Source organism: Shewanella algidipiscicola (genome assembly GCF_003605125.1).
Classification (GTDB): domain Bacteria; phylum Pseudomonadota; class Gammaproteobacteria; order Enterobacterales; family Shewanellaceae; genus Shewanella; species Shewanella algidipiscicola.
In genome coordinates, this window is sequence record NZ_QPQT01000006.1 from 57,672 (window position 1) to 115,342 (window position 57,671).

At 45.3% G+C, this 57,671-nt stretch carries 43 protein-coding genes, 1 tRNA gene and 1 pseudogene (2 of these 45 cut by a window edge); 14 read left to right on the plus strand and 31 right to left on the minus strand.

All coding sequences use genetic code 11. From position 1 onward, the window contains the following. Positions 1–789: the 5' portion of a CDP-diacylglycerol--serine O-phosphatidyltransferase gene (pssA, locus tag DVO77_RS07760; protein WP_119977937.1), read on the minus strand. 525 nt of this gene lie to the left of the window's left edge; only the first 789 of its 1,314 coding nucleotides appear in the window; its start codon is at positions 787–789; its stop codon lies off the left edge, out of view. A gap of 571 nt (positions 790–1,360) precedes the next feature. On the opposite strand from pssA, the gene DVO77_RS07765 reads away from it, so the two are divergent. Both DVO77_RS07765 and dacB read left to right on the plus strand, forming a co-directional pair. Next, on the plus strand, positions 1,361–1,540 hold the full coding sequence (locus DVO77_RS07765; protein WP_110457645.1) for a hypothetical protein: 180 nt from the start codon (positions 1,361–1,363) through the stop codon (positions 1,538–1,540). Between the two features lie 116 nt (positions 1,541–1,656). Continuing rightward, entirely contained in the window at positions 1,657–3,246 is a 1,590-nt protein-coding gene (gene dacB, locus DVO77_RS07770; RefSeq protein WP_119977938.1) for a D-alanyl-D-alanine carboxypeptidase/D-alanyl-D-alanine endopeptidase, read from the plus strand. A 78-nt stretch (positions 3,247–3,324) separates the two neighbouring features. Here the strand turns inward: dacB and DVO77_RS07775 are convergent, their stop codons facing one another. The 10 genes from DVO77_RS07775 to aroA all read right to left on the minus strand — a co-directional run bounded on the left by DVO77_RS07775 (position 3,325) and on the right by aroA (position 13,387). Further along, entirely contained in the window at positions 3,325–5,082 is a 1,758-nt protein-coding gene (locus tag DVO77_RS07775; RefSeq protein ID WP_119977939.1) for an acyl-CoA dehydrogenase C-terminal domain-containing protein, read from the minus strand. A gap of 149 nt (positions 5,083–5,231) precedes the next feature. Continuing rightward, the gene (locus DVO77_RS07780) at positions 5,232–5,774 is read right to left on the minus strand and encodes a DUF2058 domain-containing protein (protein ID WP_119978037.1); all 543 of its coding nucleotides are present in this window, start codon (positions 5,772–5,774) and stop codon (positions 5,232–5,234) included. Between the two features lie 83 nt (positions 5,775–5,857). Further along, on the minus strand, positions 5,858–6,673 hold the full coding sequence (locus DVO77_RS07785) for an SDR family oxidoreductase (RefSeq protein ID WP_110457854.1): 816 nt from the start codon (positions 6,671–6,673) through the stop codon (positions 5,858–5,860). Between the two features lie 96 nt (positions 6,674–6,769). Continuing rightward, positions 6,770–7,465, minus strand: a complete 696-nt coding sequence (gene pyrF, locus DVO77_RS07790) for an orotidine-5'-phosphate decarboxylase (protein ID WP_110457648.1) — start codon at positions 7,463–7,465, stop codon at positions 6,770–6,772. 33 nt (positions 7,466–7,498) lie between these two features. Further along, the gene (lapB, locus tag DVO77_RS07795) at positions 7,499–8,659 is read right to left on the minus strand and encodes a lipopolysaccharide assembly protein LapB (RefSeq protein ID WP_119977940.1); all 1,161 of its coding nucleotides are present in this window, start codon (positions 8,657–8,659) and stop codon (positions 7,499–7,501) included. Between the two features lies 1 nt (position 8,660). Next, the gene (locus DVO77_RS07800) at positions 8,661–8,981 is read right to left on the minus strand and encodes a lipopolysaccharide assembly protein LapA domain-containing protein (protein ID WP_119977941.1); all 321 of its coding nucleotides are present in this window, start codon (positions 8,979–8,981) and stop codon (positions 8,661–8,663) included. A 122-nt stretch (positions 8,982–9,103) separates the two neighbouring features. After that, the gene (ihfB, locus tag DVO77_RS07805; protein ID WP_110457651.1) at positions 9,104–9,391 is read right to left on the minus strand and encodes an integration host factor subunit beta; all 288 of its coding nucleotides are present in this window, start codon (positions 9,389–9,391) and stop codon (positions 9,104–9,106) included. 71 nt (positions 9,392–9,462) lie between these two features. Next, on the minus strand, positions 9,463–11,130 hold the full coding sequence (gene rpsA / locus DVO77_RS07810) for a 30S ribosomal protein S1 (protein WP_110457652.1): 1,668 nt from the start codon (positions 11,128–11,130) through the stop codon (positions 9,463–9,465). Positions 11,131–11,229: 99 nt separating this feature from the next. Then, complete coding sequence (gene cmk / locus DVO77_RS07815) at positions 11,230–11,922, minus strand: (d)CMP kinase (RefSeq protein WP_110457653.1); 693 nt, start codon at positions 11,920–11,922, stop codon at positions 11,230–11,232. A gap of 184 nt (positions 11,923–12,106) precedes the next feature. Continuing rightward, entirely contained in the window at positions 12,107–13,387 is a 1,281-nt protein-coding gene (gene aroA / locus DVO77_RS07820) for a 3-phosphoshikimate 1-carboxyvinyltransferase (protein ID WP_119977942.1), read from the minus strand. A gap of 392 nt (positions 13,388–13,779) precedes the next feature. On the opposite strand from aroA, the gene DVO77_RS07825 reads away from it, so the two are divergent. Continuing rightward, positions 13,780–14,970, plus strand: coding sequence for an amino acid aminotransferase (locus DVO77_RS07825; RefSeq protein ID WP_119977943.1), 1,191 nt, complete (start codon positions 13,780–13,782; stop codon positions 14,968–14,970). A 58-nt stretch (positions 14,971–15,028) separates the two neighbouring features. On the opposite strand, the gene serC is transcribed toward DVO77_RS07825, so the two are convergent. Together serC and gyrA are read right to left on the minus strand one after the other, a co-directional pair. Then, positions 15,029–16,126 carry a 3-phosphoserine/phosphohydroxythreonine transaminase gene (serC, locus tag DVO77_RS07830; protein WP_119977944.1) on the minus strand — a complete coding sequence of 366 codons (1,098 nt, stop codon included), beginning with the start codon at positions 16,124–16,126 and terminating at the stop codon, positions 15,029–15,031. 188 nt (positions 16,127–16,314) lie between these two features. Beyond that, positions 16,315–19,008 (minus strand): DNA gyrase subunit A, encoded by a 2,694-nt coding sequence (gene gyrA / locus DVO77_RS07835; RefSeq protein WP_119977945.1) that lies wholly within the window; start codon positions 19,006–19,008, stop codon positions 16,315–16,317. Between the two features lie 284 nt (positions 19,009–19,292). Here gyrA and ubiG point away from each other — a divergent pair, with 284 nt between their 5' ends. The 5 genes from ubiG to yfaE all read left to right on the plus strand — a co-directional run bounded on the left by ubiG (position 19,293) and on the right by yfaE (position 25,307). Further along, positions 19,293–20,024: a bifunctional 2-polyprenyl-6-hydroxyphenol methylase/3-demethylubiquinol 3-O-methyltransferase UbiG gene (gene ubiG / locus DVO77_RS07840; protein ID WP_373317403.1), complete on the plus strand. Its 732-nt coding sequence runs from the start codon at positions 19,293–19,295 to the stop codon at positions 20,022–20,024. Continuing rightward, a complete protein-coding gene (locus DVO77_RS07845) occupies positions 20,017–20,715 on the plus strand; it encodes an HAD family hydrolase (RefSeq protein ID WP_119978039.1) in 699 nt (232 codons plus the stop codon). The genes ubiG and DVO77_RS07845 overlap by 8 nt, the downstream gene beginning before the upstream one ends. A 597-nt stretch (positions 20,716–21,312) precedes the next feature. Next, positions 21,313–23,601: a class 1a ribonucleoside-diphosphate reductase subunit alpha gene (nrdA, locus tag DVO77_RS07850; RefSeq protein WP_119977946.1), complete on the plus strand. Its 2,289-nt coding sequence runs from the start codon at positions 21,313–21,315 to the stop codon at positions 23,599–23,601. Between the two features lie 73 nt (positions 23,602–23,674). After that, positions 23,675–24,805 carry a class Ia ribonucleoside-diphosphate reductase subunit beta gene (gene nrdB, locus DVO77_RS07855; protein WP_119977947.1) on the plus strand — a complete coding sequence of 377 codons (1,131 nt, stop codon included), beginning with the start codon at positions 23,675–23,677 and terminating at the stop codon, positions 24,803–24,805. 121 nt (positions 24,806–24,926) lie between these two features. After that, the gene (gene yfaE / locus DVO77_RS07860; RefSeq protein ID WP_119977948.1) at positions 24,927–25,307 is read left to right on the plus strand and encodes a class I ribonucleotide reductase maintenance protein YfaE; all 381 of its coding nucleotides are present in this window, start codon (positions 24,927–24,929) and stop codon (positions 25,305–25,307) included. Between the two features lie 212 nt (positions 25,308–25,519). Here yfaE and DVO77_RS07865 read toward each other — a convergent pair whose 3' ends face one another. Further along, a complete protein-coding gene (locus DVO77_RS07865; RefSeq protein WP_119977949.1) occupies positions 25,520–25,882 on the minus strand; it encodes a hypothetical protein in 363 nt (120 codons plus the stop codon). A gap of 852 nt (positions 25,883–26,734) precedes the next feature. Next, entirely contained in the window at positions 26,735–28,750 is a 2,016-nt protein-coding gene (locus DVO77_RS07875) for an NADPH-dependent 2,4-dienoyl-CoA reductase (protein ID WP_119977951.1), read from the minus strand. A gap of 165 nt (positions 28,751–28,915) precedes the next feature. Here DVO77_RS07875 and sppA point away from each other — a divergent pair, with 165 nt between their 5' ends. Beyond that, complete coding sequence (sppA, locus tag DVO77_RS07880; protein WP_119977952.1) at positions 28,916–30,757, plus strand: signal peptide peptidase SppA; 1,842 nt, start codon at positions 28,916–28,918, stop codon at positions 30,755–30,757. Between the two features lie 317 nt (positions 30,758–31,074). Continuing rightward, positions 31,075–32,088 (plus strand): asparaginase, encoded by a 1,014-nt coding sequence (ansA, locus tag DVO77_RS07885; RefSeq protein WP_110457664.1) that lies wholly within the window; start codon positions 31,075–31,077, stop codon positions 32,086–32,088. Positions 32,089–32,151: 63 nt separating this feature from the next. Here ansA and DVO77_RS07890 read toward each other — a convergent pair whose 3' ends face one another. From DVO77_RS07890 to DVO77_RS07920, 7 genes are all read right to left on the minus strand, one after another. Next, entirely contained in the window at positions 32,152–32,433 is a 282-nt protein-coding gene (locus DVO77_RS07890) for a YeaC family protein (RefSeq protein ID WP_110457665.1), read from the minus strand. After that, positions 32,430–32,747 carry a zinc ribbon domain-containing protein gene (locus tag DVO77_RS07895; RefSeq protein ID WP_119977953.1) on the minus strand — a complete coding sequence of 106 codons (318 nt, stop codon included), beginning with the start codon at positions 32,745–32,747 and terminating at the stop codon, positions 32,430–32,432. The genes DVO77_RS07890 and DVO77_RS07895 overlap by 4 nt, the downstream gene beginning before the upstream one ends. Before the next feature lie 12 nt (positions 32,748–32,759). Next, a complete protein-coding gene (locus tag DVO77_RS07900; RefSeq protein WP_110457667.1) occupies positions 32,760–33,887 on the minus strand; it encodes a M14 family metallopeptidase in 1,128 nt (375 codons plus the stop codon). A 315-nt stretch (positions 33,888–34,202) separates the two neighbouring features. Beyond that, entirely contained in the window at positions 34,203–34,883 is a 681-nt protein-coding gene (locus tag DVO77_RS07905; protein ID WP_110457668.1) for a response regulator transcription factor, read from the minus strand. A 456-nt stretch (positions 34,884–35,339) separates the two neighbouring features. Beyond that, positions 35,340–37,115, minus strand: a complete 1,776-nt coding sequence (locus tag DVO77_RS07910; protein WP_119977954.1) for a DUF885 domain-containing protein — start codon at positions 37,113–37,115, stop codon at positions 35,340–35,342. A gap of 683 nt (positions 37,116–37,798) precedes the next feature. Next, positions 37,799–39,721 carry a RecQ family ATP-dependent DNA helicase gene (locus DVO77_RS07915; RefSeq protein ID WP_119977955.1) on the minus strand — a complete coding sequence of 641 codons (1,923 nt, stop codon included), beginning with the start codon at positions 39,719–39,721 and terminating at the stop codon, positions 37,799–37,801. Positions 39,722–39,804: 83 nt separating this feature from the next. Then, complete coding sequence (locus tag DVO77_RS07920; protein WP_249038133.1) at positions 39,805–40,644, minus strand: endonuclease/exonuclease/phosphatase family protein; 840 nt, start codon at positions 40,642–40,644, stop codon at positions 39,805–39,807. Positions 40,645–40,771: 127 nt separating this feature from the next. Between DVO77_RS07920 and cls the strand changes: the two genes are divergently transcribed. Continuing rightward, positions 40,772–42,226 (plus strand): cardiolipin synthase, encoded by a 1,455-nt coding sequence (gene cls, locus DVO77_RS07925; RefSeq protein ID WP_110457672.1) that lies wholly within the window; start codon positions 40,772–40,774, stop codon positions 42,224–42,226. A 154-nt stretch (positions 42,227–42,380) separates the two neighbouring features. Here cls and DVO77_RS07930 read toward each other — a convergent pair whose 3' ends face one another. The 3 genes from DVO77_RS07930 to DVO77_RS07940 form a co-directional block, all read right to left on the minus strand. After that, on the minus strand, positions 42,381–42,725 hold the full coding sequence (locus DVO77_RS07930; RefSeq protein ID WP_110457673.1) for a zinc ribbon domain-containing protein YjdM: 345 nt from the start codon (positions 42,723–42,725) through the stop codon (positions 42,381–42,383). 174 nt (positions 42,726–42,899) lie between these two features. Then, positions 42,900–43,091: a CopG family transcriptional regulator gene (locus DVO77_RS07935; protein ID WP_110457674.1), complete on the minus strand. Its 192-nt coding sequence runs from the start codon at positions 43,089–43,091 to the stop codon at positions 42,900–42,902. A 276-nt stretch (positions 43,092–43,367) separates the two neighbouring features. Continuing rightward, positions 43,368–46,178: a M16 family metallopeptidase gene (locus DVO77_RS07940; RefSeq protein ID WP_119977957.1), complete on the minus strand. Its 2,811-nt coding sequence runs from the start codon at positions 46,176–46,178 to the stop codon at positions 43,368–43,370. A 636-nt stretch (positions 46,179–46,814) separates the two neighbouring features. On the opposite strand from DVO77_RS07940, the gene DVO77_RS07945 reads away from it, so the two are divergent. The 3 genes and pseudogenes from DVO77_RS07945 to DVO77_RS19375 all read left to right on the plus strand — a co-directional run. Further along, a complete protein-coding gene (locus DVO77_RS07945) occupies positions 46,815–47,687 on the plus strand; it encodes an IucA/IucC family C-terminal-domain containing protein (RefSeq protein ID WP_162924169.1) in 873 nt (290 codons plus the stop codon). Between the two features lie 78 nt (positions 47,688–47,765). Next, positions 47,766–49,991 carry a TonB-dependent siderophore receptor gene (locus DVO77_RS07950; RefSeq protein ID WP_162924164.1) on the plus strand — a complete coding sequence of 742 codons (2,226 nt, stop codon included), beginning with the start codon at positions 47,766–47,768 and terminating at the stop codon, positions 49,989–49,991. A 141-nt stretch (positions 49,992–50,132) separates the two neighbouring features. Then, a pseudogene (locus DVO77_RS19375) lies at positions 50,133–50,499 on the plus strand (iron reductase); the annotation flags it as partial. 322 nt (positions 50,500–50,821) lie between these two features. On the opposite strand, the gene DVO77_RS07960 reads toward DVO77_RS19375, so the two are convergent. The 6 genes from DVO77_RS07960 to DVO77_RS07985 all read right to left on the minus strand — a co-directional run. After that, a tRNA-Ser gene (locus DVO77_RS07960) sits at positions 50,822–50,909 on the minus strand. Positions 50,910–51,166: 257 nt separating this feature from the next. Further along, on the minus strand, positions 51,167–53,155 hold the full coding sequence (locus DVO77_RS07965; RefSeq protein WP_110457677.1) for a methyl-accepting chemotaxis protein: 1,989 nt from the start codon (positions 53,153–53,155) through the stop codon (positions 51,167–51,169). Between the two features lie 362 nt (positions 53,156–53,517). After that, positions 53,518–54,585: a quinolinate synthase NadA gene (gene nadA / locus DVO77_RS07970; RefSeq protein ID WP_119977959.1), complete on the minus strand. Its 1,068-nt coding sequence runs from the start codon at positions 54,583–54,585 to the stop codon at positions 53,518–53,520. Positions 54,586–54,697: 112 nt separating this feature from the next. After that, complete coding sequence (locus DVO77_RS07975; protein ID WP_119977960.1) at positions 54,698–56,290, minus strand: dihydrolipoyllysine-residue acetyltransferase; 1,593 nt, start codon at positions 56,288–56,290, stop codon at positions 54,698–54,700. 10 nt (positions 56,291–56,300) lie between these two features. Next, the gene (locus tag DVO77_RS07980) at positions 56,301–57,278 is read right to left on the minus strand and encodes an alpha-ketoacid dehydrogenase subunit beta (protein WP_110457680.1); all 978 of its coding nucleotides are present in this window, start codon (positions 57,276–57,278) and stop codon (positions 56,301–56,303) included. 3 nt (positions 57,279–57,281) lie between these two features. Beyond that, positions 57,282–57,671, minus strand: partial view of a thiamine pyrophosphate-dependent dehydrogenase E1 component subunit alpha gene (locus tag DVO77_RS07985; protein WP_110457681.1) — the 3' end only. The gene runs 789 nt beyond the window's last position; only the last 390 of its 1,179 coding nucleotides appear in the window; its start codon lies off the right edge, out of view; its stop codon occupies positions 57,282–57,284.

Below are 57,671 nucleotides of genomic sequence, written 5' to 3' on the forward strand. Positions count from 1 at the left end.
TGGTGGATTAAAATAGGGAGTACAAATAAACAGTGAGCGTTTAGATTCAGCAACCAGATCGATAATCAGTCGATTAAGTTTATTACGCTTACGCCCAAGTCCCACTAATGGCGTCACTCGATTACCGCGTTTGGTGGCGGCAAACTCATATTTTGCCGCGCTTAAACGTGATTTAAGTGTGCGTACATCGGCCTTATCGGGTAACTGTTCGCTCTCTTGTGGCTGAGTCAGTGACGTCACCGCTTTATCGCTGACAATATAATCCTGCACCATTTGGCGCATTGAGCGAGCGAGCTCCGGCGAATCAATCACGTGATAACGATCGAAACGGTATTTGTCGCCTTGATGTAGATAGATATTATTTAAACTGGCGCCACTATAGATAACGGTATCATCGATAATGAAGCCCTTGAGGTGTAATACCCCCATAAATTCACGAGACTTAACCGGCACCCCTAAAATCGTGATCGGATGTTGTGCCTGCTCCATCACCTTGCGGTACATTAAATAATTGCCACTATCGCCTTTGTGACCAATGAGTCCGCGGCGCGCACGATGAAAATCCACCAAGACGGTGACATCTAATTGGGGGTTGTTGGCTTTAGCATCCATAAGCGCCGTGAGAATTTCACGACCCGCTTCGTCATCTTCGAGATACAATGCGGCGATCGTAATGGCAATTTTAGCCTGAGAAATCTGTGTTAATAGTTCGGCTTTAAGCGCCGAGGGGGTTAACAACCAACGAATTGAATCGGGTTGTAACGCAATACCACCTAGCTGATCCAGCAAGGTATCCTCCTTCGAAAAATAGTGACCATCACGGCAATAACAACGGGGTATTCCCAAATACATGCCTTAAGGCATGACAACTAACCAAGGTAAACCTACGTGATAATGTGTCTTTATGCCCCGTGATGTATGTCAGGATCTTGGTCTCACATGAGCACTTTAATGACATAATCGCTTGCGCACCTTTGGGTGACTCGATTAATTAGCGCCATTTATTCGCATGTTTAAACCACATCTTCGGCCCAATACTATCGGGTATTTTGGCCTAAATGCATAAGCGATGTCTCATCAGCAAACCATTCTAGTGGTATTGCGTAAAGCCTCATCGACGCAATATGGCCCATGTTGAGCCTATCCTTCTCTCAAGGGGATAGAAATTACCGACTTACGCTACGTGGGGCAAGGTTTTTCTACAGGATTGGGAGTTGACGAGTGAAATAGTGGCGTTAATTTAACCAAACATACCAGCAGCGTCCAATTATTAACCATTACTCTCAAATTTATGCAACCGTCACGGCTTTTTCAGCATGTAAACGTTATCATAAAATGTTTGCGTTGAAATGAGATCATTATGAACACTAAATTACTCATCACCCTAGCCTTGACGTTACTGGCGGCCTGGGGGATTTTTCATTTTAAAACCCAGTTAGGTTTACTGATATTACCGCTATTTATTGCACTGGTGCTCTTTGTCACCTTACGCCTATATCGCTTAATGGAAAAAGATGCGCCAGAAGATAAAGATGAATAAAGCGTGCGAGTTAAACGCTAGGCTTACAATAACATGCTCACCAAAGAGAGAAGGTTGCTTGCTTCCGTGGAGCTGTCCATAATGGGCCTTTAGCCTCAACGTTATCATTCATTGCCATGCCTTTTAAACTGTTCTCCACCCCATATTTCCCCTCTCGCCGCCCATTATGGTTCATCCTAACTCTAGTAGGTGCGCTTACCAGCGCCTCACAAACGGGCTACAGCACTGAGTACGCTAGCGCAGCGACAACAGCCACACGGGTATCATCCCCCCAATTACTGACACCATTACAAGTACAGGCTAAATCACAATCTAAGTCGCAAGCAAACGCCGTGACATTGCAGCAATTGCAGCCAGCAACGTTTGAAAGCATGACTCGTCAGTTAGCCCCACGTCACTCCCAATTAGCCATCGGCGTGGTCGACTTACATTCAGGCCAAGCGTTATATCAGCACAATATTGATACCTTAATGCAGCCGGCCAGCACCCAAAAGTTGCTGACCGCCGTTGCGGCGACGGCTGAACTGGGCAATGCCTTTCGCTTTACCACCGCTCTTTATGGCCAATCAGTGAACCAACAAGGAGAGCTTAATGGCGATCTCTATATACGCTTTAGTGGCGATCCCCGCCTCACCCGCCGTGATCTCCGCCATTTAATACAACAGCTCTTCGAGCATGGCGTGCATACCATTAAGGGCAACGTCTATTTGGTGGGTCAGGCTGAAGAGCGGCTTCGCGCTCCTGGTTGGGTGTGGGACGATTTAGGCATCTGTTACGCCGCGCCTGTGTCGCAATTTGTCATTGATAGAAATTGCATTTTCGGTGAACTCACGCCGCAACTTGGCAGCAATCAGAGTCAGTTGAACTTTCCAAAGGATCTTCCGGTCACCTTAACGACCAGTGCCGAGTTTGATAAAAATAATCAACGGGCATTGTGCGATTTAGCATTACAACGCTTACCCAACAATCACTTTCACTTAAGCGGTTGCTTTGCGGGTAATCAAGCATTGAAGCTGGCCATCGCCATTAATGAACCTGCTCTTTACGCCCAGCAAGTAGTGACTCAACTTTTTGCTGAAAGTAATGTGCGACTGAGCGGTAACGTGCTGCTTAGCAACCAAATCAACAAACAGGCCAAGTTGCTAGCGCAGCATCACTCTGCGGCCTTGCCCGAATTGCTGAGTACCATGTTACTGACCTCTGATAACTTAATCGCCGATAGCCTATTCAAAGCGCTAGGCGCGAATGTGTATCAACAACCAGGCACATTTCTCTCTGGCGCTAAAGCAATGAAACAGGTATTAACCGATGAAGGTATTGACCTTGACCACGGGCAAATTATCGATGGCTCAGGGCTATCACGGTATAACTTGTTAAGCGCAAGGCAACTGACGCAGGTATTAATGCTTATTTATCAAGATGAGCGCTTTCGGGCCTTAATGATGCACTTACCGCTGGCTGGGCGTAGCGGCTCTTTACGATACAAATCGGGTTACCACCAAGCACCCTTGCAAGATAAGGTGCGGGCCAAAACAGGTTCAATGCAAGGGGTCGACAACTTAGCGGGCTATTTAGGCTTAAATGCAGAAGATAATCTGCTATTTGTGATCCTTGAAAATGGCATCGGCCCGCAGCAAAAGCAGCCGCAACCTATCCCGTTCAGTGCACAATGGTTAACGGCGATATTGAAAGAATCCTCTCAGTAAGCGTTAGTAACAAAAACGCGCCTAAGTTGGCCTTAGACGCGTTATTTATGTCGCTTATTTAGGGCTATTCGCCAGCATTTAGAATAACGATTCATCCATTGCCATGACAGTCGCATCGCCACTACTGACTTGAGCTAAATGGTAATCGACCTTAGGCAACAGTTTAGCCATGTAAAAATCAGCTAATTGCTGTTTGGTTTGGCTAAATTGTTTATTTTGATGGTCTGCGGCTTTATCGGCCATCAATAACCAATAATAGCCATACATTAGATGACCGAAGGCATCGAGAAAATCGACCGCCGAGGCATTGATCAATGCTGGTTGAGTCAATTTGTTATCGTTGATCTGGTGCGCCACCGTTAATAGGGCTTCAAATCGTGAAGCCACCGCATTTTTATGCTCGTCACCAATGTGCTTCATCGCGGTCAAGGTTGCTTGATGTTCGGTGACAAATTCAGTCAATGCAGTGACATTATCGCCTGTGGTTTTACGGCCTAAGAAATCGATAGCTTGGATACCATTAGTACCCTCATAGATTTGGGCGATACGAGTGTCACGCACTAGCTGCTCGATGCCGGTTTCACGAATATAACCGTGACCACCAAACACTTGCTGAGCCATCACCGCGGCATCTAAACCTCTATCGGACAAAAACGCCTTAGCAACAGGAGTCATCAAGCCAACATAACGAGCGGCTTTGGCTTTAACTTCACCTTCACCATATTTGGCTAAATCCAATTGTTGACCGGTATAGACTGACATTGCACGGCCCGCTTCGGTATAACAACGGATATTCAGCAGCATGCGCCTAACATCACCGTGGACCAAAATAGGATCGCTTATCGCCCCAGTTGGTGAGCCGCCAGCGGCAACGCCTTGAGTGCGCTCTTTAGCATACTCTGCAGCCATCTGATAAGCCGCTTGAGATGTACCCAGCCCTTGAATACCTATGGCTAATCGCTCGTAATTCATCATGGTAAACATGCAGACTAACCCGCGATTAGGCTTACCGATGAGATACCCTTGAGCATTATCAAAGTTCATCACACAGGTCGCAGAGCCCTTGAGCCCCATTTTGTGTTCAATCGATCCGACGCTAACACCGTTGGTCTCACCCAGCTCACCGTCATCATTCACCTTAATCTTAGGCACTAAAAATAGCGAAATACCGTTTGAGTCAGGCAACTTGGCCAAAACCAGATGGATAACGTTGTCGGTGAGATCGTGATCGCCACCAGTAATGAATATTTTACTGCCGCTAATAAGATAGCTGCCATCATCTTGTGGCACTGCTTTGGTGCGAATGTTACGCAGATCCGAGCCCGCTTGCGGCTCTGTCATGTCCATCGCTCCCGCCCATTCACCGCTATAAAGCTGAGGTAAATAGGCAGCTTTAAGTGCATCACTACCATGAGCGTTAATGCATAAAGCCGCACCCGCCGTTAATGAGCCGTACAGCGTAAAAGCGTTACAGGCACTGTAAGCCATTTCATCGACAAGAACCCCGAGCATTTTAGGCATTCCCATACCACCGAAATCAGGCTCACCGCAGAGTCCGACCCAACCGCCCTGTGCATACTGGTCATACACCGCTTTGTAACCGTCGGGTGTGATCACCTTATCACCTTGATGACGCACGCCTTGCTCATCGCCACTGCGGTTTATAGGATGGATCAAATCACGCGCGATTTTATCGGCTTCATCCATAATAGCCACCGCGGTATCCATGTCTACCGACTCGGCAAGTTGAGGAAGCTTAGCCCAGGTTTGCGGTGCATCAAATACACCTTCTAGCAGGAATTTCATGTCGGCCAACGGCGCGTAATATGGATTCATCTTTTACTCTCAAACATCAAATTAAAACAGTTGTTTTAATCTATACTAACTCGTTAACAGAATAAAGCCTTTTGTTAAGGAACCGTGGGCTGCTTCCATAAAAAAGCCCCGCAAAAATTGCGAGGCTATTTGATAAAAATTTACAGCGATCACCACATTAAATCGTCAGGGATCACATAATCGGCGTAAGGATCGTCTTCAGCGACTGTCTCTGCTTGCGCATCTTGTTGCCACAAGTAACCGCACCATTCGGGTACCAATAAGTGGACTCGTTCAGCTAATTTATGCGGCACCAAATAACTGGTCTCTTCATAACGAACGATCCCAAGTTGGCCATTAAGTAGCTGGCTTTGTAGCTTGTCGGTAATGTAAACAGAATAAATTTTAGTGCCTAGAGTGTAGTTAAATTTAACTTCAGCTCCTTTAGGGACATCAACGGCGAGACGCTTAAACTCGGTGATAAGCCCTCTTACTTGGCCTTTTTCTGTCGCCTGGGCAAAGCGTTGCTCATTGAGCGCTTTGTCTTTGGCTATTTGAGCCAGCTTCTTGGCGGCGATTTCTTGCTTTAGCGCCTCTGAGCCATCGTCTACCTTGGCTTTACGATCGCGACGTTTTTGGGTTTTAGTATCACGCACTTTTTGTTTGCTTACTAAACCCGCTTTTAACAGTTGTTCTTGAAATGGGTTCGCCATGGGTTTCTCACTATCCTTGATAGCAAGCATTGTTGCTATCTCATTATGGGTTATAAAATGAGTCTATTTATTCAATAAAGCCATTAAGCACTAGGGCTCATCTGGGCTAACTTGCTCAGCTCGGTCATCGCCAAACTTGCGCCGCCTAAGGACCAGCCACCATCGACAGGTAAGATAGTGCCTGTAATATAGCTCGCCATGGGTGATGCCAAAAATAACGCGGCATTGGCAATGTCTTGGCATTGACCATTGCGTTGTAGTGGCACGCTTTGAGCCACCCGTTGCTGTAATGCCTCACTCGGCGCTAAACGATTAAAGCCTTCTGTGTCGGCAATGGGGCCTGGTACTATCGAATTAACGCGGATCCCTTCATTCCCCCACTCTAATGCCAAGCTTTTAGTTAGCATATCGACGCCGGCTTTAGCGGCGCTAACGTGTGCCTGCATTGGCATGGCAATATAAGCCTGTGGCGCTGAGATCTGAATGATGCAGCTACCCGGTCTTTTCAGCAACGGATAAGCCTGTTTTAACACCTGAAAACTGCCCAGTAAATCAATGTCCATCACAGATTTAAAGCCGTTTTCGCTCAATTGAGCAGCCAAGGCGGGGAAATTTCCCGCAGCGCCACTGACTAAAATATCGATATGCTGATATTGAGTGGCAATAACGGCAAAGCCTGCCTTAACCCGCTCAAGATCGCGCACATCGAAACTGACCCCGAGCATGTTTGCATTTGGGTTAATGCTTTGCAGTTGGTTAACTGCCGCATCGACTTTATCTTGGCTACGGCTCGCCACTGCCACGTTAGCACCGGCATGAGCAAATGCCTTGGCAATGCCTAAATTAATGCCACTGGTACCACCGACAACGACAACATGTTTACCTGAGTAATCGAACATTACTTGATTATTTTGCATGGTATGCCAATCCCTTCAATCATCTGTTGCCGTTTAAGTTAGGCGCGCTGCCCATAGCCTGTCAAGTATCTGCTAGCGCTAAGCTAATGAAGCGTGTATAGCACTGAGCGCTGCTAATGGATCGGCCGCTTTGGTAATTGGACGCCCTATGACTAGGTAGTCTGAGCCTGCAGCAATGGCTTGTGGCGGTGTCATGACGCGGTGTTGATCACCTTTATCAACACCGGCTGGACGGATACCTGGCGTCACTAATTTAAACTCAGGGCCAAATTCAGCCTTTAACATGCTGGCCTCTTGCGCCGAACAAACAATGCCGTGCAAACCCGCTTGTTGGGTTAATGCGGCAAGCCGTTTAACATGCTCTGCAGCGGATACATCGACCCCTAATAATTTAAGTTCTTCATCACTCATCGAAGTCAATACGGTCACTGCAATTAACAATGGGGCTTTGTCACCATAAGGCAACAACGCTTGCTGAGCCGCTTGCATCATGGCTAAGCCACCGCTGGCGTGTACATTGGTCATCCATACGCCAAGCTCGGCCGCTGCGGCAACCGCTTTGGCCACCGTATTGGGAATATCATGAAATTTTAAATCGAGAAAAAGCTCGAAATCACGACGGTGGATCTCTTTAACTAAATCGGGCCCAAACAGGGTAAACATCTCTTTACCCACTTTTAGGCGGCACATTTTGGGATCTAATTTATCAATTAGCTGCAAAGCTTCGGTTTTATTATCATAATCTAGCGCCACTATAATGGGTTTACTGCTCATCTTTTTCTCCTGTTGCTTTGCATGTAGTACGTATTATTCACCGTCGAGTCCACGGATCCGCTTGATAGTGCCCCAATGTTTACACGAAGGACAATGCCAGTAGAGCGTGTGGGACGGGAAACCACACTCAACACAGCGGTAACTAGGACGGAATTTTATCTGTTGCTCGACCAATTCGGCTAGCATATTGAGGCTTTTCTTTGCTTGGCCATCTTCAGCATGTTGCAGCTGCATCTTCATCAGATGCTGGAAGCTTTTCATGGTTGGGTGCCGATATAGACCATCGAGTACCAGCTTTTCGGCGTCTTGGATTTCGCCTTGAGCTATCATCTGCTGTGCCAGCGTAATAGCCACACTCGCCCCTGCTCCCAGCTCCAATGCTTCGCGCAGCAGTTCTCGATAAGCGGGTTGATCTTGCTTGGCCTGATAGGCCTCTTTCGCAATGGGCAGCGCTTCAGGAAACAGCTCAATATCCACTTCTTTTAGCCGATTGAGCATCTCTTTACAGCGATTAAACTCTTGCTGATCGAGATAGATTTTTGCCATGTTTAACAAGGCGCGCCCACAGGCACCGTCTTGCTTTAATGCCTGACTCAACATTTTTAATTTGAGCTCGCTATCTGGATGTTCATCGGCCAATTCACAGTACAAATGTGCCGTTAGATGTTTTAGTGTTTGCTGGCGTTTGCGCTTGAGTGTTTTAATAATATCGATGGCTTTTTGCCAATCTTTGGTCACCTGATAAATGGCCACCAACTGATCTTCAGCTTCTTCGCTGTGATCATCTTGTCGCACTAAGGCTAAAAATATCTCTTCCGCGCGGTCGTAAAAACCCGCGGCGAGGTAATCTTTACCCAGTTCCATCATGGCAATGTCACGCTGTTCAGTGGTAAGACTTGGCCTAGCGATAAGATTTTGATGAATGCGAATAGAGCGATCAACTTCGCCACGTTTACGAAATAATGACCCCAAAGATAGATGGGTGTCTATGGTGTCGTCGTCAACATCGAGCATGGAGATGAAGAGATCAACCGCTTTATCTGATTCATTCGAAAGAAGAAAATTAAGACCAGTAAAATAATCTCGGCTGAGCTGTTTACGCTTACTATTCTGTTTGTGTCGTATACTACGACGTCCCATATACCATCCGTAACCGGCGGCAATAGGCAATAACAGAAACAGGATCTCTAACATACTAAGCGTTCAGTTCTTTGGATTTGACTTGGTCTTCAACCGTGACCACATCAAGGTTTGATGTGGGGAGTTTGGCTTCCAGTTGGGCTATTTTTTTATTCGCTTGGCGTAATACCAACTTCATTTTAGCGATATGGTACACGGCAAAAATCCAACTGACGAGAAAGCCAACTAAAAAAACCACACCTAGCACCACAGGGAGACGATATTCGCCTTGGGCAACAAAGTAACTGATGGTTACCAACTGTTCATTTCGAGCACCAAATAATAAAGCAAGCACGAAAAGCAAGGCTACAAAGATGGTGGCAATAAATGACTTCACGTTACACTCCATAAACGCGTGATGATGAGATGATTATCTAAGAATTTAAGCTAACTAGCCAGCTATACCTATGATTTAGGCATAAAAAAGCCTCCTAGAGGAGGCTTTTAAAACGATGTCATTTACGAGTTGATCGAATCAACGCGCTCACGCAGTTCTTTACCTGGCTTAAAGTGCGGCACATATTTGCCTTCCAATTCGACTGAAGTTCCAGTTTTTGGATTACGGCCTGTACGTGGAGCACGATAATGAAGCGAGAAGCTACCAAAGCCACGGATCTCGATACGATCACCGCTTTCTAATGTTGTTGCCATTTGCTCCAACATCTCTTTGATTGCACTTTCTACTTCTTTTGCCGACAGCTGCGACTGCCTAGTGGCAAGTTTTTCGATTAGTTCGGATTTAGTCATCCTGTACCCTCTTTAATCAAGCCAAACACAGTCACCTAACGGGGATGAAACATCCCCGAACTTCAGGCGATTTACTTACGAGCTGCTTTGAACGCTTCAGCCATAGCACTGCTCATAGCAACGTCATCTTGCTTGTTCAGGTTAGCCATCGCTTCTTTCTCATCAGCTTCATCTTTCGCTTTGATAGATAGGCTGATAGTACGGTTCTTGCGATCAACACCCATGAACTTAGCTTCAACAGCATCACCTACTGAGTATACAGTAGACGCGTCTTCGATACGCTCACGAGAGATATCAGCAACACGTAGATAACCTTCTACAGTGTCAGCTAGCTCAATGGTAACGCCTTTCGCGTCAACAGCAACTACAGTACCGTTTACGATAGCACCTTTCTTCTTATCTGCAAGATAAGCATTGAACGGATCGTCTTCAGTTTGCTTAACGCCTAGGCTGATACGCTCGCGTTCTGGATCAACTGACAGTACAACTGCGTTGATTTCGTCGCCTTTCTTGTAATCAGATACGGCTTCTTCGCCAGTACCGTTCCAAGAAATATCAGATAGGTGAACCAGACCGTCGATGCCGCCGTCAAGACCGATGAAGATACCGAAGTCAGTGATTGACTTGATCTTACCAGTAACTTTGTCACCTTTTTGGAAGCGCTCTGCAAAATCATCCCATGGGTTAACTTTACATTGCTTAAGACCTAGAGAAATACGACGACGCTCTTCATCGATGTCTAGTACTAGAACTTCAACTTCATCACCTAGGTTAACAACCTTAGATGGGTGGATGTTCTTGTTAGTCCAATCCATTTCAGAAACGTGTACTAGACCTTCAACACCTTCTTCGATTTCAACGAAACAACCGTAGTCAGTTAAGTTAGTTACGCGACCAGTTAACTTAGTGTTTTCTGGGTAGCGCTTGCTGATTTCTAACCATGGATCTTCGCCAAGTTGCTTAAGACCTAGTGAAACACGAGTGCGCTCACGATCGTACTTAAGTACTTTAACGTTGATTTCGTCACCAACGTTGACGATTTCAGATGGGTGCTTAACACGTTTCCACGCCATATCAGTGATATGTAGTAGACCGTCAACACCACCTAAGTCTACGAATGCACCGTAGTCAGTAAGGTTCTTAACGATACCTTTAACCGCTTGACCTTCTTGTAGGTTCTCAAGAAGAGCATCACGCTCTGCACTGCTTTCAGACTCGATAACAGCACGACGTGAAACAACAACGTTGTTGCGCTTCTGGTCTAGCTTGATAACTTTGAATTCTAGTTCTTTGTTTTCTAGGTGAGCAGTGTCGCGAACTGGGCGAACGTCAACTAGAGAACCTGGTAGGAATGCACGGATACCGTTTAATTCAACAGTGAAACCGCCTTTAACCTTACCATTGATGATACCGATTACAGTTTCAGCATCTTCGTACGCTTTTTCTAGAACGATCCAAGCTTCGTGACGCTTAGCTTTCTCACGAGAAAGTTGAGTTTCACCGAAACCATCTTCAACAGAGTCTAGGGCTACGTCAACTTCGTCGCCAACTGCGATTTCAAGAACGCCTTGTGCGTTTTTGAACTGTTCAGCTGGGATTGGGCTTTCAGACTTCAGACCAGCGTCAACAAGTACCATACCGTTCTGGATTGATACTACAGTACCACGAACGATAGAACCTGGACGGAACTCAAGTGTTTCAAGGGATTGTTCAAATAGATCAGCAAAAGATTCAGTCATGTTTAATTTACTTTAAGTAATAAACCACAGCCCATCCTAGACGTGGAGTCAGATTAATCATTTGTCGCATCCATGTGACAAATAGTATAACGCGCGTCTTTACAGACCCACGTCGGGTAATTTTTGTTTGATGTGCGCCAGAGCAAGCTCTACCACTTCATCAATGCCCATTGTTGTCGTGTCGATAACAAGAGCATCTTCAGCCGGTATCAAAGGCGCAACAGGGCGATTCATATCGCGCTCATCGCGTTCAACGACCTCAGCTAAAAGCCGGTCGATATTAACATCGAAGCCTTTGTCCTGCAACTGATTATAGCGCCGCTGCGCCCTTTCCTGCGCCGAGGCAGTTAAAAAAAGTTTAGCCGGTGTTGAGGGGAATACCACTGTGCCCATATCGCGACCATCGGCAATTAAACCAGGGGCTTCAACAAAGGCGCGTTGACGGCGCAATAAGGCTTCTCTAACACTTGGAAATGCCGCCACTTTTGAGGCCGCGCTGGAACATTCTTGACTACGGATGTCGTGGGAAACATCCTCTCCTTCGAGCACCACTTTAATACCGTTGTGATTAGATGTTATAAATTGAACATCGAGATGGGCGGCCAGTAGCGCTAAAGATGCTTCATTGTCTAGTTCGACATTATGATGAATAGCCGCCAAGGCTAACACACGATAAATAGCACCGCTATCAAGCAGCTTCCAACCTAGTCGAGAAGCAAGTAATTGACTAATAGTGCCTTTACCCGCACCGCTTGGGCCGTCAATAGTGACGATAGGAGCCCGTTGTGACATATGTTTCTCCAAATTAAATCCATCTTCCCTAACGATCTTGAATGCCGTTCACGAAAAAGAGCGCGCGCATTATAAACCAAAACCCACAACAAACCGGTAAAAAGTTAACATTAATCAAAGGAGGATCAGCTTAGGTTCAGAAAAAGGAAGCCATAAACTATCGGCTTCCTAAGGCGTGCACAGTTTAAACTGCTAATGCAGCAAACTTTTCAAAGTAATTAGGGAAGGTTTTCGAGGTGCAGTCAGGATCATTAATGGTGATACCACAATCGGCAAAGGCCAACATAGAAAAACACATCGCCATACGATGGTCATTGTACGTATCTATCTGCGCAGTGTGAGGCTGAGCTGGAGGCGTCACGGTAATATAGTCATGGCCCTCGTCGACCTCGGCGCCCACTTTGCGCAATTCGGTTGCCATAGCGGCTAAACGGTCGGTTTCTTTTATGCGCCAATTATAGATATTACGAATTGTGGTTGGCCCTTTGGCAAATAAGGCCGTCGTCGCTATCGTCATCGCCGCATCGGGAATGTGGTTCATGTCCAAGTCGACGCCAGTTAATGGCGCGGCGCGGGCTATAATAAAATCATCGCCCCACTCTATCTTTGCCCCCATTTTCGCCAGTACATCTGCAAACTGAATATCACCTTGAATGCTGTTACGCCCAACACCTGTGACCTTAACTTCGCCGCCTTTAATCGCTCCTGCGGCCAAAAAATAGGACGCAGATGAAGCATCACCTTCGACTAAGACTGTTCCTGGCGATACGTATTGCTGCCCTGCAACAATCTCAAAGCACTGGTAATTATGGTTTATCACCTTAACTCCAAACTGAGCCATCAAAGCGATGGTGATATCGATATAGGGCTTAGAGACGAGTTCACCCTTAATTTGAATATTAACAGCCTCTTTTGCCAATGGCACCACCATTAATAAAGCCGTTAAAAACTGGCTAGAAAGGTCGCCAGCAATGGTAACATCACCGCCATTTAAGCCGGTTGCATTAATTGTCAGAGGAGGGAAACCATCGTTCTTAAGGTACTCAATATCTGCGCCAAGTACCCGAAGTGCGTCGACTAAGTCACCGATAGGACGCTCTTCCATGCGCGGCTCACCCGTTAAGGTAAATTGACCAGTCCCTAAGGTAAGCGCCGCACATAATGGTCGCATTGCGGTACCCGCATTACCTAAGAATAAGCACTGAGGTTGCGATGCATGGAGCGCACCACCAAGCCCTTCGAGTTCACAGACGGTTTTGTTATCTGAGAGTCGATAGTTAACACCTAGTTGTTCAAGTGAAGCCAACATATGACCAATATCATCAGAATCGAGTAGATTGGTCAGTGTGGTCGTTCCTTTGGCTAAGGTGGCTAATAATAATGCACGATTAGAAATGCTCTTAGAGCCAGGGATGTTTATCGTACCTTGTATTTTACTTATGGGCTCGAGTCGTAGTTGCTTCATTAATCACTCTTTTATCATTGCAAGGCCTATTTATCGGCCTGCGGGTTATCATTAACGTTATTACCATCACGACAAAATGGCGATCTGTTCAAAAGACTTTGAACCTCGTGGTTATAAAATTACTGATCGGCGCGCAGTATTCAACCCTTTTTTACTATTTTTACCCATTATTGCGTCGTTTTATTACTAAGCGGTTAAAAAGAGGCGTTATAAGCTGGGACAATTGCTAAATTGTTGCAAGGTAAATGACCTTGGCACGAAATATTGCCAATTACACTAGTAAATCAATTCATCATGTTGACTGTCACTTAGATTAGGGTTTAGTTTATTCTTAATCACTTTACCGCATTGGCCATTTACGGCCCAAAACAACAATAAAAAGGTTGTCGAATATGTTTGAAAATCTGAGCCCGATGCCAGCAGATCCTATTCTAGGGTTGATGACTCAATACCGACAAGATCCTCATTCGCACAAAGTCGATTTAGGCGTTGGCGTTTATAAAGATGAGGCGGGTAATACCCCTATTCTTGCTTGCGTCAAGCGCGCCGAACAACTGCGTATCGACACAGAGCAAACTAAGGTGTATATCGGCCCAACTGGCTCACCTGAGTTTAATCAACTCATCGGTGAATTAGCTTTCGGCAAAGATCATAAGGCCTTGCAAGAGAGCCGCATTCGTACCGTGTCGACTCCTGGAGGCACTGGCTCGCTGCGTGTCGCCGCTGATTTTATTAAACGCCTTAATCCCAATGCCACCGTGTGGGTTAGCGACCCGACATGGGCTAACCATATTGGGTTATTTGAAGCCGCGGGGTTAAGGGTCAAAACCTACCCCTATTATGATCACGCCAACAAAACCCTTAAGTTCGATGAGATGCTCCAGGCGTTGGCACAAATTGGCAAAGACGATGTAGTGTTACTGCATGCCTGCTGTCACAACCCAAGCGGTATGGATTTGACCAATGCGCAGTGGAACAAGGTCGTTGACCTCACAGTGCAACAAGGATTCACCCCGCTCATCGATATGGCTTACCAAGGCTTTGGCGATGGTGTCGACGAAGATGCCTACGGAGTTCGGCAGATGGCAACTCACGTCGACGACATGATTTTATGTAGCTCTTGTTCAAAAAACTTTGGTCTCTATCGTGAGCGTATTGGTGCCTGCTCAATTGTGGCAGCATCGAGTCAGGCTGCCGAGGTGACATTATCGGTATTGTTATATGTGGTGCGTTGTCTTTACTCCATGCCCCCGGCCCATGGCGCCGCGATAGTAGAGACTATCTTAGGCAACACAGAACTAAAACAACAGTGGCTCGATGAACTGAAAGTGATGCGGGATCGGATCAATGGTAACCGCGCCATGCTGGTTAATACACTGCTAGAAAAAGGCGTTAGCCGTGATTTTAGTTTTATTGCCCAGCAAAAAGGGATGTTTTCTTTCTTAGGCATCACACCTGAGCAAGTCGCGCAATTGCAACGCGATCATAGTATTTATATGGTGGATTCTAGCCGTATCAGTATTGCGGGAATTGCTGAAGGCAATGTCGACTACTTAGCCGAATCAATTGCCAAAGTGCTATAAAACAAAAAAGTTCCTAGGATCTTTATCCTAGGAACTCATTTAATATAAATCACTTATACTAGCTGCGACTAATCTTCTCAGCAAAGTCCCGCATAAATCTGACTAACGCTTCGACCCCTTCAATGGGCATGGCGTTATAGATACTGGCTCGCATGCCACCGACACTGCGATGGCCTTTTAACGCGACTAAACCCGCTTCCTTTGCCTGAGTGATAAATTGCTCGTTGAGCGATTCATCTTTTAAATAAAAGGTCACATTCATTTGCGAGCGATTGGCTTTAGCCACGCGGGTTTCATAAAAGTCATTGCTATCGATAAACTGATATAGGGCTTGCGCTTTTTGCGTATTGAGTTTCGCCATCTCGGCAATCCCCCCTTTACCCTTAAGCCATTTAAACACTTCGGCAGCCAAGTACCAGGCAAAAGTCGGCGGCGTGTTGTACATAGAGTCATGCTTAACGGCTAAGCGGTAATCCATGATTGAAGCTTGCGGCAGTTGCGGCAGTGCTAATAGCTCATCTTTTACGATAACAATACTCAGCCCTGAAGGACCTATGTTTTTCTGTGCCCCTGCGTAAATTAACCCAAAACGGCTTACATCGATATCGCGCGACATAATGTTCGATGACATGTCAGCGACAATTGGCCATGGTGAATCTAATTCATCAAAAATTTCGATACCATCAACTGTCTCGTTAGGGCAGTAGTGTAGGTAACGATAATCTTGCTCAATACCGCTAAGATTTGGAACGACAACTCTACTGATATTATTATCTTTTTCGACAATATTAAGCACGTCAACATTTTGCTCGCCTACCAGTTTAATGGCTTCTTCTGCCGCGGCTATAGACCAACTACCATCGACTAAATAGAGTGCCCTACCATCATTGCCTAAAAAATTATTCACAACAGCAGCAAACTGGCCACGACCACCGCCATGCATAAACAAAACATGGTAGTTGTCGGGTATTGACATTAGCTCACGCAGATCCGCCTCGGCTTGCTCTGTCAGCGCAATAAACTCTTTACTGCGATGACTGACTTCCATTACCGACACACCCTGGCCGTTCCAATCTAATAACTCCGCTTGTGCCTGTTGCATTACGGCGGCGGGCAACATTGCAGGGCCTGCACAGAAATTATATGTCGCGCTCACTTCTCTTCTCCTTTGACCTTTGATGTGTCATTGCTTGGGTACAAATGGTTATGTTTAATTATGGGTAATACGTTCCGGGGACTACGTTTCAAGTACTATATTGTAGTTTCAAGGTTCCACGTACTCAGGGTTTGACTTGCACAAACAAAACGAGCGTCCCAAAGGACGCCCGTTAATTTACCTAGCTGTTACTCAGCGGGCTCTGTATCGGGTGTATCACCCGATGCAGCCTCAATAGGCGCTTCATGAGCGTCGACTAAGATAGGATTACCCTCTTCATCGAGTTCGACCTCATCTTGGATCTCATCGATACGCTGCAGACCGACCACTTTCTCATCTTCTGCGGTGCGAATGATAGTCACACCTTGAGTGTTACGACCAATGCTCGATACGCCAGTTGCTGGAGTACGCACCAAGGTACCCTTGTTGCTGATCAGCATGATTTCATCATTTTCGCCAACTTGAACTGCACCGACAACGGCACCGTTTCGTTCGCTGACCTTGATAGAAACCACCCCTTTAGTGCCACGGCTCTTAGCCGGGTACTCAGACAAGGCTGTACGTTTACCATAACCATTTTCGGTCACGGTGAGGATATCGCCATCACCTTTTGGCACGATAAGTGAAACCACACTGTGGCCTTCTTCTAGCTTAATACCGCGTACACCGGTTGCCGTACGGCCCATGGCTCGCAGGGCTATAATCTCTTCGCCAGTTTCAGGATCGATTTTCACTTCACCCGTCTCAGAGTTACGGGCTTTTTCATTGAATCGAACCACTTTACCTTCGTTAGAGAACAACATGATATCGTCATTACCATCGGTAATATCGACACCAATAAGCTGATCGCCATCTTTCAGGTTAACGGCAATGATACCGTTAGCACGTGGGTTACTGTAGGCGGTTAATGCGGTTTTCTTCACTGTGCCGTGCGAGGTCGCCATGATAATAAACTTATCTTCAGCGTATTCACGTACAGGTAAGATTGCCGTGATATGTTCACCATCAGACAGTGGCAACAAGTTCACAATGGGTCGACCACGGGCGGTGCGGCTGGCTAACGGTAGTTGATACACTTTCAGCCAGTACATCTTACCAAAGTCAGAGAAGCACAAGATGGTATCGTGGGTGTTGGCGACCAATAGTTTTTCGACGAAATCTTCATCTTTAACCTTAGTCGCTGCTTTACCTTTACCACCACGACGCTGAGCTTGGTAGTCAGACAGAGGTTGGTATTTAGCATAACCAAGATGAGACAGGGTCACGACCACATCTTCTTCGTTGATCAGATCTTCAAGGCTCATGTCAATTTCGTTGGCATTAATAACGGTGCGTCGTGCATCACCGTACTGCTCTAAAATCTCTTCAAGCTCTTCTTTGATCACTTCCATCAAACGTTCAGGACTACGAAGGATTAATAGTAATCCGGCAATAAGAACCAATAGCTCTTCATATTCAGATAGGATCTTCTCGTGCTCAAGCCCAGTTAATCTATGTAGGCGAAGTTCGAGAATCGCTTGAGCTTGCTGCTCGGTTAAGAAATACTTGCCATCACGAATACCAAACTCTGGTTCAAGCCATTCTGGTCTCGCGGCATCATCACCCGCTTTCTCAAGCATGCCTTGCACATTGCCAAGCTCCCAACCTTGCGCAACAAGTTTTACTTTCGCTTCGGCTGGCGTTGGAGAGGCTTTGATAACGGCAATGATCGGATCGATGTTAGCTAGAGCAATGGCAAGTGCTTCCAAGATATGAGCACGTTCACGAGCTTTACGCAGTTCAAACACGGTACGGCGAGTCACCACTTCACGACGATGAAGGATGAAACACTCGAGCATCTCTTTTAGGTTGAATAACTTAGGCTGACCATTGGTCAATGCCACCATGTTAATACCGAAAGAGCACTGCATTTGTGTTTGGGCATAAAGGTTATTAAGGACAACCTCACCCACTTCGCCGCGCTTAATCTCGATAACGATACGCATACCGTCTTTATCTGACTCATCGCGCAGGCCGCTAATGCCTTCAATCTTCTTATCTTTAACCAGCTCGGCGATCTTTTCGATTAGGCGAGCCTTGTTCACTTGATAAGGGATCTCATGAACGATAATGCGTTCACGGCCATTGTCTTCAGTCTCGACTTCCGCCTTGGCGCGCATAACGGCACGGCCACGACCAGTCTTATAGGCATCGATAATGCCTTTACGACCATTAATGGATGCAGCAGTTGGGAAGTCAGGACCCGGGATATATTCCATCAGCTGCTCGATTGAGAGACCAGGCTCCTCAATCAAGGCTAAACAGCCTTGTACAACTTCATTTAGGTTGTGTGGTGGAATATTGGTCGCCATACCAACAGCAATACCCGATGAACCATTAATTAACAGATTTGGTACACGCGTAGGTAATACTGCAGGAATAAATTCGGTGCCATCGTAGTTGGGCACGAAATCGACCGTTTCTTTCTCTAAATCAGCCAACAGTGAATGGGCTAATTTTTCCATGCGGATTTCGGTATAACGCATCGCCGCCGCGGAGTCACCATCGACAGAACCAAAGTTACCTTGGCCGTCGACGAGTGGATATCTCATGGAGAAAGGCTGTGCTAGACGAACGATAGTATCGTAAACCGCGGTATCACCATGTGGGTGATACTTACCGATAACATCACCGACAACACGTGCCGATTTTTTATAGGGTTTGTTCCAATCGTTCTTGAGTTCGTTCATCGCAAACAGCACGCGACGGTGAACGGGTTTGAGTCCGTCTCTTACGTCAGGTAGAGCTCGGCCAACGATAACGCTCATGGCGTAATCTAAATATGAATTCTTTAATTCGTCTTCAATATTAATTGGTGTTATAGATGAAGCCAGATCAGTCATAAACTGCTCGATCCCTTGAAATTTAGCCGACAACCCACTGTATGAAAATAAAACAGTGTTGTATCAAGCCTGAAAACGTGATTTGGCATTCTAACACAGATAAATATTGTCGCTAGACCCTATTGATATTTCCCAGCAAATATATGATTAAACCGATAAACATTGACTCAAATCAAACCCTGTATGCTTTGACAGCAAAGTCACCACCAGGCTTGCGTAACCTGATTGATTATCCTTTGTTTATTGATTGCTATCGGTATAATAGCAACCACAATAAAATCTCGATGAGAGGTCCAAGAGTGTCTAACCATAGCAATGTTGATCCACAGGAAATCGCTAAATTTGAAAAGATGGCAGAAACCTGGTGGGATCCAGAAGGCGAGTTTAAGCCTATTCACAAACTCAACCCGCTACGACTGAACTTTATCGACCAAACGGTCGGTGGCCTGTTTGGTAAACGGGTATTAGATGTCGGCTGCGGCGGTGGGATCCTGTCTGAGAGTATGGCCCGCATTGGTGCTAAAGTGGATGGGTTAGACATGGGAACAGAGCCATTAGACGTCGCTCGTCTACATGCGCTTGAGACCGGTGTTGAGCTCAATTATATTCAAGATACCGCTGAAGCCCACCGCGATAACCACCTTGGTACTTATGATGTGGTCACCTGCATGGAGATGCTTGAACATGTCCCCGACCCTGCCTCTGTCATTCAAGCTTGCAGCGACATGGTTAAACCTGGTGGCTATGTGTTTTTCTCAACTATTAACCGTAATATTCGTGCCTATATAGAAACGGTACTGGGCGCTGAATATCTGCTGAAGATGTTACCCGTAGGCACCCATGATCATAATAAGTACATCAAACCCGCCGAGCTTATCGCGATGGCTGATCATGCCGAGCTTATCTGCAGCGACGCCACAGGGATCACTTACAACCCGATGAGCGGCATGTTTCGTTATACCAAGAGTCTCGATGTCAATTACATGATAGCGACTATCAAAAATGACGATGCCTAATAGCACGATCCTCGGGGTGCTGTTTGATTTAGACGGCACCCTGGTTGATACCGCGCCCGATCTTGTGGCGGCGCTGAATCTGGCTCTGCACGATTTCGATTACCCCAGTGTTGCGCTTGAAGATGTACGTGACGCCGCATCCAATGGCAGTTTAGCCCTAATCACTGCGGCGCAGCCTACCTTAAATGCTAAGCGCAAAGCCGAACTACAACAAGCGCTGCTCACGCACTATCAGCGCATTAATGGCGACCATGCTAGATTGTTTGATGGCATAACAGAGGTACTGCACTATTTAATGGATAATGGCATTGCCTTCGGTGTTGTCACGAATAAGGCAGCACGATTTGCCCGCCCTTTATTAGCCACACTGCGCTTAGGGCAACAGCCCCTTATCGATTATATGAGCAGCATTATCAGCGGCGACACTACCACCCAAGGTAAACCTGCCGCAGCGCCTATGCTGTTAGCAGCACAACAGCTGGGCTGCCATGCACATAACATCATCTATATAGGTGATGCACGGCGCGATCTTGAAGCGGCGCAAAATAGCCACATGGTTGGCGCTATTGCCATGTGGGGTTATATTGCAGCAGATGATAATCCTACTCATTGGCCGCACCAAGTGCGCTTTGATAAACCGCAAGCCATTATCGATTTTATGACTCAGGCTTCTGTAAGCCACTACGCGTAAACTAACCGTTATAGCTAGCAAATCGCATTAATCGCAATATAAACAGTTTATTGGAAAGCGGTTTGTTGGCGCTGATTTAACAAAATCAGCCATGAGTTTAACGGCGTTTCAATGAAATGTTGTTCTGCAGTGTCACTTTATCATTGCTAGTAAGCTGTTACTTTGAAACGGATTGAGCAATATTAACAGTGCTAGGATCGCAACCTTAAGTCCAGTGATGAATAAACGATCGCCACGATCGATGATATAACTAGCGTTCTATTCGTTTAAATTTGATCGCTCAAAAGTGACTTCAAACGAGCAAGCATAATTGAAAACAAGGCTTAAAGGTTAGCCATTACTAACCCTAATTTTTACCCCCAAGATATCCACAACTTGTCCCCTAAAATCTCACTTGCAAAATGTCGCCAACCTCACTATCTTGTATCCTATATTTTATATAACACCATATATTGTGTGTGGGTGACGATCGAAGCCACTAGAACCTAAGTTGTATTTGGGTATTTTTCGTTAACTTTTCGATTGTTTTGACAGGGAAACGTTGCGTGTTTTTTTTCAACTCATTTGACCGCAATATTTAATCAAGGCTTATCTTCAATGAACAGCACTATGCAAGTCACTAAACGCAGTGGCGAACGTGAAACTATCGATCTCGATAAGATCCACCGAGTGATCACTTGGGCGGCAAAAGGACTAAAAAATGTCTCTGTCTCTGAAGTGGAATTACGTTCTCACCTTCAGTTTTATGATGGGATTCCAACTGAAGCAATCCATGAAACCATTATTAAGGCTGCCGCAGATTTAATCTCGCCAGAATCACCTGATTATCAGTTTCTCTCTGCTCGTTTAGCTATCTTCCATTTACGCAAGAAAGCCTATGGTCAATTTGAACCACCCAAGCTGTATGATCATGTCGTTAAGCTAGTGGAGATGGGCAAATACGATAATCACATTCTTAGTGACTACACTCGCGAAGAGCTTGATTTGCTTGATGAGCATATCGATCACTGGCGCGACATGAACTTCTCTTACGCTGCCGTCAAACAGCTCGAAGGCAAATACTTGGTACAAAACCGAGTTAGTCATGAGATTTATGAGAGCGCCCAGTTCTTATATATCCTGGTTGCGGCATGTTTGTTTGCCAAATACCCAAGAGAGACGCGTCTAGATTATGTAAAAAACTTCTATGATGCGACTTCGACCTTTAAAATCTCACTACCTACGCCCATTATGGCGGGTGTGCGTACTCCTACGCGTCAGTTCAGCTCGTGTGTACTGATTGAATGTGGTGATAGCTTAGACTCAATCAATGCCACCGCATCAGCGATTGTAAAGTACGTATCACAACGTGCCGGCATTGGTATTAATGCTGGTCGCATTCGTGCACTAGGTAGCCCAATTCGTGGCGGCGAAGCTTTCCACACGGGTTGCTTACCTTTTTATAAGTATTTCCAAACCGCGGTTAAGTCGTGTTCACAAGGCGGCGTTCGTGGCGGCGCAGCGACCCTCTTCTACCCTATGTGGCATTTAGAAGTTGAATCACTGCTGGTATTGAAAAACAACCGTGGTGTTGACGATAATCGTATTCGTCATTTGGACTATGGGGTTCAGATCAACAAGTTGATGTATCAGCGCCTGATCCAAGGCGGCATGATAACCCTATTCAGCCCATCTGACGTACCTGGCATGTATGATGCATTTTTTGAAGATCAAGCCGAGTTTGAACGTCTTTATCTGCAGTATGAAGCCGATGACAGCATTCGTAAGAAACAGATTAAAGCCGTTGAGCTATTTGCGTTAATGATGCAAGAGCGCGCTTCTACTGGCCGTATCTATATTCAAAACGTTGATCACTGTAATACTCACAGTCCATTCGACTCAAAAGTAGCCCCAGTGCGTCAATCTAATTTATGTTTAGAAATTGCACTGCCAACCAAGCCATTGAACAATGTTGACGATCCTAACGGTGAAATCGCACTATGTACCTTATCAGCCCTTAACTTGGGTGCAATTAAGAATCTTGAAGAGCTAGAGCCATTAGCTGACCTTGCTGTACGTGCGCTTGATAATCTACTCGATTATCAAGATTACCCTATCACCTCGGCTCATAAAGCATCGATGAACCGTCGTACCTTAGGGATAGGCGTGATTAACTTCGCCAACTACTTGGCTAAAGAAGGGGTACGTTACTCAGACGGTTCAGCCAACGGCATTACCCACAGAACCTTTGAAGCTATCCAATATTATCTATTGAAAGCCTCGGTGAACTTGGCAAAAGAACAAGGCGCTTGCCCCTTGTTCCATGAGACCAATTACGCCAAAGGCATTTTACCTATAGACACCTATAAGCGTGATTTGGATAAAATTTGTGACGAGCCACTGCACCTTGATTGGGAAACTCTGCGTGAAGAGATAATGACTCATGGCCTGCGTAACTCTACGCTATCGGCCCTGATGCCATCAGAGACCTCATCACAGATCTCAAATGCCACCAATGGCATTGAACCTCCACGCGGATTGATCAGCGTTAAAGCCAGTAAAGATGGTCAGCTTAAACAAGTGGTACCTGACTTTGAAAAATATCAGCATAGCTATGAACTATTATGGCAAATGCCGAACAACGATGGTTATTTGCAATTAGTGGGGTTAATGCAGAAATTTGTCGACCAATCGATTTCTGCCAATACTAATTATGATCCAAGTCGTTTCCCTGGGTCAAAAGTCCCTATGCAAGTGTTGCTAAAAGATCTATTGACCGCTTACAAATACGGCGTGAAGACACTTTACTATCACAACACTCGAGATGGCGCTTCAGATAGTCATGACGATATCACCGCCATTGAGAAAGAGGACGATAGTTGCGCTGGCGGCGCGTGTAAGATCTAATCACTTGATGTTTATCATCTGTATTTAACGTTAATATATGGGGGCTAAGCCCCCATTGTCGGAAGATAGAAACATGGCCTATTCTACATTTTGTCAAACCGCTAATAATGCTTCACTGGAACCCATGTTTATGGGGCAATCAGTTAACGTAGCGCGTTATGATATTCAAAAATATGAAGTTTTTGAAAAGTTAATCGAAAAGCAACTATCGTTTTTCTGGCGTCCGGAAGAAGTTGATGTCAGCAAAGACAAAATCGACTATGCGGCGTTACCCGATCACGAAAAGCATATTTTTATCTCAAACCTAAAGTATCAAACACTGCTTGACTCGATTCAAGGGCGCTCACCTAACGTGGCATTTCTCCCCTTAGTTTCGCTGCCAGAGCTTGAAACCTGGATTGAAACTTGGTCGTTTTCTGAAACCATTCATTCACGCTCATACACTCACATTATCCGTAACATTGTTAACGACCCATCGGTAGTATTTGACGATATCGTTGCCAATAAAGAGATCCTCAAGCGTGCTAGTGATATTGCCGAGTACTACGATAAGCTGATTGTGCTTACTCAAGCGTTCCATTTGTTTGGTGAAGGTACGCACGAGATCGACGGTAAGCAAGTCGTGGTCACCCAGCGTGAGATCAAAAAAGCCCTGTATCTGTGCATGATGTCGGTTAACGTATTAGAAGCGATTCGTTTTTATGTCAGCTTTGCCTGCTCTTTTGCATTCGCTGAACGTAAAGTAATGGAAGGTAACGCTAAAATTATTCGATTGATCGCCCGGGATGAAGCGCTTCACCTAAATGGTACCCAGCATATCCTTAAGATTATGCAAGCGGGTAAAGACGATCCAGAGATGGGCGACATTGCCAAAGAGTGTGAGCAGATAGCCACTGACATCTTTATCAAAGCGGCAGAGCAGGAAAAAGAGTGGGCAAAATACCTATTCAAAGATGGCTCTATGATTGGTCTTAACGAACAGATCTTATGTCAATACGTTGAATATATTACTAACGAACGTATGAAATCGGTCAACTTAGTCAGCCCTTACGCGGATCAAAGCAACCCGCTGCCGTGGATGAAAAACTGGCTAGAAAGTGATTCAGTACAGGTCGCGCCGCAAGAAGTAGAAGTATCATCTTACCTTGTGGGCCAAATTGACTCTTCAGTCGATGAAAGTCAGTTTGCCGATTTTGATCTGTAATCATATAGCTCTGTGATTGAGTGACGGAGCAGCCTGCATGGCTAAATAGGTGCATCCTATTCTTAGTCACCATAACGTGAGCAATCATAGCTTCATAAATAGATGTTAAATAATTATACGCATGACGTTTAAGCAAGCGACCTTTAAAAAAGCGCCCATTGTCAGCCTACAAGGCCAGCCCGTGCTGCTCTATACTGAGCAGCACGTCAGCCTGTTACAGGCACTGGAACAGAAAAACGTTAAGGTTTTTTCAGAATGCCGAAACGGCTTTTGTGGCGCCTGTAAAACCAAACTCAATCATGGCTCGGTGATATACCATACTGAGCCTTTAGTTGAACTGGAAGCCGATGAATGTCTGCCTTGTTGCTGTCATCCCGATGGCGATGTGGACTTAGCCTTATCGGCTCAAGGCGCTAATGTGGTCATCACTCGTGCGTCAAGCTCGAACAACAGCTCTGCCACAACGGTTAATCAGTCAAAACAAAATCAACTGAAATGCTAATCCTTGATGCTTAAGGATTGTCATTGTGCTAAACGTGCAAGGATTACGACTATTAGTCATCCTGACTCTTAGGCTCATTATTAAGACTATCGCAGATAATTAACAGCATTGCTGGCTTAATAATATCCAGCCATTGACTCAATAAAAAAGGCTAACCTTTTCGGTTAGCCTTTTTATGTATTGGAAATCATAAAACAGTAATTTGGTTCACTTTATCTAGGTACAGTTATCGATTTCACTTCAGGATTGGAGTTAAAAGAAATACGGTACTCAAAAATTCCAGTGTCGGAATTATGAACTTCCATAGAGTTAACAAAACCCGATTTATGAGTCGGTGAACTATCCCCACGAATAAACTCAATAAAAAAATCATCTAATTCATCTTTAGATTCAGAAGCAAAATAGCCAAAACAAACGTCATTATTACAAGCGACATCATAATCACTAAGGAGTGGATTGACATCTGACTTGTTTATATAGTCACTAATACGGTTTTCATACTCAACAGTATCAAACTCGTTATTAGTATAATTGGGAAGCGCTTTAACAATCTCTCTATACGCTGAAGATGTCATTATTGCTGCTAGAGCAACTCCATCGACAACTTTATCACTTACGACCGACTAATAAAGTGTCTCACCAATGTCGCTGATGTTTATCTCCTTCTTTTCTATCTTATGACTTTGGCCTTTGACGTCAGCAATTGACTTATCGTCATTATTGTCAAGCGCATTACTGCTATCATTAATCAATTCGAGAGATGGACTTCCATGTTCTCCGTGAGCTGTAGAGACAAAGGAATCATCACCTGAATGATATAAATAGACAAAAAACAGAGTCATTATCACTAAGATAAATAGCAATAATGTGGAATTTTATTTAGAATCATAATTTATCAACCTTAAACTGGTTGTTTAACCTTGGTGTATACTCCCCTGACACAACAATTGTAACGGTATCGGCTGCATTAGCAGAGGCACTGATTAATATTAAATCAGCTATCAGATATTTAAATTTAAACTTATTCATAATCATCATTTCCATATAAAGTCATAAATATTACATATTTAAATAATAGTGCAGTACCTAAAGATGATATCGACCCATTAGATAAAGGTCAATGGATTGTTAATCCATCCTCTATAGTATCAACATTCGGATAGTCACTTTGACTCTCTAATTAAGGTACAATGTATATCGTTCTACTTACAAACTGATTGCACTAAACAAGGTTGAGGCACGCACTAAAATATTTGGCCTAATACCTCATTACATTACCAATTAAGCTTAAGTCCCAGTGCCACTGATATTCATACCAGCGCTAATGAAAAAAGCTAACTTATTAAAGTTAGCTTTTAATCAGATAACGGTACTACTACATGCAAATAGCAATAGCTGGCGGTCCATTGTGATACATAGAATAGTGGCTACAGCGCGATGGCTAGTTCAGCCCCTTGACGGATAGCGCGTTTAGCATCCAGCTCTGCTGCAACGTCGACGCCGCCTATCAGGTGCACGGGTAATCCCGTTGCTTTCATCTCATCAACCAAAGTACGATTCGACTCTTGGCCAGCGCACAAGATAACATTATCGACGTCAAGCACGCGTGAGTCATCACCCACCTTGATATGCAAACCTTGTTCATCGAAGTGGTCATAGTTTACTCCTGTTAACATTTGCACTTGATGATGTTTTAACACAGAGCGATGGATCCAGCCGGTGGTTTTACCCAGCCCTTTACCCATTTTACTGGTTTTACGCTGCAGTAAATAAATCTGCCGCTCAGGCGCCAAAAGCTCTGGCTCAGTGAGCCCGCCACGCTCGGCATACGTCTTATCAATGCCCCACTGCTTAAACCACTTGTCCGGTTGCAGGGTACTAGACTCACGTTCACCAAGATAATGCGCCATGTCAAAGCCAATACCGCCCGCACCAATCAAGGCTACCCGCTCACCAACGTTCACTTCACCGCTAAGCACCTGCTGATAGGTCACCACCTTAGGGTTATCAAAACCAGGAAGTTCTAGGTGGCGCGGCACGACGCCTGCCGCAATCACAACTTCATCAAAGGCTTCATCACGTACCACAGAAGCATCGAGACGCGTGTTGAGTCTAAGCTCAACATGATGGCGTTTCATCTGCTCAGTAAAGTAGCGAATGGTTTCATTAAACTCTTCTTTACCTGGGATCTTACGCGCTAAATTAAACTGACCTCCCACCTCACTTTTCGCCTCAAATACCACGACGTGATGGCCACGCATAGCCGCATAGATTGAAAATGCCATGCCAGCAGGGCCAGCGCCCATCACGGCAATGCGCTTTTTGGTCGCAGCTGGAGTAAAGTTAAGCTCAGTTTCATAGCAGGCTCTTGGGTTAACCAAACAGGTCGCACGCTTAAGGGCAAAGGTATGATCCAGGCAAGCCTGATTACAACCAATACAGGTATTAATCAGCTCACTTTCACCTGCGGCGGCTTTGTTAACAAACTCGGCATCGGCAAGAAAGGGGCGCGCCATCGACACCATGTCGGCCTGCCCAGAGGCTATGATCTGCTCACCTATTTCGGGCGTGTTAATGCGGTTGGTGGCAATTAACGGTACAGTAACCTCTTGCTTGAGTCGCTCAGTCACCCAAGCAAAGGCGCCGCGCGGAACACTGGTAGCAATGGTTGGTACCCTAGCTTCATGCCAGCCAATACCTGTGTTGATAATCGACACCCCAACCTGCTCAAGGGATTTGGCTAAACTGACCACTTCATTCCAGCTCGAACCATTATCCACCAGATCCAACATAGATAGACGGAAAATAATAATAAAGTCAGCGCCAACCTTAGCCCGTATCGCCTTGACGATGTCGATGGGAAAGCGAACGCGATTATCAAATGTACCGCCCCATTCATCCTCACGCTTATTGGTACGCGAGCAGATAAACTGGTTAATAAGATACCCTTCCGATCCCATGACTTCGACACCATCATAACCGGCTTTTTTAGCCAAGGCCGCCGATGTCGCGTAATCTTTTATCGTGTTTTTCACCTGTCGAGACGACATGGCCGAGGGGGTGAATGGAGTGATTGGCGATTTGATTTTGCTTGGTGCCTGTGAAAACGGGTGGTACCCATAACGCCCGGCATGCAAAATTTGCATACAAATTTTACCGTCAGCCTCATGGACCGCATCGGTCACTATTTTATGCTTAGCCACTTGCCACGGAAAGCTTAATTGACAGGCATGTGGGGCTAAGCGGCCGCGTAAATTAGGGGCTATTCCGCCAGTGACAATTAGCCCTACGCCCCCTTTAGCTCGCTCTTGATAAAATGCTGCCAGTTTCTCAAAACCGCCCTTTTCTTCTTCAAGCCCAGTATGCATGGAGCCCATGAGCACACGGTTCTTGAGTTGAGTGAATCCAAGATCTAAGGGTTCTAATAAATGTGGAAACGACATTCAAACATCCTTTTTAAACAAGTGATTTAAACTAGCATACCCGTTGTTTGTTTTAAGCTCAATACACAATCAAAGGGCTATGAAAAGATTCATTTACAATTGTGTTTCACCCCAAAGAGGATTTTCAGTTAGCATAGGGAAATCTAGCTAATATAGGAGTGGATGATGTCCGCTAAACCCTCAGTTTTTAAAAGGATCTTAATCGGTTTGTGGAAAGGCCTTAATGGTACTCGCAAACTATTACTTAACCTGTTCTTTTTCGGTTTCCTCGTGCTCATTGTGGTTGCCATGAACAGTGACGAGCTGCCTACCGTTGAAGATGGCTCTGCGTTAGTGCTCAATTTATCCGGCACTGTGGTAGAGCAGTTACGTCAAGTTGATCCCATAGAAGCAGTGATGAAAAGCAATCAAGGCGCCGATGTCGATGGTGAGATTTTGCTGGCCGATCTGTTACGCACCATAGATAACGCCGCCAGCGATAATCGCATCGCCGCAATTGTACTCGATATTGGTGAACTCAGAGGCACGGGGATCAGTAAGCTGCAAAGTATCGGTGAGGCGTTAGAACGCTTTAAAGCGTCAGACAAACCGATCATTGCCATGGGCAACTGGTATGGCCAAAATCAATATTTCTTAGCCTCTTTCGCCGACACCATCTATCTAAATCCACAAGGTGGAGTTGAAATTGATGGCCTAAGTCGTTATCGCCAATATTATAAATCGGCGTTAGACAAACTTAAAATTAAGGCGCATGTGTTTCGGGTTGGCACCTTTAAATCTGCGGTTGAACCTTTCGTTCGCGACGATATGTCAGCAGCAGCCAAAGAAGCTAACAGCGCCTTACTTAACGATATTTGGACCAGTTACGAGCAAACGGTTGCCCGTAATCGCGGTCTTGAGCAAAGTGATTTGGTGCTCACATCTGAGCAGTACCTTGTCGAGCTAGATAAAGCCAAAGGCCGTTCGGCAGAAATGGCCGTGAATATGGGCTGGGTCGATAAACTGGCCTCGGCCGAGGCCTTTCGTTTAGCCATGATAGATAACGTGGGTAAAGCCAAAGAAGGTCATCAATATAAGCAAATAAATTATTATGATTACCGCACGCTGGTGCAAGAGTTACCACCTCTGATGATACAAGACACCGTTGGCATCATTGTGGCCAAAGGCAATATTCTTAATGGTAGTCAACCTGCTGGCCAGATTGGGGGGGAAAGTACCTCAGCCCTACTGCGTAAAGCGCGCTTTGATGACAAAGTCAAAGCGGTTGTGTTACGCGTCGATAGCCCTGGTGGTAGTGCGTTTGCCTCCGAACAGATCCGCCAAGAGGTGCTTGCACTGAAAAGCGCAGGTAAGCCAGTGGTTGTCAGCATGGGCAGTTATGCAGCTTCTGGTGGTTACTGGATCTCGGCCAGCGCCGATTATATCTTTGCCACGCCAACGACCCTAACAGGCTCTATTGGTATCTTTGGCATGGTCGCGACTTTTGAAGATTCATTGGCTTCCCTTGGCGTGTACACAGATGGAGTATCAACATCAGACAGAGCCTCATTCTCGCTCGCTAAGGGCATTAGCCCTGAGTTAAAGCAGATCATTCAACGTCAGATTGAGCGTGGTTATCATGACTTTATTTCACTGGTTGCCACTGAGCGCGATATGGAATTGACCGAGGTCGACAGCATCGCCCAAGGTCGTGTTTGGTCTGGTAAAAAAGCCCTCGATTTGGGATTAGTGGATGCATTGGGCGATCTTGATCAAGCCGTATCCAAGGCGTCTGAGCTGGCTAAATTGGATAAGTTTGACACTCGCGTGATTGAGCAGGAGCTCACACCACAAGAGCTATTTATTCAGGAAATGTTTGCCAGTGTCGCGGCTTATTTGCCTGAGTCGGCATCAAACAGCCAGTTAGCAGATAAAATCATTGGTCAATGGAGTAAATTTGCTCAAGAGTTCAGTGCCTTTGACGACCCAAATGGTGTGTATCTCTACTGCGATACCTGTAATTTTTAATCTCACAGATTAAACAATAACGACAGGTGTTAATCAAAAAAAAGCCCTCGCATTATCGCTGGGGCTTTTTTATTGCGACTCACTATCAATCATGTACATAAATCATTGCAATAACTAATATTGCCGTCTCCATGTGATTCTGCTATGGATATGTTAGCGCCTGCAGATTTTAGGTAACGTCCCGCCTCAGACAGAGAATAACCAGAGTAAAGACAGATTATGGGCAATTGCTAAGCGCTTATCCGTAGTGAGCTTTTTTATTAATGCCATCCCCAGTATAATCGCGCTACCCTTGCGATTAACCAACCACCATTATTATGACAAAACGCTCAATCTACGTTGCCTATACGGGTGGCACCATTGGCATGCAAAAAACCGATAACGGCTTCGCGCCGGTACCCGGGTTCTTAACCGATTGTGTTAACGATATGCCAGAGTTTTTCCATGCAGAGATGCCTAGCTTTGTCATTCATGAATACCAGCCGTTAATCGACTCATCCAACATGGCGCCCAACGATTGGCAGATGATCGCCAACGATATCAAGGCTAACTACGACAAATACGATGGGTTCGTGATTTTGCATGGCACAGATACCATGGCCTTTACCGCCTCGGCGCTCTCATTTATGTTGCAGGGGCTCACCAAGCCTGTGATTGTCACCGGCTCGCAAATTCCATTGGCGCAGCTGCGATCCGATGGACAAACCAATTTGCTTAACGCCTTGTATATCGCGGCAAACTACCCGGTGGCCGAAGTGTGTTTGTTCTTCAATAACAAGTTGTTTAGAGGCAATCGAACCACTAAGGCCCATGCCGATGGCTTTGACGCTTTCGCCTCGCCTAACTTTCCGCTGTTAATTGAAGCCGGGATTAAAATCCGTCTGCGCGCAGGCAAGATCAGCCAATCACAAGCCAATACCCTTAAAGTGAACAATATTAGCCCGCAACCGATTGGCGTGGTTACCTTATATCCTGGCATCACCACAGCCATTATCGACAATATTCTACAGCAACCAGTTAAGGCGTTAATTTTATTAACTTATGGCGTAGGTAATGCACCGCAAAATCCTGAATTGCTCGACTGCTTACGCCGCGCAAACGAACGCGGAGTGATCTTAGTTAATTTAACCCAGTGCATGCAGGGAAAGGTGAACATGGGCGGCTATGCCACGGGTAATGCGTTGGCACAAGCTGGGGTGATCAGTGGCTTTGATATGACCACAGAAGCGGCGTTAACCAAACTGCACTATCTATTGTCTACCGATTATAGTTCGGCGCAAATTCGCGATATGATGCAGCAGGACCTGTTTGGGGAGTTAACCGAAGATTAAAATAAGCCCCTAACCATGGTTAAAAACTAACGTTTAAAATCAATGGTTAGGGGGATTGTTTGATTATAACTCTTCGGCTTTAAACGCGGCGATGCTCTCGCCTTTAAACTGTTTTTTAAGCTCTGCTTTAGACAGCTCGTTTAGGGTACCTTGGTTACCTATAGTAAAATGGTCGGTTTGATTTAATCTTCTTGCCTGATAGAGCATCACCAGTTGTAAGGTTTGCTCTTTTTGTTCATCAGACAACACACTGCCATCATCCCACTTGCCCAATTCCGCAGCGCTTAATAGCCGCGCATACACTTCATCTGGCATCTCATCGATTACTTTATTAATGTCACTCATACACTTTTCCGTTTATGTAATACTATTCGCACTCTGGCAATAAGGTAACCCACAAACCCAAACACTACGCACACACCAGCAATGTTAGCCCGTGCACCTTCGGCAGGCTCTCCGCCCCAAAACCAAATCACCACCCCAGCGATGAATAATGTCATAGCAAAAAAACTATGATTCATTAACTGGTTACTGCGTCTAATATGGCTTATCCGATTAAGCGATTCATTGTCACCACTGGATTTAGCCGCGCAGTGAGGACACGTTTTCGCTAGGCTGGATATGCGCTTATTACAATTTGGACATTGTATCAACGCCATATCAGCCCTCCATTACTTAATATCGTCAACCACGGCCAACATGGCCAACAACGAGGCTTCACCTAAATAGATACAGCGCTCTGGCGACCACCCCGACATAGGATCAGCCATATTCGCATTATCTTTAAAGGGCATTTCCAAAGTATTGGACAAGCAGCCAAAAGTTTCGGCTACCCAGTTTGAAGCAACCGTAAGGTTCGCCTTGCCCGGCTCATCTTTATCGTAGCCAAATTTATCTTGAAAATCGGCGCTGGTTAGTAACAAAGCATCGACAAAGCGACGCTGTAACTGTGCCATTTTTTCGTTAAAGCGCGGCACGCCTTCGCAGCCGGCCAAAAACACATAAGGTAAGCCTTCATCACCATGCACGTCGTAATATAAATTCACCCCAGTTTGCTGCATCTTGTTCACAACATGATATACCTCGGGGCTTTTCTCCAGTGAAGGGGTTTGCCATTCGCGGTTAAGGTTGACGCCCGCAGCATTAGTGCGTAAATGGCCTCTAACGCCGCCATCGGGATTCATATTCGGTACTATGTAGAAATTAGCTTTGTCTAACAATGCCTTGGCTGTCGGGCAATCACCGTCGAGTAAGTTGGTCAGCAGGCCTTCAACTAACCACTCGGCCATGGTCTCACCTGGATGTTGGCGAGCGGTGATCCAGATATTGGCTTTATCGGGATCTTCATCGCCGACTTTAACTAAGGTAATGTCGCGCTCATCGAGAGTGAGGCCTAGGTGCTCTAGCGACACCAAAGGATGTACTTGAACGGTGCTGAGCAGATCTTGGTGACGCTCATAACTGTATGGCGCGAAATAGGCGATTTGAATCACATCACAATCGAGTTCAACCTCAATGGTCAATTTACCGTCTTGATAACGGGTTGGCAGACGAAACCACTGCTGGCGATCGTAACTGGCGACGGCTTGGTAATCTTCCCAACCTTTGGTGTAAGACGCCGAGCCAGCATTGATAATATTAAGGGTATAGTGTTGGCCTACAGTGCCCTGCAACTTAAAGTTAAACCACTGAAAAAATTCCCCGCCTTCATCTGGTCTGATCGCCAGCTGTATATCATTTATATTATCTTGATTGATGACATCAATATTACCGCCATCGAAATTGGCACTGATCCGCATATCCATTCCTTCATATTATATCGCCGCAGAGGGCGGCATTGTTATCTGAAATCGCTTATCAATCAAATGCACTCACTAAGGTTACGCCCGAAACTGAATATAGGCTCAGGCCTGATGAATGATCATCTGCCGTTACATCGATAATAAAACGCATAACGGACAGACAATCTATTTTCATCAGCAAGACATAGTGACTCTATGTCATCATGACCGATAATGAGTACGCTTGATATTAATGCCCATAGGATAAACTAAATTGGCTCACTTTCGCAGTCGCTATCACAAAAAACCGTCAACCTTGAGCAAATATACCGCTTAATTGGCAAAACTGTACCCTTGTCCCCGCACCGTATTAATCATGCTTTTGGGCAGATTGGTCTGGGCAAGTTTTCGACGCGTATTGCTGATGTGCATATCAAGGTTACGATCGAACTGACCTAGCTCTTTTTTAAGCACCGCACGTTGTAACTCCTGCTTGGTGACCACTTTGCCTTTGCGCTCAAACAGGTATTTGATCAAATTAAACTCTGTGTGTGTCAGGATGACTCGGCGCTCGTCCACTTCAACACTGTAATCGAATTCATTAAAACTCATCTGCTTAAATATGCAGCGTTGTTGTGGCTTAGGTTGAGTACGGGCCAGCTGAATACGACGCTGCAACGCGGCAACTCTGACCTGTAATTCTCTGGTGCTAAAGGGTTTTGCGATAAAATCGTCGGCACCTAGCTCGTAGCCTTTAATTCGAGTCTCTTCATTATCATTAGAGGAGATGACAATGACAGGCAAGCTATCGCGGCGAGATTTTAAGAACGCAAAGCCATCTGCACAGGAAATATCAATATCGAGTATGATAAGTTCCGGCTGCAGCTGTTCAACTTTGTCTAGCGCTTCTTTGCCATTATTGGCATGGTCAATTTGGCGAGCTTGTGAATACAAGGCTTGCGCCACGATCTGTCTTACGCTCAGATCGTCATCGATAAGTAACACCCTGTCCATCTACGAACCTTAATGATAACAATTATCATTAAGGTTACATGTTTTAAGTATGCGATGCCATTACTTTTTATACCTAGTCGTGGCTTTTAAGTAGGATTTAATCACATCGTGATACTGCTCACACCATTTGCCCTACCCTAGACTCAAAGTAACCCACAGTAGCGACACAATCATAGTATATAAAACAACCACCCCATGCAGGCACTATTAAGCTTTCAATATTATGCAGGCTGGTGATAATAGGTAGGTTATCGACATATGGCGGCCATGAATATCAGCAGCCAATAAGCTCTACGGATACAAAAAGGGCTAAAAGCGCGAATTCAATTCCGAAGTCCACATCGACTCAGAACAAGAAAAACAGTCAAGCTACCCATAAAAATGCTATAAAAAAAGCGGCCTCAACATTGCGATGTTGAGGCCGCTGCTATAGCAAGATTAATGCGTATTAAGCCGTTATTGCTGCGCTAACATCAACTGACGAATGTATTTTACCGGTGCACTACCATAACTTAAAAAGGTCTCGTGGAAAGATTTAAGGTCAAACTTATCCCCCTCAACCTGCTTTAACTCCTCTCTAAAGTCATAGATCTCACGGTAACCCGCATAATAACTGGTTAATTGCACTTGACTCAATGTTGCGCGGCGCCATTTACCTTGCGCCTCCGCTTCCTGTTGAAACGCCTCTTGCGTCATCAATGCTAACGCTTCAGCTTCAGTCATGCCTTTAACTTGAATGGCATAATCTAAAATGGTGTTGGCAATGACTCTCAGGTTCCATTTGTAATACATTAACCACATTTCAGGTTCAAAATTACCGTAACCCTCTTCAAGCATCATACGCTCGGTGTACACCGCCCAACCTTCGACCATAGCACCATTACCAAAGAGGCTTTTGACTAAGCTTGGCGACTCATTAGAATAAACTAATTGGGTATAGTGACCTGGGATCGCCTCATGAATATTGAGTACCTGTAAAATCCAGTGATTATATTCGCGCAGATAGCTCTCGGCAGACTCATCGCTCATATCATCGAGTGGCGTCACATTGTAATAAGTATTGCTGGATTTTTCATAAGGCCCAGGAGCGCTAATTGAGGCGCCAGCAAAACCGCGCATGTATTCGGGTGTTTCACGCACCACTAACGGCTTGTTAGGATCTAATGTGACTAACTGTTTATCGTTGACAAACTTAACCAACTGAGGAATTTGTGCCCGCACCTCATTGACAAAGTCTTCCCGTTTAACGTGTTTGGCCGACAATTTATCGATCAGCTGACGAGTCGCCACTGTGCTGTCGCTTGGCATAGGCGTGGTAAAATAGGTCGACCACAGCTGCGTGGTGAGCTTGGCCATTTCGGCTTGAACGCGATCCTTATCGGCTAACGCTTTCTCATACAATGCTTTTGCCGTCATGCCTGACTGAATATCAAAGGCAAATTTTTGCTCGTATAGCGCCTCCCCAATCCTAAAGCTGCGCGCGCCCTCTTTTTCAAGCTGACTTTCTAAAGATTTAAGCCACTGTATATGCTCATTAATGGCGTTGGTTGCTGCGTTAAAACGACTAACAAACAGTGCTTTTTCGGACTCGCTTAATCCTGAGCTTTTAACCGTATCCAGCAGTTCATCAGAGAAAACCGCAAACGCCCCTTCATTTTGCATCACTGCCAGCTGAGTATGTTCAAGGGTTGGATTGTTAATGTTAGCGCGCGCGGCAACATAATAAGCGGGGACATTTTCCATGCGACCTAAAAATGAGCGCAGGCGTTCATCAAGCGGAGCAAAATCTTCATTGATGATCTGCGCAAACCCACCGGCGACATTATAGGCCGAGGGATCCCATTGCCATGATTTAAAGGTCTCTATCTCCCATTTATCCCGCAGCAGCAAATTTTCAATCAAGCGATAGTCGATCAGTTGATTCGCCGACAATGATTGCGGCTCAAACTGCTGGAGCTGCGCCAACTGCTGATCGATAAATTGCAGTGATAACGCGCGATTGGCCGCATTAGGTACTTTTAACTGTGCATCATATTTATGATAACCACTGTACAGAGCCCAAGTGGGTGACTCTTGCCAAAATGCATCGATAAATTGCTGTGAATACTGCTCAAATTGATATTGTGTCGCTTGCGTCATGGCGGGCGCGCTCGGTGCCACGGTCTGTTGTTGACAGGCAGTCAAACCGCCTAACACGAGCACAACGGCTGCAGCAAGAAAGGATTTTTTCATCTTGGCTTCCCTAATAGTTTTTAGTTTATTGTTGTAGTTTATTTTAAGTTTTTAATCATTTGGCACTGTATTTGTCTTTAGCTCCAAATTGATGTTTATCTTTAAGCGTTACTGACTCACACTTTTATCACCATGACTCGCGTCAAAGATAAATCATAAGCTGCATTGCTAGTGGTTGGCATTAATAGAGATAACAGCAGAAATTCAACCTTTGCCTACAGCCCGCGTGACATAAGGTGCTAAACGTACTGATAGCCAATTACACCATGTGATCTTTACAGTTTAATTTAGGTCAAACGCCGCCAGAGTTAATCACGTTAGCGAGTAAATTGCAGCTAAAGGGTTAATATTGACAAAGGTTGTTACAAAAAGCCTACTCAATCTACAGAGTATAATTAGTGCACTACAGTGGCTATCGAGCCAATCCCTTTGTTGATATGACCACATTATTGCTATAGATCGCAAAATTGACTCTGCCAGTACACTTGAGTGTCAGGTCAGAATCAGCTTTATTTAAGGCTCTAGCTGACCCAAGGCCCAATGGTAATAAAGAGCTATTCAATTAAATGCTTTTGATTAAATACTATTTAATCAAAAGCGATTCAATCAAGCTTATTGCAATAAAAGCCCTATTGATAAAGCACTTGCAGTGCGATACATGATGACTGCAGTAGCCAAGCGCACTAGCCTAAATGTTGCTGGCACCAGGCTTTCACGTCGGCAAACGGATAAGACTCTAGCACGGCAAAATTAGGATCGCGGCGTAATTTAAGTTTGGTAAATAAAGGCGTGGGTAAACCACATAAGGCACGAGCTAACATATTGGCATCGGCTCGATCGCCTAATAGGCGCAGCAATCCGTCACACAGCGCCGCAAAAGGTTTGCTCGCAAGTGGCGTCAATCTGGTGTTATGGGGTAACTCGGCTGCACCTTGGGTACATACCGAGCAATGACCACAATCTTGCGTCAACTGTTCATCGGCAAAATAAGCTGATAATCGGCGGGTTAAGCAGTGGTCACTGCCTAGCATATCAACCATGGCTTGGATCCGCGCAATCTCACTTTGCTCTTTACGTAAAAACTGCAGATGTAATTTCTCCACTAAAGCATCAATATTTTGATCGAATTCAAGCAATTGATAAACCTCGGTCATCTGCTTCGTTTGCAACTCTATTAAGCCTTTCTCTTCAAAATAATTGATAGCAGATATTACTCGGTTACGGTCACTTGGATAATGCCGATTTAGCGCATCAAAATCGATGCTGTACCACACTCTGGCTTTAGTTGCACTAGAGAGCAATGCGTGCACAAATGCCTGACGCTCACCGCTAAAGCGGGCAATAAGCTCCTCTTCACTGCACAACAACTTAAAACGGTATTCGGCGTAATAACTAAAAGCGGGTTTGATCACCTTAAGCATCTCTAAATACACCAATAAGGTTTTTAAGCTTAAAAGGCGCACATTAGATTGCATTGAAAGAGTATTGAGCATCACTTCCCATTGTGACGATTGTTGTTTGGCTTGCACAATTTCATGTAACACATACGCAATACCTAGCTTATCGGGCGTATCCCCATACACAAAGTTTTGTAACACATTAAGGTTATCGGTGTTGGCAAGGACTAAGCAGTCAGATGGTAAGCCATCGCGTCCGGCTCGACCTATCTCTTGAGCATAGTTTTCTATCGACTTAGGCAGATCATAATGCACCACAAATCGTATATCTTGTTTATCGACCCCCATACCGAAGGCGATCGTCGCCACAATGATCGGGCAATTTCCTGCCATAAAATCACGCTGTATCGCTTGACGAATATCGCTGTCCATACCAGCATGGTAAGCTTTTGCGGCTATATTGGCACGATTAAGCGCACTGGCCACTTGCTCGGCACTTTGCTGTAACGTGACATAGACAATGCCGTGCTGAGCTTGACGAGGTCGTAGCCAGTCAATCAACGTTGCTAGCTTATCTTCGCCGCTCACCCCTTTAACATTAAGGTGTAAATTGGCGCGATAAAACCCGGTTAGCGCAATATCATCACGGGGAATGTTAAATTTAGCCCCCATATCCTCAATCACTTGTGGTGTCGCTGTCGCCGTTAACAACAAGGTTTGAGGAATGCCAAGATCACGCTGATATTGAGGTAGTTTTAAATAATCTGGCCTAAAATTGTGCCCCCACTCTGAAATACAGTGGGCCTCATCGACCACCAGCAATGAGATAGGCACATTGGAGATAAATTGCCGAAAGCGTTCATTGTTAAACCGCTCAACAGAGATCATTAAAATCTTAATCTGACCTTGACGGATCCCTTCCATAACCGCTTGGGTTTGTTGATGGCTTTGGGTGGAATCAATACTTGCAGCCGCGATGCCTTTTTGATGTAAAAATGCCAGTTGATCTTGGATCAAGGCCAATAAAGGAGACACCACAATCGTTAAATGTGGCAAGGCTAACGCGGGTAATTGATAGCATAAAGACTTACCCGAGCCAGTGGGGAAAATAGCCGCTGCACTGCGACCAGCCATAATGGTTTCAACCACTTGCTGTTGACCTGGGCGAAACGTATTGAAACCAAAAACCTGTTGTAAGAGTTGCTGCACCGTAAAGCCTATTATTGAAAATCGCCAAAGGAGGCCAGTCTGCCTGCCCTAACTTCAATAGGCAAGTGCTGCAAAACGGCCACTCAATTTATCAGTGTAAACTTAGCCACTATGGGATTGTGATCTGACGCCTTAGTCTTAAATGACTCGGCTTCAAGTAACGTTAAGCCGCGGTAATAAAGATGATCCAGCGGCAAGCCAAATACTCTGTGCCTATGATCAATATGATACTTAGCTTCTTTTAGCTTAAGCCGTTCAGTGAGCTGTTCGACAACCCGCAAACGTCCCTCACGCCAAGTATTAAAGTCACCAGCAAGCACCACAGGCCCTTGATGCAGCGCCACTTTTTTAATGATCTGCTCCCACTGCGCTCGGTAAGAATCAAGGCGCCAATCAAAATTCACCCCATGCAAATTAATCACCAATAATGATTGATGGTTCGACAACCGATATTGTGCAATTAAGGTCGATTTGGCAAAGCGGATAAGCGGCTCAGGAGCTTGAAAAGCACAGGCTTCATAGGCCGATTGCCAGGACAGGTTCATCACTCCCATAGGCACATTCAACCATTTAAAGCCTTTCGCCATCACCACATGCTGTTGTTGTAAATAATTCGCAAAACGGTGAGTTAAGCGCGCCTCTTGTAGTAGTACTAACTCATTTTGTGCCGTCAGTTGTTGTAACACCCCTTGCCATTGCGGTTTCTGTTGCTTATAAATATTCCAAACCGCGATATTGAGCAAGCCATCTCTGTCCAAAGCCTCTGCGGAGCTCGTTTGCTGGCATTGCGATACAAACATGGGCTCAACTTGGCTCATCATTACCTCGGTACGACCATTAAGTTGCTGTACTAGAACAATATAAAATAACGGCACTAGCAGCATTAAGGCCCCTAAGCCGACTTTGAGTCGTGTTGAAACCAATCATTTTCCTTACTTAACCTATAATTGACTCGAATTTGAGTGTATAGCTACGTTTTATTATGATAAATCAGTACAATCAAGCATAGCGTGCCCTATTACAACAACCAAGGCTAAGTGCCACACAATTATGGAAAATTTTTATCAAATACTGACTATTGCTGGCGTATTACTCTATTGGTTAACATTGGGCGCTGTCGCGGTACGCGTGGTCATTAAACGTCGCACCATTGGGGTGTCATTTTCTTGGTTATTGGTGATCTACTTTCTGCCCTTTATCGGTATTGGCGCCTATCTGCTATTTGGCGAATTACACTTAGGAAAATCTCGAGCCACTCGTTCTAAAGCGATGTTTAGGCCATACGGACAATGGTTTGCCAAGCTGTACCAGCATCCTCAACACCAACCACACTGCCAAAGTCACTATGGTGTTTCTATAAGTCAATTGTGTGACAGTCAATTGGCTATTCCTTCTTTAAGCGGCAACAACTTAATACTGCAAAACACGCCAGAGCAAATTTTAAACTCAATCATTGCCGATATTGATGCCGCAAAAGAAAGCATCATCATGGAGTTTTATATTTGGCACCCCGGTGGTAAAGCCGACAATGTGGCCCAAGCCCTGATCAGTGCAGCCCTTAGAGGTGTGAAAATAAAGCTCTTGCTTGACGCAGCTGGTAGTCGCCAATTTTTCAAATCCAAATGGCCCAGCCAACTGCGTAGCCACGGCATTCAAGTCGTTGGTGCCTTAGCTGTTAGCCCGCTAAGGATGTTCTTTCGGCGTCTGGATTTACGCCTGCATCGAAAAATTGTAGTCATCGATAATACCATTGGCTATACCGGATCAATGAACCTCATCGATCCGCGATACTTTAAGCAAACCCAAGGTGTTGGCCAATGGATTGATGTGATGGTACGTATCACAGGGCCTGTGGTGCCGATTGTCAGCGCTGTTAGCGCATGGGACTGGGAGGTAGAAACCAACCAGCGCGAATTACCCCAGCAACCTATTGATAACCCAGTATTACCCAGCGCAACTTCACTCGTTCAGGTGATCCCATCGGGTCCTGGCATGCCAGAAGAAGTGATCCATCAAGTATTACTGCAAAGTCTTTATGAAGCTCGGCGTAAAATTGTTATCACCACCCCCTACTTTGTGCCCAGTGAAAACCTACTCGACGCATTAGCTACCGCCGCCCACCGCGGCGTGGATGTGAATATTATCATTCCACGTAAAAACGACTCCACCATGGTCAAATGGGCTAGTCGCTCTTTCTTTGGCGAATTGCTTAAAGCGGGGGTTAAAATTCATCAATTTAATGGCGGACTTTTACACACTAAATCGGTGATGATCGATGACGAACACTGCCTTATCGGCACAGTTAACATGGATATGCGCAGTTTATGGCTTAACTTTGAACTTACGCTTGCCGTTGACGACATCGTCTTTGCCGCTAAATTAGCCCAATTACAACAACAATATATTGATAATGCTGAACAGCTTAATTTAGCTCGTTGGCAAAATAGAGCGCTTTATAAACGTTTTATTGAACACGTATTTTATCTGTTTAGCCCCTTGTTATGATATGGGGGCGTTACATGCATTATCCGATAAATTCCCTAAGCTATCAGTGGGCTAAGAATCTTTAAAAATACTCATATCTGCATTTTCATTAGCCAATTTAAGGCAAAAAAAATACCTGCTGATCGCAGGTATTATTCAAACCCAACTAAAATGATTAGTTTTGTTTTCTGACAAACTGTGACTTCAACATCATTTGACCGTTACCATCAACTTTACAGTCGATGTCGTGGTCGCCATCAACGAAACGATTGATCACGGCTTTCGTGCCGACTTTAAGCACCAGTGAAGAGCCTTTCACTTTAAGATCTTTAATCAACGTGACCTTATCACCTTCGGCTAATAAGTTACCCACGGCATCTTTCAAGATGATGGCATCTGGATCAACGATCTCTTCGTTTGGATTCCACTCATTAGCACACTCAGGGCAGATCAATAACGTGCCATCTGAATACGCATAAGGAGACTCACATTTTGGACATGGTGGGATTATATCGCTCATCACTAACTCTCTTTAATTTACAAAATATAACGGTCAAAGCCTTATCAATAACATAAGCTGCCTCAAGCCAGCATGACGCATCAGACATTCGCTCTGACCAAAATGATAATGGCATTATAATAAAATTATCATGTTTCAGCTAGCCAACTTTGATTTCTCTGCAGCAAAACTAACTTAACTTCTCACTTTTGGGTTATGCGTTGGCGTTTGTTGACCATAACTCACATCATGTTGCTCAAGGTAGCCACGAATAAGCTGGCGCACCACTTGTGACGGGGTTAAGTCTTGAGAGGCACAGAGCTGCTCAAAAGCTTGCTTCTTGGCAGGATCAAGTAATACGGTAAATCGTGCTGTTTTATTTTCCATTGAGAGTAGACCTACACCTAAACATTATCATCTGATTATAATAAATTCTATCGTAGGGCACAATTTGTAACGACACAAACGTATGCAGTACAAAATAAAATGTATACTTAATTTTACTACACAAAAAAGACGCACTAAGGCGTCTTTTTTGAATATAACACTAGGAATAGACTCACGGCTGAACGGCTAACTTATGCTGTATAAGAGCAACGCTCTCTGTAACCATGGAGAGTTTGCATCGCCCTTTCAAACGGCAATACGCTTGTTTCAGTGCCATTAAATTTCAGGAAGCACTTTAATCTCAAGCATCTTATCGACATCGATCAGTTTAGCCACTGCCATGAGTTCTTCCCTTGTCACCGCAGGCAAATCTTCAGTAGTGATCCTATTAGAATCAATGATATCAGGATAAGTTTGTGCAGTTGATGTCAAACTAAACCAATAACCGTTACTCTCGTTCTGCTGTTCGACTGCCTCAATTATGGGGGTTACAGCTCGCTTGAGCTCATCATCGCTGATTAAGTCTGTTTGCAGAGATTTTAGCACCCTCTTATAGACTGAAAAAATCTCGTCAACTTGAGCAACGGTTGTATTGCTATTTATCGCCAAATAACCGAAGTCCTTAAAATCATATGATTGCATGCGATCAACCCATGGACTATAAGCGGCACCGATGGCCTCTCTAATTTCACTTGTTACACGTTGCTGAATCACATTTTCCAACAATAAGAAATGCAACGCTTGTTTGCTATCACGGGCATCTGGCAGATCCCAATAGCCACTGGCAAGAGCTGTATTTTTTTCCCCTTTGTGATACCAAGTTACTTCCTCCTTAATGATTGGCGGAAACGCTATCTGATATCGCTCAGTTGTTCTGCTAGCCTCTATGGCCAGAGCACCAAATGTTTCGGCTACGTAGTCAATAGCCTCTTGGGGAGAAATATCTCCAACAATACCTACCTCTATTGGACCATTGGAAATAGCGTCATCCATTATTGGTTTCAAGTCAGACATAGAAAACGCACTAAGCTCTTTTATGGATGGTCCGGACCACCGTCCATCTTCGCCATGTAATTTAGACCCAATATTATAAGCCATTACCTCTTCAGGGCTTTTTTGGTATGACGCTAAGTAATTATTGAGTGTCTGAATCGCAAAAGTTTTTCCCTGATCACGATAGCCGCCATCTACCATTAACGCCGTATAAACCCTAAGCTGATTAAGTGCATCTTCACTTTTTACCGCCTGTCTAGAGATAAATGCAGAAGTATCTACACTCGAATCGAGTCCCATGGTCGAACCCGTAAATATACGCCTCAAATCATTAATATCATGGGCTTTAAGCCCACCAGTGGCCATACCCACATTATAGAGGTAAATTAATGGTGACTGTTCTTTTTTTAGTCCCATCAATCCGTTACCCACCCGCACAGATATATATACAACACTTTGCTCAAAATCAGTTTGCTTAACATTAAGCATGACACCATTATCAAATCGATAGCTCAGTATCCCACCATAATCAGAAGTGCTAACTAATTGCGCTTTACCTAGCTTACCAAAGTCGGTGTAAGCAAATTCAGTTCCCACTTTATCCTCATAACGCGCCACACTGCCAAGCTGACTATGAGAATATGCTTCAACTACCTTCTGCTCTAACCCCTGTGCATTGCTTCGCTCAGTCAAATGAATACGAGGAGGCTGTGTACCCCATCTAATGCGAAAAGCCTCATTAATCGATTTGAGCGTCAGCTTGTGACGTAATTGATTAAACAAAGATAGTGTTAATTCTGCCGATATAATAACACGAGTATTATCTACAGCATGCATGACGCCGTTGGCGATCGCAGCATTAGTCGCATCTACTGCGGTTTCAACATTAAGCTGCAACTCTTTTTCTAACTTATTCAGCTGACGCTCAATTTCGGCCTGACTAAACCCATACTCCGTTATCTGGCGTAACGATTGCGTCATAGTATTGAGGCCATATATCCAATCTTGGTCAGCTGTAGCCAACCCAATTTGACTTACACGCAGATTCCCTAGCTCAAAATCCGATGAAATACTGGGAGCCATAATACGGCCACCACTTTCATACGTTAACAGGTCAATACGATATGCTAATGCTGCCAGTCCCAACATATTGGTCCAATTTTCTAAAATGGTTTCGCTGCTGATAGCCTTAAGCGATTCTTTTTCGATAAAGTTAATCTCAATACGAGAGTTTTCATTTGGATCGCTAAAAACTTTAACTTCAGGTTTCTTAGGTAAGATAATTTTAAAAGTAGGATCGATGACTGGTTGAAATTGATCATTACTCCAATCTGAAAAATAATGTTTAACACGTTCAATCATTTTTTTATGAGTAACATTACCGACTAAAATCAAGGTCGTATTTTTTGGGGCATAAAAAGTTTGATAAAAACTTTTTAAATCTTTTTGGGTGACGTTATCCATCCCTTTGATTGTCCCCAAACCAATTTTATTAGGCAGATCAGCTCCGGCGTAAATGAAGTCCGCTACATCAAGCGCCCGAGCGAGTGCAACAGATTGACGTTCGCGTACTTCAGACTTAATAACCTTTCGTTCCCTTTCTATTGCCTCTTTATCTAAAGTTAACTCAGAAGCCGTCTCTCGCAATAAAAACAATGCCGTATTAATACTATCAATGTCAGCCTTTGGTAAGTCGAGTTGATAATTAGTATTAGTCATACTCGTGGTCGCGTTGGTATCTGCCCCAAATGCTAAACCGTGTCTTTCAAGCATCGCAATCATCTCACCTTCAGCGACATTGCTTGAACCATTAAAGGCCATATGTTCCAAGAAATGAGCCAGCCCAGGATCTTGCCCTTGCTCTTGAAATGAACCTGCATCGACTAACATACGTATGGACAATCCCTTATCATCATGATTTTCAACTGTAATCACACGTAAACCGTTATCCAATAAAACGCTTTGATAGCGTGAATCCAGAGATACATCGGTTTGAGGGAACCACAGAGCCTGCTCATTCACAGCAGAGGAAGCGGCCAGAGGGATCCACAATAGAGAGACAAACAAAATATTTACAAACTTACAATTGCGCATAATACAAATACAACTTAGATTCAAAATGAGTATCAAAGGCAAAGACTATAGCGGTTTATAAGGCTTTTGGTCTAGCCCTAAACCTCTCCATAGTCTGTAAATAGTTAGGGGTTAAGGAGATGGTCACGGTAAAACGGCAATCTGCACTTTACACAGGATTTACATTGACAGTTTAGCGACGCCTCCCCCATCGGACTTAGCCAACATTACCGACGCCTTAATTACCCTCTATTTATCAACAATCTCATTAACCAACTGTATTAATAGACTTTTAAAGTTAATTTATCGTCCCATCGCTCGATTATATATTCTTAAACTTATTTTTTAGCCGATCACCTTGCAGTCATATACGTTGTTAATCTTACCAAATCCGTTTATTTGTCAATTAAAAGTATTAACTCATATCCACCAAATGAGAATGATTTGTATTTACGCTTTGTTGCGTGCTAATTTACTCGCCGTTACCGAGACAGAGACTGCAGAAAAAATAGCCTAAGGACAGCGTTAAAAATCACGTTCATCACTGCAAGAGTGATGACCACATAGCTATTTAGACAGCTGGATTTACGTCCATAGGTAACTGTTCACTGGATAGGCAGCATGCTGCCAAAGGAGAAGTAAGTGACTAATAAAAAAATGGAAATTGATAGTGAAGTCTTTGAGCTACTCGGCATTGGCCCATTCAATCTTGGTCTCGCCGCCTTATCAGAACCTATCGACGGCTTTAACTGCTTTTTGCTAGATGCCAAAACCAGTTTTGACTGGCATCCAGACATGCTACTCAAATCCTCAAGTCTATATAACCCCTTTATGTCAGATTTGGTGACCATAGCTGCCCTGCTGAACACGGATCATGAAGATAAAACACTGATTTCGGCCTTAATAATGGCCTCAGGCTTGCCAGCCAAAGAGTGGCTAAGCCGTTACCTCAACTTGTATTTATCGCCCTTATTGCCCGCGTTTTTCGCCTACGAGCTGGTCTTTATGCCGCACGGGGAAAACCTGATCTTAGTGCTGGATGAATATGTGCCAGTCAAGATTTTAATGAAAGACATAGGCGAAGAAGTCGCGGTACTCAATGGCGCGAAGCCGCTACCTGAAGATGTAAAACGCCTTGCGGTAAGCCTTGAAGAAGAGATGAAGCTTAACTACATCTTACTGGATATTTTTGACTGTATTTTCCGCTATTTAGCACCGCTGCTCGATGAGCAAACCAGCGTCAGTGAAAGCCAATTCTGGGAATTAGTGGCGGACAATGTACGTGACTACCAAGCCCAACATCCACATTTGGCCGCCAAGTTTGTCCAATACGATCTGTTTAAGGACAGCTTTGTCCGCACCTGCCTTAATCGTATCCAATTGAATAACAACCAACAAATGATAGACCTCGCCGACAGGGAGAAAAACCTGCGTTTCGCCGGCGGTATCGACAATCCCTTGGCGGCCTTTAGACAAAGCCATGCCTTTAAGCGCCCTATGCTTGACAGCGCTGAGCCGAAAACACGTTAACACGCAGCTCAGACCTGAAACTTTACGAAACGTTTGTGTGGGCTACTAACTGGCCCACTTTATTTAAACCCAACCTAAATGGAATTAAAGATCACCATTATGAAGACTTTTCCTCTCTCCAGCATCGCACTCGTCTGCAGACAAGCCCTCGTTAACCCAAAGCTACTGCTGTGCTCAGCCATGTTAGCCAGTGTGCCCCATGCCGTAGCAGACACTGTCGATGCGGATGGTAAGACTAAGAAACACCAGAAAGAGATTGAAATCATCAATGTCATTGGCGCCAAAGATTTACACGACAATCGCTATAAAACCCAAGGGATGAATACAGCGACGGGGCTCGATTTATCCTATTTAGAAACGCCGCAGTCGGTCACGTCTATCACCCGTCAAATGATGAACGATCAACAGCTTAATAGCGTGATTGATGCCATGACCAGCGTTGCCGGGATCAATGCCCGCCCTATGGATAATGACAGATACAGCATTAGTGCCCGCGGCATTGCCGTAACCAGCATACTGTACGATGGCGTGCCCACCACCTACGACACCCGCTTCAACTATGGCGATAATCTGATCGACACTGCCATCTACGAGCGAGTAGAAGTGGTACGCGGCGCGACGGGACTCATGACGGGAGCCGGTAATCCCTCGGCGGCCATTAACCTTATCCGTAAACGCCCAACCCAAGAGTTTATGGGCAGCACCTCGTTAAGTGTGGGCTCATGGAATAATGTGCGCGGTATGGTCGATGTGTCCAGCGCCTTAAATGATTCAGGGTCTGTGCGCGGCCGCGTAGTGGCCGCCTATCAGGATAAGGATTCATTCCAAGACAGATACGAGCAGCAGCGCACCACGCTATACGGCATAGTCGAAACCGATATTGGCGATAGCACCTTGTTCACCCTAGGGGTTGATTACCAAGATGCCACGCCGAGCGGCACTATGTCGGGCGGTTTACCACTTTTTTACAGCGATGGCAGTCGCACTAACTATGATCGCGCCACTTCAACAGCGCCCGATTGGGGCTCGGCGCATACCCAAGGCCTCAACACCTTTGCCAGTCTCGAGCACAGATTTGATAATGGCTGGAACCTAAAAGGGACGTACACCTATGGCGACAACTCATTGCAGTTCGATGTGCTATGGGCCACAGGCTATCCCGATCCTATCACCAACATTGGCGCCACTGCAGGCTCTATCGCCTATGTCGACGGCAGTCGCACCCAACACAATGTGGATTTACGTGCCGAAGGACAATTCCAACTCTTTGGTCAGGAACATCAATTGATGTTTGGCTGGAATGGTCAGCGACAAGAATTTGCCAATCCCTATTATTCCCCCACTGCTGCAGTGCCGCCACTGGGGGATTTTCGCGATCCAAACTTCCAGTACCCTAAACCTCAATGGCAAGATACCTCAGACATTGGCTCATCTGGCGAAACCAAGCAGAGTGCCGCCTATGTGGCGACTCAGCTTAATCTCAGCGATGCCTTAGCTGTCCTTGTCGGATTACGCCTCAATGAATGGCAAACCGACCAAGATAACTTTGGCAGCCTATACGATTTCAGCATCAGCAACGAACTCACCACTTACTTTGGCCTCACTTACGCTCTGACCGAGCAATATTCGCTCTACGCCAGCTATACAGACATTTTTGCGCCGCAAACTAAGCAAAGAATCGATAAAAGCTACCTAGATCCGGTCAAAGGAAAAAACTACGAAGGCGGGATTAAGGCGAGTCTATTCGATGAGGCCTTAGATATGTCACTGTCGGTGTTTGAGATCAGACAAGACAATGTCGGAGTCCGCACTGGCGATGTGATCCCAGGAACAACAACACAAGTGTATGAAGGCGTAAACGGTACAAAAACACAGGGATTCGAATTTGAATCGACAGGTAAAATCACTGATGATTGGAATGTTTACTTAGGCTACACCCAGTTCACCACCGAAGACCCAGATGGTAAACGCATCAGTACCACTTCACCACGTCAGCAATTAAAACTCTTCACCACTTATACCTTTGGTGGTGATTGGCATAAATTGCAAATGGGAGCAGGGGTTAACTGGCAGAGCCGAGTCTATCAAACGGTCAATTCGCCACTTGGCAAAGTCGAAGTAGAGCAAGGCTCCTATGCACTGGCAAGTTTGATGGCAAGTTACGCCTTCACCGAGCAACTTAAGCTTAGCGCCAACCTGCACAACGCCTTAGATAAAACCTACTACAGCCAAGTCGGTCAATACAGCCAATTCCAATACGGTACGCCGCGCAGTGCCAGCTTAACCTTGGACTATCGCTTCTAAGTCAGACTTTTATTGAGATAGTTCGAAAACCCTTGTGAGTTCAAGTATTGAGCTCACAAGGTCCTCATCTATCGGACTTATCAATAATAACGGGGCTTATCAAGCACAGCGGCAATCAATCACAGCCATTAAGGAGTCACTATGGCAAGCCAACGGGGAGACACCAGACTGCAACTATTGCGCGAGACCTCGCTCAGGCACGATGCTTTGAATCACATCATTTTGACACTCAATCAGCTGTTACATGAGCGGGCCCCTTCTATGGCGAGCACCTAAACTCAACGACCTCACCCACGGGACTCAGTTTCGATGAATGGAGCAGCACTGATACTTATCAAACATTGCTCGCGCGTTTTGCCATAGCACACCCTACCCAGAAACTCTGACTAAGATTGAATCCGAAACCGATATAACAGTTACAACCTGCCAAACGCCCGCTTTCGCCAGTAGAAGAGACGCTCGCAAAACGCTGCGTTCACTTTGGGCCCAATGGTATTTTGGCCAACTAACAAGATAGACACTGACGTACATTCGCCATTAAACCTATATCCGCCGCCAGTTAATAAAAATAACCCCACCAGCATCAGGTAGTCTTTATGGGTTATCCTTAGGTTTATTCACAACGGTCTTGTTGTTAGCTGACTTAGTATTCCTTACCATGCAGCCTCCAAAGCAATAACTCACCCAAAGTTATGCTTTTAAAAACCAAGCATAACTATAAAAGCTGGATGCAGTATGACTGCTAATAGACACGGTAGGACGATAAATCATTGATTTTATAAAAAGCAGATAAGAAAAAAGACGCCCTAGGACGTCTTTAAACTTGAATTTGGCGGTGAGAGAGGGAGTCGAACCCTCGATACGTTTCCGTATACACACTTTCCAGGCGTGCTCCTTCGGCCACTCGGACATCTCACCGTATCATTAGCGTTATCGGAACCTTAAGATTCGATGCGGCCAACGGAGCGACACTTTACGCAAATCACTAAACTGGGTCAAGCAATAAAACAACTGTGTCAAGCATTTGCGTAATAGTTCACCAGTTTTCTTGTTTCCCAGCCCTATTCTGGTTTGGCTCTGACGAAAGTGTCTTATATCTGTGGTGTACAACATGATGCATATGCAAGCAAGCTGATGAAAACCTAAATTGCATACCCAACTCACTAGTCAGTGAGTTACTTAAACTTACTCACGAGTTGTGACATAGCGCTGACATCGTTAAGCAAGGCTTCGTTTAGCTGACTGAGCTTATCGGATACATCATGGGTGTTACGATAAATCTCACTTATCTTCATCGCATTTTGATTCACCTCTTCAGAGACAACCGACTGTTGATGTGTTGCCGCTGCAATTTGCTCGTTCATGCTATCGATAACACTGACTTCATTCACAATACGCACTAATTCTTCACCGGCGCGACGAGACTCGACAACACTAGTCTCGGCACGCGCCTTGCCCGCTTCCATCGCTTTTACGGCGAGCAGTGCACCACGCTCTAGACGCTCTGTCATGCTACGGATATCTTCTGTGGATGTCTGCGCTCGTTGAGCGAGGTTTCTGACTTCATCGGCCACCACGGCAAATCCACGTCCCATCTCACCGGCGCGCGCTGCCTCTATCGCGGCATTGAGTGCCAATAAATTGGTTTGCTCGGCAATGCCGCTGATCACGCTAAGCACATCGACAATCCCTTTAATATCTTTATCAAGATGATTGATTGCCACTGCCGCTTCATCAATTTCGATAGCCAGCTGATTGATTGACTCAGCCGTACGCTCTACTTCTTGGCTGCCCTCTTGGGCTTCTTTATTGGCTTTTGCCGACGCTTCTGATGCTTGCACCGCATTTTGAGCAATCTCTTGTACCGTGGCACTCATCTGCGTCATGGCCGACGCAACTTGATCGACTTCGCTATGACCTTGAGTGACATCTTCGCGCATATTGCGCGCATAGCCTTCCATCTCTTGGCAAGCATTAAGCAAGCCTTTGGTGTTAGTGCGCACCGTGCCGATAACCGTTTCAAAATCTGTCATCATGTGGTTAAACGCTTGTCCCAATTGCGCGATCTCGTCACGTCCAGATACGGCTACCCGTACACTCAAATCATAATGTTGCTGCGATTCAGTCACTTTATGGTATAGGTTGCGCAGTGAACGATGCAGATAACGACCGATGAACAGTGACAGCACAATGACAACTAAACCTGAGGCCAACATCAACACGATGGCGCTGATCATCAAGGTGGTAGCTTGGGTCAAAGCTGCACGGGTATCAGTTAACAACTCGTTGGATAAGCGCAGCTCAAATTGCCGCAGGGCTTCGATTCTCGCGGTCGACTTGGCAAACCATTGAGTCGAACTGTTAGCTTGTAGCTGTTGTGGGTCTTGGCTAAAGGCGATACTACGTAGCTGATTTACCTCGGTAAAAGTAGAAGAATTAGCAAGTTGTTGGTACGCAGACTTAACCTGAGGAGTCGCCAAAGCCAAGAAGCGCTCTTCATAGGTATTTTGCTCTGACACTAGTGTGGCAAATTTAAGAAACATAGTTGGTTTAAAGCTTGGGTTACCAAACGTGGAGCTTAATACAGCCCGCTCGATTCCGGCACGTTCTTTCATCTGCAAATATGCTGCAAAACTAGCAGATTGAATGGCAATAGCACGGTTATCCCCCTGCAAGCTAGCGTGGTCAACAATGGTCAATAAGGCGGCATTAAGCTCGCTATAATACTGCACTTCTTCAGCCACACTAATAGTCTGTTGATCGATACGCCGGCGCACCTCATCGAGTCGATTAAGCATACTGTTAACCTTGTTCATCTGAGTTGTAAAACCCGCTGGGATGGTGTGGTTCAACGTAAAAGCGCTAAATGTATTGACTTGTTGATCGCTGAACTGACGTTGGTTAGGCAACTTATCGGCAAACGCTTGCCCTTTTGACCCAAGAAATCCTGCGCTCATGCCGCGCTCTTTTTGCAATTCATGAACTAAATTACTGTTCACCTGCGAGAACTCAGCCAGAGTTTCTATTTGGCTAAGTCCTTGCTGTATTTGATATTGACCATAAACAACGTATAAGCCAAAAAATAACGCCCCAAGAATAGGCGGCACGATAACAAGTAACAGTTTGTTTTTTATTGAGAGATTACTTACCCATTGCATATTCATGATTGGTTATCCCTAACGCTGCATGTTTTAAGCCATTGTATTATCATCTTTAAGACGCTCCGTAGTGTGAACCAATGGCTCGCTGTATGAGGTCTTAGTTTATAAACACTAGCACACAATCCAAATGTAATGAAAATGCCAACAAAACATAAACTAAAGCCAAATCCAGTGAGACAGAGTCTGTTAAGCCTTCAAGCAATGAAGTGCAATGCGCTTCTGCTCTAGCACTGCGCGGCATTAGAACAAATTCAGCCATCAAAAAAGCGCCTTTAAAGGCGCTTTTTTTGTGTAATATCAAGTTTACTTAGCTGTTGGATAATTTACAGCCTTATTGACCACTTTTCAGCTACTCCGTGGCGGTGTTAGGCATTACCTTTAATTTGCATATTTAACGCTTTGGCAAAGTTGAGCATTCTGTCTAACGGTAACAAGGCCCTTTGACGCAAAGACTCATCGACAAATATCTCATGTCGTGCACGGTCACTGTCACTTAACGCTGCCTCAATGGCTTGTAGGCCGTTCATCGCCATCCAAGGGCAATGGGCACAGCTTCGGCAGGTTGCTCCGTTACCACCAGTGGGCGCCTCGATTAATGTTTTGTTAGGTGCAGCTTGCTGCATCTTATAGAAAATGCCCTTATCAGTTGCCACGATAAAGGTGTCATTATCCATTGATTGTGCAGCTTTAATCAACTGGCTGGTTGAACCCACCGCATCGGCTAACTCGACGACACTGGCGGGTGACTCAGGATGAACTAACACGGCTGCATTTGGATGCAGTGCTTTGAGTTCACGTAATGCCTTGGCCTTAAATTCATCATGGACAATACACTCACCTTGCCACATCAACATCTCGGCACCAGTTTGCTTGGCAATGTAACTGCCTAAGTGTCTGTCTGGGCCCCAGATGATTTTTTTACCTTCGCTATCTAGATGCTCAACAATTTCCAGTGCAATGCTAGAGGTAACCACCCAATCGGCGCGGGCTTTGACCGCTGCAGATGTATTGGCATAAACCACGACGGTATGATCGGGATGAGCGTCGCAAAAAGCACTGAAGGTTTCGATGGGGCAACCCACATCCAATGAGCAAGTTGCATCGAGGGTGGGCATTAAGACGGTTTTTTCTGGGCTCAAGATTTTTGAGGTTTCGCCCATAAATTTAACCCCAGCTACAATCAATGTCTTAGCGGGATGATCGCGCCCAAATCGCGCCATTTCAAGTGAGTCAGATACACAACCGCCAGTCTCCTCGGCTAATGCCTGGATCTCTGGGTCGGTATAGTAATGGGCTACTAACACCGCGTCCTTTTCTTTTAAAAGCTGCTTAATACGCGCCTTATAATGCTGTTTTTGCTCATCATTTAGCGGAATAGGTTTAGCGGGAAATGGATATTGTATGTTTGATATACTTGGAGCTAACTGACTCATGCTTAAACCAAAAATAGTGGATTAATTTACGTCATTATACTTAATTCAGGCCAAAGATTAATAGCATTAAAAAAAAAGAGCGCTAAGCGCTCTTTTTCAAAAAAACGTTTTGTTAATGCATAGCCAGCAGCATCTCTTGAGGCTGTTCAAGATACTGTTTCCACAAATTACAGAAGCGTGCAATGGTGCCGCCATCGATAACGCGATGGTCACCCGACCAACTCACTTGCATGATCTTACGAGCCTCTACCTCGCCCAGCGCATTAAAGCGCGGCAACGTTTGCAGTTTACCTAACGCCACAATCGCTACCTCAGGTTTATTGATAATAGGCGTTGCGACTGTGCCACCTAATGCACCAATATTAGAGATAGAAATGGTGCCACCTTTAAGGTCCTGCGGGCTCACCCTGCCACTTCGGGCATCTTTAGTTAACCGAGTGATCTCACTGGCCACGTCAAGAATCGATTTAAGCTGTACATCTTTAACATTAGGCACCAATAAACCCACTTTAGAGTCAACCGCCATGCCTATATTGTGTGAAGTAAAGAAGGTTTGCTCGGTGCAGTCGTCATTAACACGGCTATTGATATCGGGGAATTGACTTAAGGCCAACGACATCGCTTTCATAAAAAACGGCATCATAGTGAGCTTTAACTCATCACTAGAATAACGCTGCTTTAACGATTCGCGCAGGGCAACTAACTCGGTTAAGTCTAACTCTTCGCAATAGGTGAAATGCGGTATGGTCGATACCGACTCCATCATCATCTTCGCCATCACGGCGCGAACGCCCCGAATGGGCTCGACTCGATCAGGTAGGTGGCTCACTGGTGTGGTGATCTGCTCGGCGCTGCTGGCAGCTTTAGCCGCTTTGGCTTTAACCGCTTCGCCGCCACGATAACGCTCGACATCCTCTTTATAGACGCGGCCATGTTTGCCCGTACCAGGCACTTTGGCTAAATCGATATCATAACTGCGTGCCAAACGTCTTACTGCTGGGCTGGCGAGTGCTTTACCATTGCTAGGTAATGTCCCCTCGACGTCTAAGGTGTCATTACCTGTCGCCGCATTATCAGCACTAGCGGCATGCGGTTGCGACACAGCTTGCGCTGCAGGCGCCGACTCCACCTCCACTTCAATAGCAAATAACGGTGAATGCACTTGGGCAAGTTGCCCTTTACGGTAATGCAGTTTTACAACCTTACCACTCTTTATGGCCGGAATTTGCACCAGTGCTTTGTCAGTCATGACATCGGCAATGGGTTGGTCTTCAACCACCATGTCGCCTTCTTTGACTAACCAATCCACTAATTCACATTCGACAATCCCCTCGCCAATATCAGGCAGTAAAAACTCTTCAATGGCGGTGCTTACGGCACTTATGCTGGCATCATCTTGCGATGAATCATTTTGAACGCTAGCTAAATTAACGGCCTCCTCAGACGATAATTTAGTCTCAGTAACATCATCCATTTCCACCGAATAAAGCGGTGCATGCACTTTTGCGACGTCGCCTTTTTTGTAATGAAGTTTTTTGATAACACCTGCATGGGGTGCCGGAATTTGCACTAAGGCTTTGTCTGTCATGACATCGGCAATGGGTTGGTCTTCAACCACTATGTCGCCTTCGCTCACCAGCCATTCGACCAGTTCACACTCAACGACCCCTTCACCTATATCGGGTAAAATAAATTCTTTAATCATGCCTGCGCTCCTAATATTTCATCGATGCTTTGATCGCTTCAAACGTTTTGAGCGCATCTGGCATATATTCTTTTTCGTGCACCAAGGGGTAAGGCGTATCTAGGCCACACACTCGGCTAATGGGAGATTCAAGATACAAGAAACACTCTTCTTGAATCGTGGCGGCAATTTCACCTGCGAAGCCACCCGTTAATGGCGCTTCGTGATTGATGAGCAGGCGACCGGTTTTCTTAACTGACGCCGCGACTGTCTCCACATCCCATGGGGCAAGTGTACGTAAATCGATGATTTCGCATGAAATACCCTTTTTGGCTGCCATCGAAGCTGCATTTTCGATGATCTCCATCTGCGCCCCCCAAGCCAATAAGGTGATATCTGTGCCCGCTTTAACCACTTCCGCTTTACCTAGCTCTATCTCATAGGCGCCTTCAGGGACTTCACCGACACTGGCGCGGTACAAGCGTTTAGGCTCGAAAAACACCACAGGGTTATTGTCGCGAATAGAAGCCAGTAGCAAGCCTTTAGCCTGATAGGCATTTCGTGGCACAACCACTTTTAAGCCAGCGGTTTGAGTGAAATAAGCTTCAGGTGATTGTGAATGATAATGACCACCAGCGATACCTCCACCATAAGGCGTGCGGTAAGTGATGCCACCGACGTTGAATTCGTTACCACTGCGATACCTAAACTTGGCCGACTCGTTGACGATTTGGTCAATGGCTGGAAAGATATAATCGGCAAATTGGATTTCGGCAATCGCGGTCATGCCGTTTGAGGCTAAACCGTTAGCAAAACCGGCAATGCCTTGCTCTGTCAGTGGGGTATTAAAACAGCGATCGCGGCCAAATTTTTCCTGTAAGCCTGAGGTGGCACGAAATACGCCACCAAAGTGGCCTACATCTTCACCAAACAATACTGCTTTCTCGTCGGTTTCCATTGCAATGGTCAAGGCATCATTGATGGCTTGTAACATATTGATCTTTGCCACGATTTAGACTCTCCCTGCACTATTTGGATAGGACTCTGGATATTTCTTAATATGCTGTTTAAGATTTTTGAGTTGCTGCTCGAGACGCGGCGTTGGCGTGTCATACACATCGGTTATCAGTTCATCTATGGTCACAACAGGCAGTTTCTCTGCCACTTTAACCGAGGCTAACACCTCTTGACGATATTTTTCATATAGAGCGCTGTCATCGCTTTCAGCTAACCAACCTTTATTGATCATCCACAATTTAAACCGCTGCACGGGATCATGTTGTTGCCACTTCGCCTCTTCCTCTTTGGAGCGATAGCCAGAGGGATCATCTGACGATGAATGTGCGCCCAGGCGATAGGTCATCGCTTCAATGAGTACTGGCGCATTATGCTCTAACGCATA

Bases quoted from the DNA above. Each gene is read 5' to 3' on its own strand.
- DVO77_RS07765 (WP_110457645.1), top strand. From the start codon at position 1,361: ATGAACACTAAATTACTCATCACCCTAGCCTTGACGTTACTGGCGGCC.
- dacB (WP_119977938.1), top strand. From the start codon at position 1,657: ATGCCTTTTAAACTGTTCTCCACCCCATATTTCCCCTCTCGCCGCCCA.
- DVO77_RS07775 (WP_119977939.1), bottom strand. From the start codon at position 5,082: ATGAATCCATATTACGCGCCGTTGGCCGACATGAAATTCCTGCTAGAA.
- DVO77_RS07780 (WP_119978037.1), bottom strand. From the start codon at position 5,774: ATGGCGAACCCATTTCAAGAACAACTGTTAAAAGCGGGTTTAGTAAGC.
- DVO77_RS07785 (WP_110457854.1), bottom strand. From the start codon at position 6,673: ATGTTCGATTACTCAGGTAAACATGTTGTCGTTGTCGGTGGTACCAGT.
- pyrF (WP_110457648.1), bottom strand. From the start codon at position 7,465: ATGAGCAGTAAACCCATTATAGTGGCGCTAGATTATGATAATAAAACC.
- lapB (WP_119977940.1), bottom strand. From the start codon at position 8,659: ATGTTAGAGATCCTGTTTCTGTTATTGCCTATTGCCGCCGGTTACGGA.
- ihfB (WP_110457651.1), bottom strand. From the start codon at position 9,391: ATGACTAAATCCGAACTAATCGAAAAACTTGCCACTAGGCAGTCGCAG.
- rpsA (WP_110457652.1), bottom strand. From the start codon at position 11,130: ATGACTGAATCTTTTGCTGATCTATTTGAACAATCCCTTGAAACACTT.
- cmk (WP_110457653.1), bottom strand. From the start codon at position 11,922: ATGTCACAACGGGCTCCTATCGTCACTATTGACGGCCCAAGCGGTGCG.
- aroA (WP_119977942.1), bottom strand. From the start codon at position 13,387: ATGAAGCAACTACGACTCGAGCCCATAAGTAAAATACAAGGTACGATA.
- DVO77_RS07825 (WP_119977943.1), top strand. From the start codon at position 13,780: ATGTTTGAAAATCTGAGCCCGATGCCAGCAGATCCTATTCTAGGGTTG.
- gyrA (WP_119977945.1), bottom strand. From the start codon at position 19,008: ATGACTGATCTGGCTTCATCTATAACACCAATTAATATTGAAGACGAA.
- ubiG (WP_373317403.1), top strand. From the start codon at position 19,293: ATGAGAGGTCCAAGAGTGTCTAACCATAGCAATGTTGATCCACAGGAA.
- DVO77_RS07845 (WP_119978039.1), top strand. From the start codon at position 20,017: ATGCCTAATAGCACGATCCTCGGGGTGCTGTTTGATTTAGACGGCACC.
- nrdA (WP_119977946.1), top strand. From the start codon at position 21,313: ATGAACAGCACTATGCAAGTCACTAAACGCAGTGGCGAACGTGAAACT.
- nrdB (WP_119977947.1), top strand. From the start codon at position 23,675: ATGGCCTATTCTACATTTTGTCAAACCGCTAATAATGCTTCACTGGAA.
- yfaE (WP_119977948.1), top strand. From the start codon at position 24,927: ATGACGTTTAAGCAAGCGACCTTTAAAAAAGCGCCCATTGTCAGCCTA.
- DVO77_RS07865 (WP_119977949.1), bottom strand. From the start codon at position 25,882: ATGACATCTTCAGCGTATAGAGAGATTGTTAAAGCGCTTCCCAATTAT.
- DVO77_RS07875 (WP_119977951.1), bottom strand. From the start codon at position 28,750: ATGTCGTTTCCACATTTATTAGAACCCTTAGATCTTGGATTCACTCAA.
- sppA (WP_119977952.1), top strand. From the start codon at position 28,916: ATGTCCGCTAAACCCTCAGTTTTTAAAAGGATCTTAATCGGTTTGTGG.
- ansA (WP_110457664.1), top strand. From the start codon at position 31,075: ATGACAAAACGCTCAATCTACGTTGCCTATACGGGTGGCACCATTGGC.
- DVO77_RS07890 (WP_110457665.1), bottom strand. From the start codon at position 32,433: ATGAGTGACATTAATAAAGTAATCGATGAGATGCCAGATGAAGTGTAT.
- DVO77_RS07895 (WP_119977953.1), bottom strand. From the start codon at position 32,747: ATGGCGTTGATACAATGTCCAAATTGTAATAAGCGCATATCCAGCCTA.
- DVO77_RS07900 (WP_110457667.1), bottom strand. From the start codon at position 33,887: ATGCGGATCAGTGCCAATTTCGATGGCGGTAATATTGATGTCATCAAT.
- DVO77_RS07905 (WP_110457668.1), bottom strand. From the start codon at position 34,883: ATGGACAGGGTGTTACTTATCGATGACGATCTGAGCGTAAGACAGATC.
- DVO77_RS07910 (WP_119977954.1), bottom strand. From the start codon at position 37,115: ATGAAAAAATCCTTTCTTGCTGCAGCCGTTGTGCTCGTGTTAGGCGGT.
- cls (WP_110457672.1), top strand. From the start codon at position 40,772: ATGGAAAATTTTTATCAAATACTGACTATTGCTGGCGTATTACTCTAT.
- DVO77_RS07930 (WP_110457673.1), bottom strand. From the start codon at position 42,725: ATGAGCGATATAATCCCACCATGTCCAAAATGTGAGTCTCCTTATGCG.
- DVO77_RS07935 (WP_110457674.1), bottom strand. From the start codon at position 43,091: ATGGAAAATAAAACAGCACGATTTACCGTATTACTTGATCCTGCCAAG.
- DVO77_RS07940 (WP_119977957.1), bottom strand. From the start codon at position 46,178: ATGCGCAATTGTAAGTTTGTAAATATTTTGTTTGTCTCTCTATTGTGG.
- DVO77_RS07945 (WP_162924169.1), top strand. From the start codon at position 46,815: ATGGAAATTGATAGTGAAGTCTTTGAGCTACTCGGCATTGGCCCATTC.
- DVO77_RS07950 (WP_162924164.1), top strand. From the start codon at position 47,766: ATGGAATTAAAGATCACCATTATGAAGACTTTTCCTCTCTCCAGCATC.
- DVO77_RS07965 (WP_110457677.1), bottom strand. From the start codon at position 53,155: ATGAATATGCAATGGGTAAGTAATCTCTCAATAAAAAACAAACTGTTA.
- nadA (WP_119977959.1), bottom strand. From the start codon at position 54,585: ATGAGTCAGTTAGCTCCAAGTATATCAAACATACAATATCCATTTCCC.
- DVO77_RS07975 (WP_119977960.1), bottom strand. From the start codon at position 56,290: ATGATTAAAGAATTTATTTTACCCGATATAGGTGAAGGGGTCGTTGAG.